54 protein-coding genes and 3 pseudogenes (1 of these 57 only partly in view) are annotated in these 56,175 nt (G+C 70.5%); 28 read left to right on the top strand and 29 right to left on the bottom strand.

All coding sequences use genetic code 11. The features are described from left to right. From NP777_RS38395 to NP777_RS38345, 10 genes are all read left to right on the top strand, one after another. On the top strand, positions 1-798 hold the final stretch of the coding sequence (locus tag NP777_RS38395) for an AAA family ATPase (protein ID WP_256654807.1). 945 nt of this gene lie to the left of the window's left edge; 798 of the gene's 1,743 nt are visible here — the last part of the coding sequence; the start codon falls outside the window, past its left edge; its stop codon occupies positions 796-798. Between the two features lies 1 nt (position 799). Further along, positions 800-1,384, top strand: a complete 585-nt coding sequence (locus tag NP777_RS38390) for a TadE/TadG family type IV pilus assembly protein (RefSeq protein WP_256654806.1) — start codon at positions 800-802, stop codon at positions 1,382-1,384. Then, complete coding sequence (locus NP777_RS38385; protein WP_256654805.1) at positions 1,381-2,919, top strand: CpaF family protein; 1,539 nt, start codon at positions 1,381-1,383, stop codon at positions 2,917-2,919. The genes NP777_RS38390 and NP777_RS38385 overlap by 4 nt, the downstream gene beginning before the upstream one ends. A gap of 8 nt (positions 2,920-2,927) precedes the next feature. Continuing rightward, complete coding sequence (locus tag NP777_RS38380) at positions 2,928-3,866, top strand: type II secretion system F family protein (protein ID WP_256654804.1); 939 nt, start codon at positions 2,928-2,930, stop codon at positions 3,864-3,866. A 121-nt stretch (positions 3,867-3,987) separates the two neighbouring features. After that, positions 3,988-4,875 (top strand): DUF5936 domain-containing protein, encoded by an 888-nt coding sequence (locus NP777_RS38375; protein ID WP_256654803.1) that lies wholly within the window; start codon positions 3,988-3,990, stop codon positions 4,873-4,875. A 289-nt stretch (positions 4,876-5,164) separates the two neighbouring features. Beyond that, a complete protein-coding gene (locus NP777_RS38370) occupies positions 5,165-5,314 on the top strand; it encodes a hypothetical protein (RefSeq protein ID WP_162496074.1) in 150 nt (49 codons plus the stop codon). A gap of 8 nt (positions 5,315-5,322) precedes the next feature. Beyond that, positions 5,323-6,039: a pilus assembly protein TadG-related protein gene (locus NP777_RS38365; RefSeq protein WP_256654802.1), complete on the top strand. Its 717-nt coding sequence runs from the start codon at positions 5,323-5,325 to the stop codon at positions 6,037-6,039. A 51-nt stretch (positions 6,040-6,090) separates the two neighbouring features. After that, the gene (locus tag NP777_RS38360; protein WP_256654801.1) at positions 6,091-6,678 is read left to right on the top strand and encodes a hypothetical protein; all 588 of its coding nucleotides are present in this window, start codon (positions 6,091-6,093) and stop codon (positions 6,676-6,678) included. An 8-nt stretch (positions 6,679-6,686) separates the two neighbouring features. Further along, positions 6,687-7,319 (top strand): OmpA family protein, encoded by a 633-nt coding sequence (locus NP777_RS38355; protein ID WP_256654800.1) that lies wholly within the window; start codon positions 6,687-6,689, stop codon positions 7,317-7,319. Positions 7,320-8,117: 798 nt separating this feature from the next. Next, positions 8,118-9,380 (top strand): SLC13 family permease, encoded by a 1,263-nt coding sequence (locus NP777_RS38345; protein ID WP_256654837.1) that lies wholly within the window; start codon positions 8,118-8,120, stop codon positions 9,378-9,380. 90 nt (positions 9,381-9,470) lie between these two features. Here NP777_RS38345 and NP777_RS38340 read toward each other — a convergent pair whose 3' ends face one another. Both NP777_RS38340 and NP777_RS38335 read right to left on the bottom strand, forming a co-directional pair. Next, positions 9,471-9,875 (bottom strand): cold shock domain-containing protein, encoded by a 405-nt coding sequence (locus NP777_RS38340; protein WP_256654799.1) that lies wholly within the window; start codon positions 9,873-9,875, stop codon positions 9,471-9,473. A gap of 104 nt (positions 9,876-9,979) precedes the next feature. Then, a complete protein-coding gene (locus tag NP777_RS38335; protein ID WP_256654798.1) occupies positions 9,980-10,480 on the bottom strand; it encodes a DUF192 domain-containing protein in 501 nt (166 codons plus the stop codon). A gap of 84 nt (positions 10,481-10,564) precedes the next feature. Between NP777_RS38335 and NP777_RS38330 the strand changes: the two genes are divergently transcribed. The 5 genes from NP777_RS38330 to NP777_RS38310 all read left to right on the top strand — a co-directional run bounded on the left by NP777_RS38330 (position 10,565) and on the right by NP777_RS38310 (position 16,963). Beyond that, the gene (locus tag NP777_RS38330; RefSeq protein ID WP_256654797.1) at positions 10,565-11,311 is read left to right on the top strand and encodes a prepilin peptidase; all 747 of its coding nucleotides are present in this window, start codon (positions 10,565-10,567) and stop codon (positions 11,309-11,311) included. Between the two features lie 295 nt (positions 11,312-11,606). Next, a complete protein-coding gene (locus tag NP777_RS38325) occupies positions 11,607-12,368 on the top strand; it encodes an isoprenyl transferase (protein ID WP_256654796.1) in 762 nt (253 codons plus the stop codon). A gap of 396 nt (positions 12,369-12,764) precedes the next feature. Next, entirely contained in the window at positions 12,765-14,102 is a 1,338-nt protein-coding gene (locus tag NP777_RS38320; RefSeq protein ID WP_256654795.1) for a PhoH family protein, read from the top strand. Positions 14,103-14,530: 428 nt separating this feature from the next. Beyond that, on the top strand, positions 14,531-15,247 hold the full coding sequence (locus NP777_RS38315) for an aggregation-promoting factor C-terminal-like domain-containing protein (protein WP_256654794.1): 717 nt from the start codon (positions 14,531-14,533) through the stop codon (positions 15,245-15,247). 144 nt (positions 15,248-15,391) lie between these two features. Continuing rightward, complete coding sequence (locus NP777_RS38310; RefSeq protein ID WP_256654793.1) at positions 15,392-16,963, top strand: AI-2E family transporter; 1,572 nt, start codon at positions 15,392-15,394, stop codon at positions 16,961-16,963. Positions 16,964-17,052: 89 nt separating this feature from the next. Here the strand turns inward: NP777_RS38310 and NP777_RS38305 are convergent, their stop codons facing one another. After that, positions 17,053-17,592: an alkyl hydroperoxide reductase gene (locus NP777_RS38305; protein ID WP_256654792.1), complete on the bottom strand. Its 540-nt coding sequence runs from the start codon at positions 17,590-17,592 to the stop codon at positions 17,053-17,055. An 11-nt stretch (positions 17,593-17,603) separates the two neighbouring features. Continuing rightward, positions 17,604-18,158: a peroxiredoxin gene (locus NP777_RS38300; RefSeq protein WP_210944188.1), complete on the bottom strand. Its 555-nt coding sequence runs from the start codon at positions 18,156-18,158 to the stop codon at positions 17,604-17,606. Between the two features lie 138 nt (positions 18,159-18,296). Here NP777_RS38300 and NP777_RS38295 point away from each other — a divergent pair, with 138 nt between their 5' ends. Further along, positions 18,297-19,256: a hydrogen peroxide-inducible genes activator gene (locus NP777_RS38295; protein ID WP_256654791.1), complete on the top strand. Its 960-nt coding sequence runs from the start codon at positions 18,297-18,299 to the stop codon at positions 19,254-19,256. Positions 19,257-19,259: 3 nt separating this feature from the next. On the opposite strand, the gene NP777_RS38290 is transcribed toward NP777_RS38295, so the two are convergent. The 6 genes and pseudogenes from NP777_RS38290 to NP777_RS38265 form a co-directional block, all read right to left on the bottom strand. Next, positions 19,260-19,859: a Uma2 family endonuclease gene (locus tag NP777_RS38290; RefSeq protein ID WP_256654790.1), complete on the bottom strand. Its 600-nt coding sequence runs from the start codon at positions 19,857-19,859 to the stop codon at positions 19,260-19,262. 170 nt (positions 19,860-20,029) lie between these two features. Continuing rightward, complete coding sequence (locus NP777_RS38285) at positions 20,030-22,444, bottom strand: ABC transporter permease (RefSeq protein WP_256654789.1); 2,415 nt, start codon at positions 22,442-22,444, stop codon at positions 20,030-20,032. Continuing rightward, the gene (locus tag NP777_RS38280; RefSeq protein WP_256654788.1) at positions 22,441-23,127 is read right to left on the bottom strand and encodes an ABC transporter ATP-binding protein; all 687 of its coding nucleotides are present in this window, start codon (positions 23,125-23,127) and stop codon (positions 22,441-22,443) included. Before NP777_RS38280 ends, NP777_RS38285 begins: the two co-directional genes overlap by 4 nt. After that, positions 23,124-23,648: a PadR family transcriptional regulator gene (locus NP777_RS38275; protein WP_037960297.1), complete on the bottom strand. Its 525-nt coding sequence runs from the start codon at positions 23,646-23,648 to the stop codon at positions 23,124-23,126. Before NP777_RS38275 ends, NP777_RS38280 begins: the two co-directional genes overlap by 4 nt. Before the next feature lie 225 nt (positions 23,649-23,873). Continuing rightward, positions 23,874-24,074: pseudogene (locus NP777_RS38270) on the bottom strand (hypothetical protein); the annotation flags it as partial. A gap of 47 nt (positions 24,075-24,121) precedes the next feature. After that, positions 24,122-25,078 carry an SPFH domain-containing protein gene (locus NP777_RS38265; RefSeq protein WP_256654787.1) on the bottom strand — a complete coding sequence of 319 codons (957 nt, stop codon included), beginning with the start codon at positions 25,076-25,078 and terminating at the stop codon, positions 24,122-24,124. A 217-nt stretch (positions 25,079-25,295) separates the two neighbouring features. On the opposite strand from NP777_RS38265, the gene NP777_RS38260 reads away from it, so the two are divergent. Then, positions 25,296-27,521: a transglycosylase domain-containing protein gene (locus tag NP777_RS38260; protein ID WP_256654786.1), complete on the top strand. Its 2,226-nt coding sequence runs from the start codon at positions 25,296-25,298 to the stop codon at positions 27,519-27,521. A 295-nt stretch (positions 27,522-27,816) separates the two neighbouring features. On the opposite strand, the gene NP777_RS38255 is transcribed toward NP777_RS38260, so the two are convergent. Then, on the bottom strand, positions 27,817-27,987 hold the full coding sequence (locus tag NP777_RS38255; RefSeq protein ID WP_256654785.1) for a DUF397 domain-containing protein: 171 nt from the start codon (positions 27,985-27,987) through the stop codon (positions 27,817-27,819). Here NP777_RS38255 and NP777_RS38250 point away from each other — a divergent pair. After that, positions 27,977-28,294, top strand: coding sequence for a hypothetical protein (locus NP777_RS38250; RefSeq protein ID WP_256654784.1), 318 nt, complete (start codon positions 27,977-27,979; stop codon positions 28,292-28,294). The two genes, NP777_RS38255 and NP777_RS38250, sit on opposite strands and share 11 nt — an antisense overlap. Positions 28,295-28,323: 29 nt before the next feature. Beyond that, a complete protein-coding gene (locus NP777_RS38245; RefSeq protein ID WP_256654783.1) occupies positions 28,324-28,497 on the top strand; it encodes a hypothetical protein in 174 nt (57 codons plus the stop codon). 120 nt (positions 28,498-28,617) lie between these two features. On the opposite strand, the gene NP777_RS38240 is transcribed toward NP777_RS38245, so the two are convergent. From NP777_RS38240 to NP777_RS38215, 6 genes are all read right to left on the bottom strand, one after another. Then, positions 28,618-30,717: a SpoIIE family protein phosphatase gene (locus NP777_RS38240; RefSeq protein ID WP_449343558.1), complete on the bottom strand. Its 2,100-nt coding sequence runs from the start codon at positions 30,715-30,717 to the stop codon at positions 28,618-28,620. Positions 30,718-31,230: 513 nt separating this feature from the next. Further along, the gene (locus tag NP777_RS38235) at positions 31,231-31,950 is read right to left on the bottom strand and encodes a class I SAM-dependent methyltransferase (protein WP_256654781.1); all 720 of its coding nucleotides are present in this window, start codon (positions 31,948-31,950) and stop codon (positions 31,231-31,233) included. Positions 31,951-32,084: 134 nt separating this feature from the next. Then, positions 32,085-32,786: a cytidylyl-2-hydroxypropylphosphonate hydrolase gene (gene fomD / locus NP777_RS38230; protein WP_256654780.1), complete on the bottom strand. Its 702-nt coding sequence runs from the start codon at positions 32,784-32,786 to the stop codon at positions 32,085-32,087. Positions 32,787-32,854: 68 nt separating this feature from the next. Continuing rightward, on the bottom strand, positions 32,855-34,273 hold the full coding sequence (locus tag NP777_RS38225; RefSeq protein WP_256654779.1) for a class II fumarate hydratase: 1,419 nt from the start codon (positions 34,271-34,273) through the stop codon (positions 32,855-32,857). A gap of 78 nt (positions 34,274-34,351) precedes the next feature. Continuing rightward, entirely contained in the window at positions 34,352-36,721 is a 2,370-nt protein-coding gene (locus NP777_RS38220) for a bifunctional polysaccharide deacetylase/glycosyltransferase family 2 protein (RefSeq protein WP_256654778.1), read from the bottom strand. Continuing rightward, positions 36,718-37,635: a hypothetical protein gene (locus NP777_RS38215; RefSeq protein WP_256654777.1), complete on the bottom strand. Its 918-nt coding sequence runs from the start codon at positions 37,633-37,635 to the stop codon at positions 36,718-36,720. Before NP777_RS38215 ends, NP777_RS38220 begins: the two co-directional genes overlap by 4 nt. Before the next feature lie 166 nt (positions 37,636-37,801). Between NP777_RS38215 and NP777_RS38210 the strand changes: the two genes are divergently transcribed. After that, positions 37,802-38,896: a chitinase gene (locus NP777_RS38210; RefSeq protein ID WP_256654776.1), complete on the top strand. Its 1,095-nt coding sequence runs from the start codon at positions 37,802-37,804 to the stop codon at positions 38,894-38,896. Positions 38,897-39,029: 133 nt separating this feature from the next. On the opposite strand, the gene NP777_RS38205 is transcribed toward NP777_RS38210, so the two are convergent. Further along, positions 39,030-39,248: a hypothetical protein gene (locus NP777_RS38205; RefSeq protein WP_216343146.1), complete on the bottom strand. Its 219-nt coding sequence runs from the start codon at positions 39,246-39,248 to the stop codon at positions 39,030-39,032. Positions 39,249-40,057: 809 nt separating this feature from the next. Between NP777_RS38205 and NP777_RS38200 the strand changes: the two are divergent. Then, a pseudogene (locus tag NP777_RS38200) lies at positions 40,058-40,717 on the top strand (helix-turn-helix domain-containing protein); the annotation flags it as partial. A 175-nt stretch (positions 40,718-40,892) separates the two neighbouring features. Here the strand turns inward: NP777_RS38200 and NP777_RS38195 are convergent. The 4 genes and pseudogenes from NP777_RS38195 to NP777_RS38180 form a co-directional block, all read right to left on the bottom strand. Next, a pseudogene (locus NP777_RS38195) lies at positions 40,893-41,096 on the bottom strand (helix-turn-helix domain-containing protein); the annotation flags it as partial. Next, positions 41,086-41,610, bottom strand: coding sequence for a DUF6879 family protein (locus NP777_RS38190; RefSeq protein WP_256654775.1), 525 nt, complete (start codon positions 41,608-41,610; stop codon positions 41,086-41,088). The pseudogene NP777_RS38195 and the gene NP777_RS38190, both read right to left, overlap by 11 nt. After that, the gene (locus NP777_RS38185) at positions 41,594-41,803 is read right to left on the bottom strand and encodes a hypothetical protein (RefSeq protein WP_030822507.1); all 210 of its coding nucleotides are present in this window, start codon (positions 41,801-41,803) and stop codon (positions 41,594-41,596) included. Before NP777_RS38185 ends, NP777_RS38190 begins: the two co-directional genes overlap by 17 nt. 229 nt (positions 41,804-42,032) lie before the next feature. Then, positions 42,033-43,736: a fumarate hydratase gene (locus NP777_RS38180; protein ID WP_256654774.1), complete on the bottom strand. Its 1,704-nt coding sequence runs from the start codon at positions 43,734-43,736 to the stop codon at positions 42,033-42,035. A gap of 195 nt (positions 43,737-43,931) precedes the next feature. On the opposite strand from NP777_RS38180, the gene NP777_RS38175 reads away from it, so the two are divergent. After that, on the top strand, positions 43,932-44,645 hold the full coding sequence (locus NP777_RS38175; RefSeq protein ID WP_256654773.1) for a DUF1707 SHOCT-like domain-containing protein: 714 nt from the start codon (positions 43,932-43,934) through the stop codon (positions 44,643-44,645). A 178-nt stretch (positions 44,646-44,823) separates the two neighbouring features. Next, positions 44,824-45,180 carry a WhiB family transcriptional regulator gene (locus tag NP777_RS38170; protein WP_020868722.1) on the top strand — a complete coding sequence of 119 codons (357 nt, stop codon included), beginning with the start codon at positions 44,824-44,826 and terminating at the stop codon, positions 45,178-45,180. 263 nt (positions 45,181-45,443) lie between these two features. Here the strand turns inward: NP777_RS38170 and glpX are convergent, their stop codons facing one another. Then, positions 45,444-46,475: a class II fructose-bisphosphatase gene (glpX, locus tag NP777_RS38165; RefSeq protein ID WP_256654772.1), complete on the bottom strand. Its 1,032-nt coding sequence runs from the start codon at positions 46,473-46,475 to the stop codon at positions 45,444-45,446. A gap of 187 nt (positions 46,476-46,662) precedes the next feature. Between glpX and NP777_RS38160 the strand changes: the two genes are divergently transcribed. Then, positions 46,663-47,202 (top strand): DUF4245 domain-containing protein, encoded by a 540-nt coding sequence (locus NP777_RS38160; protein ID WP_256654836.1) that lies wholly within the window; start codon positions 46,663-46,665, stop codon positions 47,200-47,202. Positions 47,203-47,371: 169 nt separating this feature from the next. On the opposite strand, the gene NP777_RS38155 is transcribed toward NP777_RS38160, so the two are convergent. From NP777_RS38155 to xseA, 3 genes are all read right to left on the bottom strand, one after another. Continuing rightward, positions 47,372-47,962: a malonic semialdehyde reductase gene (locus NP777_RS38155; RefSeq protein WP_256654771.1), complete on the bottom strand. Its 591-nt coding sequence runs from the start codon at positions 47,960-47,962 to the stop codon at positions 47,372-47,374. Between the two features lie 144 nt (positions 47,963-48,106). Then, entirely contained in the window at positions 48,107-48,403 is a 297-nt protein-coding gene (locus NP777_RS38150; RefSeq protein ID WP_256654770.1) for an exodeoxyribonuclease VII small subunit, read from the bottom strand. 10 nt (positions 48,404-48,413) lie between these two features. Continuing rightward, the gene (xseA, locus tag NP777_RS38145) at positions 48,414-49,634 is read right to left on the bottom strand and encodes an exodeoxyribonuclease VII large subunit (RefSeq protein WP_256654769.1); all 1,221 of its coding nucleotides are present in this window, start codon (positions 49,632-49,634) and stop codon (positions 48,414-48,416) included. A 161-nt stretch (positions 49,635-49,795) separates the two neighbouring features. On the opposite strand from xseA, the gene NP777_RS38140 reads away from it, so the two are divergent. Then, positions 49,796-50,833: a 4-hydroxy-3-methylbut-2-enyl diphosphate reductase gene (locus NP777_RS38140; RefSeq protein WP_256654768.1), complete on the top strand. Its 1,038-nt coding sequence runs from the start codon at positions 49,796-49,798 to the stop codon at positions 50,831-50,833. A 32-nt stretch (positions 50,834-50,865) separates the two neighbouring features. After that, a complete protein-coding gene (gene ppgK, locus NP777_RS38135) occupies positions 50,866-51,621 on the top strand; it encodes a polyphosphate--glucose phosphotransferase (protein ID WP_256654835.1) in 756 nt (251 codons plus the stop codon). Here ppgK and NP777_RS38130 read toward each other — a convergent pair. Next, a complete protein-coding gene (locus NP777_RS38130) occupies positions 51,527-52,195 on the bottom strand; it encodes a DUF6542 domain-containing protein (protein ID WP_256654767.1) in 669 nt (222 codons plus the stop codon). The two genes, ppgK and NP777_RS38130, sit on opposite strands and share 95 nt — an antisense overlap. A 202-nt stretch (positions 52,196-52,397) precedes the next feature. Here NP777_RS38130 and ychF point away from each other — a divergent pair, with 202 nt between their 5' ends. Then, positions 52,398-53,486, top strand: coding sequence for a redox-regulated ATPase YchF (gene ychF / locus NP777_RS38125; RefSeq protein WP_256654766.1), 1,089 nt, complete (start codon positions 52,398-52,400; stop codon positions 53,484-53,486). A gap of 784 nt (positions 53,487-54,270) precedes the next feature. Continuing rightward, a complete protein-coding gene (locus tag NP777_RS38120) occupies positions 54,271-55,056 on the top strand; it encodes a helix-turn-helix transcriptional regulator (protein WP_256654765.1) in 786 nt (261 codons plus the stop codon). A 177-nt stretch (positions 55,057-55,233) separates the two neighbouring features. Here NP777_RS38120 and NP777_RS38115 read toward each other — a convergent pair whose 3' ends face one another. Next, positions 55,234-55,626, bottom strand: a complete 393-nt coding sequence (locus NP777_RS38115) for a twitching motility protein PilT (protein ID WP_256654764.1) — start codon at positions 55,624-55,626, stop codon at positions 55,234-55,236. Continuing rightward, on the bottom strand, positions 55,623-55,889 hold the full coding sequence (locus NP777_RS38110; RefSeq protein WP_256654763.1) for a hypothetical protein: 267 nt from the start codon (positions 55,887-55,889) through the stop codon (positions 55,623-55,625). Before NP777_RS38110 ends, NP777_RS38115 begins: the two co-directional genes overlap by 4 nt. Positions 55,890-56,175 lie beyond the last annotated feature (286 nt).

Here is a 56,175-nt window from a genome sequence, read left to right as displayed (position 1 = left end):
GCGGAGGAGACCGTGACCGTGGTCAACCGGCACACCCGCAGCGCGGAGATCCAGCCGCAGCTGGTCCAGCGGGCCACCGGTACGACCGTGGCGCGCACGGCGATCCCGGCCGGATTCAAGGAGCTGCAACCCGCCGTCGACTCGGGCCGGATGCACGACCTGGACGCCAAGTCGGCCGTCAAACAGGCGCTGTGGGGGCTGGCCGGTGAGCTGGGCCTGGTGGCGGCGGGGCCCCCGGGCGGCGGCCGCCGCGCGGGCCACCGGGGCGGCCACGCGGCCGGGGGCGGCGGCGAGCGCGCCCTGCCGGGGCTGCGGCGGCGCCATGCCATAGAGGCGGGCGGCGACCCGGCGCAGGGCAGCGTCGGCGACGGCACCGACGCGCTGAACGAGATCGCCCCGCCGTCCACCAAGGGCTTCCTGCGCAAGCGGGGCGGCGGCGACCGCGGCCAGGTGACGGTCGAGTTCCTCGGCGTCCTGCCGCTGGCGCTGATCGTGCTCGCGGTCATCTGGCAGCTGGTGCTGGTGGGCTACACGTACTCGCTGGCGGGCAACTCCGCCGACAAGGGCGCCCGCGCGGGCGCCGCCAAGGGCGCGGGCGCCTGCCAGGACGCGGCCGCGAAGGACATCCCCGGCTCCTGGACCGCCAACATCGACTGCGGCGGCGACGGCACGGTCTACAAGGCCACGGTCGAGCTCCAGGTCCCGATCCTCTTCCCGGGCGCCGCCGACTTCCCCTGGACGGTCACGGGCACGGCGGGCGCGGCGGACGAGACCGACCTGGCGGGCGGAGGAGGCTGAGATGACCCGTCACCGCGTGCGCGTGCGGATCGCCCCCGGCGGCCCCGCGACGGCGCCCCGCCACCGTGACCGTCCTGGGGCGGCCGGGGGCCCCGCGGCGCCGGGCGGTGGGCCCGCCACGGCCGCCGCCGCGCGCCGGCCCGGCCGCCAGGCCGTGGGCTCGGGCCGGGTGGGGCGGCGCCCCGGCGCGTCGCGGCGGGGGCGGGGCGACGCCGGGTCCGCGTCCATCGAGTTCCTCGGGTTTCTGCCGGTCCTGATCCTCGTCGCGCTCGCCGCCGTGCAGCTCGGCATCGCCGCGTACGCCGCGCAGCAGGCGGGCACGGCGGCGCGGGCGGCGGCGCGGACGGCGTCCCTGGACGAGCCGCAGACCAGCCCGCAGGCCGCCGGGAAGGCGGCGATCAGCGGATGGCTGGCCGACGGGGCCAGCATCGGCAGCGGTGGCTGCGGAGGCGGGGAGGCGCAGGCCACCGCGACCGTGGCCATCCCCTCCGTCATCCCCGGCTTCGACTTCGGCAGCGCAGAGAAGAGCGCCACCATGCCGTGCGACGACGGACAGCTCCAGGCGACGGGAGGGGGTCAGCCATGAGCCTGCGGTCCCGTATCACCGCGCCCGAGGGGCCCGGCGAGGGCGGCGGGCGCCAGGACGGGCACCTCGTCTCCGTCTACCGCGCCAAGCTGCTGGAGGAGATCGACCTCGCGGAGATGTCGTCGCTCTCCACCGTCGAGCGCCGCTCCCGGCTGGAGCGCGTGCTCGGCCACATCATCAGCCGCGAGGGTCCGGTGCTGTCCACCAGCGAGCGCTCCCAGCTGATCCGCCGGGTGGTGGACGAGGCGCTCGGCCTCGGGGTGCTCGAACCGCTCCTCGAGGACGCCTCCATCACCGAGATCATGGTCAACGGCCCGGACCAGATCTTCGTGGAGCGCGCCGGCCGGGTCGAGCTGGTCCCCGTACGCTTCGCCTCCGAAGAGCAGCTGATGCAGACCATCGAGCGCATCGTCTCCACGGTCAACCGCCGTGTGGACGAGTCGAATCCGATGGTCGACGCCCGGCTGCCCTCCGGCGAGCGCGTCAACGTGATCATCCCGCCGCTCGCCCTCACCGGCGCCACCCTCACCATCCGCCGCTTCCCCCGCGCCTACACCCTCCATGAGCTGATCGGCATGGGCACGCTGGACGAGCAGATGCTGATGCTGCTCGCGGCGCTGGTGCGGGCCAAGTTCAACGTCGTGGTCTCCGGGCCCACCGGATCCGGCAAGACCACGCTGCTCAACGCGCTGTCCGGGCTGATCCCCGACGGGGAGCGCATCATCACCGTCGAGGACGCCGCCGAACTCCAGCTCCAGCAGACCCATGTCATCCGGCTGGAGTCCCGGCCGCCCAACGTCGAGGGCAGCGGCCGGATCACCATCCGCGACCTGGTCCGCAACTCCCTCCGGATGCGCCCCGACCGCATCATCGTCGGCGAGGTGCGCGGCGGTGAGACCCTCGACATGCTCCAGGCCATGTCCACCGGCCATGACGGCTCGCTGGCCACAGTGCACGCCAACAGCGCCGAGGACGCGCTGATGCGGCTCCAGACGCTCGCCTCCATGTCGGATGTGGCGATCCCCTACGAGGCGCTGCGGGACCAGATCAACAGCGCCGTGGACTGCATCGTGCAGCTCGTCCGGCACGCCGACGGCTCGCGGCGGATCAGCGAGATCGCGCTGCTCGACAGCCACGGCCACGAGTCGTACCGCATCGCCACCGTCTGCCGTTTCGACGCCCAGCCGATGGGTGCGGACCGGGTGGTGCACGGGCGGTTCGGCTACTTCCCGCTGCCGGAGCGGGTCGCCGAGCGGCTGCGGATGGCCAGCGAATCGGTGCCGCCCGCCTTCGGCGTGGCCGCCTTCCCGGCGCAGCTCGCCACCCGCGCGGCCGGATACGACCCGTACGACCGGCCCCCGTACGACGGGCCTCCGTACGGCGGGCCCCCGTACGACCGGCCCCCGTACGGCGGGCCCCCGTACGACCGGCCCCCGTACGACCGGCCCCCGTTCGGCCGACCGCCACAGGACCGACCCGCGCAGGACCGACCCGCACACGACCGACCCTCGTTCGACCCCAGGGACCGGAGGTAGCAGGGCCCATGGACCATCTCGCGACGGCCGCCCTCGGCACGACGCTGGTGTGCGGCGCGCTGGGCGTCGTGGGCGTGCACACCTACGTACGCGGCAAGGAGCAGCAGCGTGCGCTGATCGACCGGCTGTCGGAGACCGGCCCGCTGCCGGGCACCGCCCGTGCGCGCCGCTTCTCGGGTGTCGACCGGTGGCTGCGCACCACCTCCCTGGGCCGGAAGCTGGAACTGCGGCTGGCGGCCACCGGCCTGGAGATCACCCCGGGGGAGTTCTTCGTCTACACGGCGGGGGCGGCGGCCGGGCTGTGGGTGATCGCGGCGTCCTTCCTCGCGGCGTTCTTCGGCCCGATAGCGGCGGTGGTCGCCGTCTGGGGGGCCTTCGCGTTCCTCAGCTGGCAGCGCCAGAAGCGGATAGAGCGCTTCATCAACCAACTGCCCGAGCTGTCGCGGATCCTGGCCAACGCCACCCAGGCCGGGCTGGCGCTGCGCACCGCGCTCGGCATGGCGGCGGACGAGATGGAGGCGCCGGCGGGCGAGGAGCTGGCCAAGGTCGCGGCCAAGCTGGCCGTCGGCCACTCGATCGACGACGCGCTGGAGGAGCTGGCCGAGCGGCTGCCGTCCCGGGAGCTGGTGGTGCTGGTCACCACGCTGGTGCTGTCCAACCGGGCCGGCGGCACCGTGGTCAGCTCGCTGCGCAACCTCACCCAGACGCTGGAGGAGCGCAAGGAGACCCGGCGGGAGGTGCGCACCCAGCTCTCGCAGGTGACGGTCACCGCCTATGTCGTACCGCTGCTGGGGATCGGGACGCTGCTGCTGATGAACCGGATCTCGGCCGGTTCGCTGGACCGGATGACCTCGTCCTTCTGGGGGCAGGCGGCGGTGGTCGTGGCCTTCTGCCTGTACGGGATCGGCTTCTTCCTCATCCGCCGCATGTCCAAGATCGACGTCTGAGACGTCCAAGACCGCCCAAGGCCGACCAAGGCCGCCCAAGACCGTCCAGACTGTCCGAGACCGTCCGAGACCGTCCGAGACCGACGTACGAGCGAATCCAGGTAGAGGGGACTTGAGGGAGATGGCACTGCTGCTGGCGCTGGCGGCCGGTCTCGCGGTGGCGGGCATCGCCTACGGCATCACGCTGTACCGCAGCGAGGCCAAGCTGCCCAGCGATCTGGCGGTGGCCCTGGAGGTCGGCTCCAGTCGGACGACCGTGGTCGGCTCGGCCGTCGACCGGCTGGGCATGCGCTACGCCCCGCTGGTGCTGCGGCTGATGGGCGAGAAGCGGGTGGCCCGGGTCCGCCGCCGGATCGATCTGGCGGGCAATCCGGGCGGTCTGACGGTGGATCGCTACGCGGCCCGGCGGGCGGTCTACGGGGCGCTCGGCTTCGTCGGGGCGCTGGTGATGCTGGGCAGGGGTCAAGTCCTGCTGGCGCTGCTGCTGGTGGCGTTCGGGCTGTTCTGGATCGAGGTGGGCATCTGGGCGGCGGTGCGCGAGCGCAAGGACGCGATCGAGCGGACGTTGCCGGACTTTCTGGACGTTCTGGCCGTCGTGGTGAGCGCCGGTTTGAGCTTCCGTCAGGCCCTGGACCGGGTCGCCGAGAAGTATGAGGGCCCCTGGGCGGATGAACTTCGCATCACACTTCGGCAAATGGACATGGGGGTCAGCCGCCGTCAGGCGTTCGAGGAACTACGTAAACGTAATGACTCAGAACAGGTCGCGCAGTTCGTCACCGCCCTTCAGCAGGGCGAGGAGCTGGGCGCTCCGATTGTCGAAACGTTGATCGCCATTGCGAACGACATGCGCCGTACGGACGCGCAGAACGCCCGGCGGCGCGCGGCCCGCGCGGTGCCGAAGGCGACCATGGTCATCACGACCTTCATGGTGCCCGGAACCATGGTGTTGCTCGTCGCGGGGTTCTTCATCGGGTCGGGTACCGACTTCGGCTCGGTGACCGGGGACTGACGGTCTCTTTTAGGTGAAGCCCCTTCGCGGTTGCAATTGAATGTGGGACAGTCGTCGACGGAGAACTCCTCGGTGCGGGAGGGGGTGAGACGGATGCGCGGTCGGGGTTGGTCGTCACGTCCACGGTTCGAACGTGATGAACGGGGAAGTCAATGCTTCCTAGGGCACTGTTCCGAGACGGCTGTTTCGGCGTACTTTGCTCGTGTCGCGAGCGACACCACGGGGGTTGAGTCGCCGGACCACAGAGGGACGGCAGCCCATGGAGGGGAACACAATGGGGAAGCGCGTCATGCGGAACGATCGGGGACAGACCTCGATCGAATACCTGGGCATCATCGCCGTGGTGGTGGCCATCGTGCTGGTCCTGTCGACCACAGACTTCGGCAGCATGATCGCAAACGCCATCTCCGACAAGATCTCACAGGTCGTCGGCATCTGACCGGTCCCGTGACAGCGCGCCGAGATCTCAGGAGCGACGCGGGGCAGGCGTTTCCGATCTACATCACGGCGGTGGCGGGCCTGCTCTTCCTGGCGCTCGCCCTCTTCGCCGTCGGCCAGGCCGGAGCGACCCGCAGCGGCGGACAGACCGCCGCCGACGCGGCGGCCCTCGCGGCCGCCCAGGACTACCGCGACCAGTTGCGCAAGGGGTTCCTGGAGGCGATCGCGAACGGCAGCGCATGGGACGACCTGCTGAACGGGCGGGGACTGGGCGTGGGCGACGCCTGTGCACAGGCGCAGTGGTTCGCCGACCAGAACGGCGCCTCGCTCACCGGAGACGGATGCGTCCCGGGCTATCTGCCGACGTCCTTCACCGTCACCGTGAAGACGCACAAGCCCGTGGGCAAGACCGTCATCCCCGGCACGGAGAGCAAGTACGCGGAGGCGACGGCCAAGGCGGTCGTCACCCCGCGCTGTACGGCGGAGCCGCCCGCCCCGCCGACCCAGCGGCCGGACGACGGCGGTACGGGCGACGGCGGCGGTAAGGGCGACGGCGGCGGCAAGGACGACGACGGTAAGGACGACGGCAAGGGTGGCGACGGCGGTAAGGACGACAAGCCGCCCGTCGACCTCCTCTGCGACGGAATCGACCTGACCATCGACCCGACGCGTCTCGATCTCTTCCCCGACGCCAAGGACCTCTTCTCCGTGCACCTGGCCGACTGAACGGCAGACTGACGAGCGAACGAAGAGCAGAAGAGCAAAGGACAGCGAGCGATGAGCATTCGGCACACGACGAAGGCCCGGAGGGGGGCCGCCGCGACGGCGCTCGCCGCGGCCCTGGCCCTCGCCGTGGCCGGGTGCGGCAACGGCGACAGCGACGGCGGCAAGAAGCCCGACGATGCCGCGGGCCGGGCGTCGACCGCGGGCAAGGACAACGGCGACGACCAAGAGCCCGCGGCGGACTCCTCCAAGACCATCGGCGAGATGAAGGGGCCCGGCGGGGTCGTCGTCACCCTCCACTCCGCGGTGCGCGACGACGGCGGGTTCGTGACCGTGAACGCCACCGTCACCAACCACGGCAGTCGGCTCTTCAACGCGATCGACTGGCGCTCGAAGGAGACCGAGGTGAAGTCGCTCTCGTCCGTCTCCGGCGCGTCCCTGGTCGACGAGAAGGGCAAGAAGCGCTATCTCGTCCTGCGGGACACCGACGGCCAGTGTCTGTGCACCACGGGGCTCTCCGGGATCAAGCCCAATGAGAGCCGCCCGCTGTTCGCGCAGTTCCCGGCCCCGCCCGAGAGCGTCAAGGAAATCGACTTCCAGATCCCGACCATGCCGTCCGTCAGCATCACCCTCTCCGGGTGAGCCGCGCCATGACACCGCAGACGACGGCCCGCCCCGCGCGCCGCGGCCCCGTACTGGCCGCGCTGGCCTCCACCGCGCTCCTGGTCACCCTCACCGCCCCGGCGCCGCCCGCCCACGCGGACAGCGGCCCCGGCGCGCCCGCCGACACCACCCCGCCGATGAAGATCGACGTCAAGGACTCCGATCTGAAGATGCCCGAGGGCGCCAAGCTGGCGCCCGGCCGGGTCCTGGACATCAAGTCCGTGGTCGAGACGGACGACGGCGACGAGCGGCGGGAGGACACCAACGCCAAGGTGAAGTTCGCGCTGCAGGCCGAGGTGCTCTTCGGCAAGGACAGCTCGAAGCTGGGCGGCGACGCGCGGGCCCGGATCAAGGAGATCGCCTCCGAGGCCGAGCGGCAGAACGCCAAGGGCGTCCGCGTCTTCGGCTTCACCGACGACCTGGGCTCCGCGGACCACGGGATCCTGCTGTCCAAGCAGCGGGCCAACGCGGTGCAGCAGGCGCTCGCCGAGGACCTGGACCCGTCCGTCAACTACGAGATCCGGGGCTACGGCGAGCAGTACCCGATCGCGGACAACGCGACCGAGGAGGGCCGCAAGCGCAACCGCCGGGTGGAGGTCAGCTTCCCCAGGACCGGCTGACCCGCGGGGTGCCGGCGGGACCTTTCCCCTCCCCGCCCCTCCCCACAACTGGGGCCCCGCCCCAGCCCCCGCAACTGAGACTCCGCCCCCGGCCCCGCACCCGGGGCTTCGCCCCCAGGCCCCCGGGCCGGGGTTCCGCCCCAGGCCCCGCAACTGGGACTCCGCCCCAGCCCCCGGGCCGGGGTTCCGCCCGAGGCCCCAGCACCCGGGGCTCCGCCCCCGGCCCCCGCACCCGGGGCTTTGCCCTCGGCCCCTGCACCCGGGGTTCCGCCCCCGATTCCGGGCCCGGGGCTTCGCCCCAGACCCCGCAACCAACTGGGGCTTCGCCCCCAGGCCCCCGGGCCGGGGTTCCGCCCCAGGCCCCGCAACCAACTGGGGCTTCGCCCCCAGGCCCCCGGACCGGGGTTCCGCCCCAGGCCCCGCAACCGGGCTTCGCCCCCAGGCCCCGCAACCGGGCTTCGCCCCCAGGCCCCGGACCGGGGCTCCGCCCCCAGGCCCCCGGACCCGAGCTTCGCGGCTTCCCGCGGCATCGATATGCGGCTCGGCCGCGGATCCCCGGGGTCCAGGGGCGGAGCCCTTGGTATCGGGAAGGGGCGGGGAGGGGAACAGCCCGCCGCAGGCGTCAGGATCCGCCGGACACCTCCCGGGGCCGGCCGACCCCAGGCCGACCCGGGACCGGCCGTCCAGGCCGACCCGGGACCGGCTGGCCCCAGGCCGGTTCGGAAACGGGCGGGCGGGGCCGCGGCCTGCGATGCCGCATCATGGGGGTGTTGATCGCACCCTTCGCCGGAGTCTGTTCTGAGTACCGCCGTCGCCGAGACCCTTGCCGTCGTCCTGCTCCTCGGCGTACTGGCTTTCGCGGTGGTACGGCCCCGGGGCCTGCCGGAAGCGGTCGCGGCCGTGCCCGCCGCCGGGATCGTGGTGGCCATCGGGGCGGTCTCACCCGGCCGGGCCTGGGCGGAGGCCCGGGAGCTGCTGCCCGTCGTGGGCTTTCTGGCCGCCGTACTGCTGCTGGCACGGATGTGCGCGGACGAGGGGCTCTTCGAGGCGGCGGGGCAGGCCGTGGCGCGGGCCTGCGCGGGGCGTACGGACCGGCTCCTGGGCGGGGTGTTCGCCGTCGCGGCCACCGTCACCGCCGTACTGAGCCTGGACGCCACCGTGGTGCTGCTCACCCCCGTGGTGTTCGCCACGGCGGCCCGGCTCGGGGCGCGGTCCCGGCCGCATGTGTACGCCTGCGCCCATCTGTCGAACTCGGCGTCCCTGCTCCTCCCGGTCTCCAACCTCACCAATCTGCTCGCCCTGGAGGCCGGCGGGGTCTCCTTCACCCGGTTCGCCGTGCTGATGGGGCCCGCCTGGCTGGTGACCATCGGCATCGAGTACCTGGTCTTCCGCCGCTTCTTCGCCGACGATCTGGCCGCCGGGACCAGCGAGCCCCCGCCCGCCGACTGGCCCCGGGTGCCGGTCTTCGCGGTGACCGTGCTGCTGCTGACCCTCGCCGGGTTCGTCGGGACCTCGCTGGCGGGTCTGGATCCCCAGTGGGCGGCCTGGGCGGGCGCTCTCGTGCTCACCGTAAGGGCGCTGCGGCACCGCCGGGCGACCGTAAGGGAGGCGATCGGCGCGACCGGGCCGCTGTTCTGCCTGTTCGTGCTGGCGCTCGGGGTGGTGGTCCAGGCCGTGCTGACGGGCGGCCTCCAGGAGACGCTGGAGCAGGTGCTGCCCACCGGGGCGGGCCTGCCCGCGCTGCTCGGGATCGCGGCGGTCGCGGCGGTGCTGGCCAACCTGATCAACAACCTGCCCGCCGTGCTGGCGCTGCTGCCGATCGCCTCCGGGGGCGGCCCCGGGCCCGTGCTCGCCGTGCTGATCGGCGTCAACCTGGGCCCCAACCTCACCTATGTCGGCTCCCTGGCCACCCTGCTGTGGCGGCGCATAGTCCACCGCCACGAGCCGGAGACCGGCTCCGACCTGGGGGTGTTCACCCGCCTTGGGCTGCTGACCACACCGGCGACCGTGGTGGCCGCGACGGTGGCGATGTGGGCGATGCTGCGGGTCACGGGAAGCTGAGGATCGGCAAAACCCGAGGGGCCGCCGCCACGACGGTTCGTCGCGGCGGCGGCCCCTCGCCCTGCTGTCAGGACCCGACAGGGTCCGACGTCAGGATTCGATCCAGTTGTGCGCCTGGGCGATCTCGATGACCCGCCTGCGCACCTGCTTGATCTGGTCGGCGGTCAGGCTGCCGCCCACCTCGACCAGTGCCTCGGTGAGCTCCTGCCGGAACTCGGCGACCGACAGCACATCGCACATGGTGTCGTCGCCGTCCGGACCCGCGGAGGGCCGTACGACCGGCGCGGCACGCTCGACGATGCGCACCTCGGAGGCCTTGGGCCCCTTGTCGCCGTATTCGGGAACGAACCGCACCTTGGACCCCGGCTGGAACAGGTGCTTCTCGTCCAGCAGGTCATTGGCGTGCATGAAGACGTCCTCGCCACCGTCGTCCGGTGCGATGAAGCCGTAGCCGCGGAACTCGTCGAAACGCAGAATCTTGCCCGTGGTCGTCACCGTGCTACCCCTACCCCTATACCTCTACCTCGATGATCTCGACCGCGATCGAGGGTGTCCCGACCATGACCGATCGAGGGTGCCCCAACCATGGCACCGAGACGTCAGCGTACAGAAGGGGACGGCGGCGCTGAAGGGCCGGGGGCGATCAAGACGCGCACGCCCCGCCGCACGCCCCAGCGCTCCAACGCGCCCGCCTCCGCCTCCAGCACATGGCGGGACCGCAGCCGGGGCCGCCCGAGCCGCCCCGGGCGCAGGGTGTGGACGTCCAGGACGGTGAGGTGCCGGTCCAGATACGCGACGTCGATGGCGAACCGCATCCGGAAGGTGTGCACCCCGCTCGCGGGGGTGAGCAGGAGCGCGCCGGTCAGCCCGTCCCGGCCGAGCAGCCCGCGGGCGCGGGCGCGGTAGGAGGCGGCGATGGTGAGCGGAATGCCTCCCGCCCGCCCGGCGCCGCCCTCCACCCGCTCTGCGCCGCCCTCCACCCGCTCTGCGCCGCCCTCCACCCGCCCTGCGCCGCCCTCCACGGGCCCGGCGCCACCCCCCGCCCGCCCTGCGCCACCCTCCACCCGCAGCGTCCCCGTACCGTCCCGCCAGCGGCCCATGACCCGCGCCCCCTTCGCCCGTTCCGCGCCGTCCGCCCGTCCCGGCAGTGTTCCACCGGCCGGGCGCTTCCGTAGGCTCGGCCCGTGCAACCGCTGCTGATCGTGCTCGCCGCCGCGTACGGCGCGGCCGCCGGGCTGCTCGTACCGCGCCCGCTCTACCGGCTGGCCGTCGAGCCGGAGGAGCCCTGGCGCGGCGCCTGTCCGCGCGGGCACGCGCTCATCGGCCCGGCGCGCGGCTGGCTGGGCCCCGCCCGGTGCGCCGGCTGCCGGGACGGCGAGCGGGACTACGGGACCGGCCCGGTGCTCGCCGCCGTGCTCACCGCGCTGGTGTGCGCGGGCCTGGCGGCGGCCGTCGGCGCGCGTCCCGAGCTGGCCGTGTGGCTGCTGCTGGTGCCGCCGGGGGTGCTGCTCACGGCCGTGGACCTGGCGGTCAACCGGCTGCCGGACGTCCTCACCCTGCCCATGGCGGGCGGGGCCGCGGCGCTGCTCGGCGCGGCGGCGCTGCTGCCGCACAGCGCAGGGTCCTGGCCGCGGGCGCTGCTGGGCGGCGCGGTGCTGGGCGGGGCGTATCTGGTGCTGTTCCTGATCAGCCCGAGCGGGATGGGGTTCGGTGATGTCAAGCTCGCGCTGACCCTCGGGGTCGCGCTGGGCTGGTACGGCTGGGACGTGCTCTTCGTGGGCGCCCTCGCCGGGCTGCTGCTGGGTTCCTGCTGCGCGGTGGGCTTGGTGCTGACCCGGCGGGCCGGGCGGCGGACCGCGATGGCGTTCGGCCCGTTCATGATCCTCGGGGCGGGCGCGGGGCTGGTGCTGGGGGCGCTCGGCGCCGGATGACATCGGCGCGCGGCGGGTCGGCTCGCCGAGATGCATGGACATCCCCTCACGAAGCGTTATGGTGGAAGCCCCCCCTCGGGCCGGTCCGTACTCCCCCCCACGGACCGGCCCGCTCTATTTCGGGCTTCTGGGGGTCAAAAGGGCGGCACGTATCTCACACACTCGGCTACGAAGCGTGACGGGAAGCGGTCATTCGGCCGTCCCGGTTAGCCAGCCCCCCTGCCCCGCAGTAGGGTGTCGGCCTTGGGGCGGACTGCCATGGCGAGCCATGTGAAGCACTGAGGGGCTGGAAGACGTGAAGTTGCGCGACCTGGTGTACGGGCTCTACGCACGCCGGGTGGAAGGCCGCCTCGACCACGCCCAGGTGCCCAAGCACATCGGTGTCATCCTCGACGGCAACCGCCGCTGGGCCCGCGCGGCAGGCAGCACCGCGGAGCAGGGCCACAAGGCGGGCGCGAGCAAGATCCAGGAGCTGCTCGGCTGGTGCAGCGAGACGGACGTCGAGGTCGTCACGCTCTGGCTGCTCTCCACCGACAACCTGGACCGCCCCGAGAAGGAGCTGATCCCGCTCCTGAGCATCATCGAGGGCGCGGTCCGCGACCTGGCCGCCGACGGCCGCTGGCGGGTGCACCACGTCGGCAACCGGGATCTGCTGCCCTCCGGCACCCAGACGGTCCTCAAGGAGGCCGAGCGGGACACCGAGCACATCGACGGAATACTGGTCAACGTGGCCGTCGGGTACGGCGGACGGCAGGAGATCGCCGACGCGGTGCGGTCGCTGCTGCTGGACCACGCCACCAAGGGCACCTCCTTCGAGGAGCTGGCCGAGGTCGTCGACATCGACCTCATCTCCGAACACCTGTACACCCGTGGCCAGCCCGATCCGGACCTGGTGATCCGCACCAGCGGCGAGCAGCGGCTCTCGGGCTTCATGCTGTGGCAGAGTGCCCATTCGGAGTACTACTTCTGCGAAGTTTTCTGGCCCGCCTTCCGTAAGGTCGACTTCCTCCGCGCGCTGCGGGACTACGCCGCCCGTCATCGTAGGTACGGCAACTAGTTCCCGTTAGTAGCACCGCAGTTCACCGGCCCGGGGCCGGACGCCGGCCGGCGTCCGGCCCCGGGCCGTGTAGCACGCTGGTTTCACAACGTTCATATCCGCGCCGTCATATGCCGTTGCATGCCCCCGCACGTTCGAGGGAATATCCCTTCCAGGTCGACGCCCTGTCCCACCTGTCCAGTTGGGCGTCGAACTGCCAGCGGACGGCATCGGGCCGTTCGCCCGGGAGGCCCTTTGCACACGGACGACTGTGCGGATCGTGCGTATGACGCGGAGGGCCGGCGCTCGGCCCTCCCCGTTGGGCCTGAGCCCGGTCCGTTCCCCGTCTGCGGCGGGGATACCTCACTCCCGCGACGCCGTCGCACCCCGACCTCTCCCGAGGGGGTTCGTCCACCCGTGGTGACCAGCAAGAAACGCCGCGAGCACGACCGGCGCACCTATGTCCTCGACACCAGCGTCCTGCTGGCCGACCCCAATGCCATGGCCCGCTTCGACGAGCACGAAGTCGTGCTGCCGGTCGTGGTGGTCACGGAACTGGAGGCCAAGCGGCACCACCCGGAGCTGGGGTACTTCGCACGGCAGGCGCTGCGCCTGCTGGACGAGTACCGCATCCGTTACGGCCGCCTGGACGCTCCGATCCCGATCGGGGATCTGGGCGGCACCCTGCGTGTCGAGCTCAACCACTCCGACCCGGGCATCCTCCCCGCCGCCTTCCTGAACCACGGCGGCAAGGTGGGGGACAACGACTCGCGGATCCTCGCGGTCGCCAGAAACCTGCAGGCCGAGGGGTACGACGTCACCGTCGTGTCCAAGGACCTGCCGCTGCGCATCAAGGCGTCCTCGGTGGGTCTGCTCGCCGAGGAGTACCGCGCGGAGCTGGCGATCACCGACTCGGGCTGGACCGGGATGGCGGAGCTCGCCGTCTCGGCCGAACAGGTGGACGACTTGTTCGCCGCCGAGACGGCGTACGTCCCCGAGGCGGCCGGACTGCCCGTGCACACGGGTCTGGTGCTCCAGTCCGAGCGTGGTAACGCGCTGGGCCGGGTCACCCCGGACGGGCAGGTGCGGCTGGTGCGCGGCGACCGCGAGGCGTTCGGCATCCACGGGCGCAGCGCGGAGCAGCGCATCGCCCTGGACCTGCTGCTCGACCCGGAGGTCGGCATCATCTCGATGGGCGGCCGGGCCGGTACGGGCAAGTCGGCGCTGGCGCTGTGCGCGGGTCTCGAGGCCGTGCTGGAGCGACGTCAGCACCGCAAGGTGATGATCTTCCGCCCGCTGTACGCGGTGGGTGGCCAGGAGTTGGGCTATCTGCCCGGCACCGAGGCCGAGAAGATGAGCCCTTGGGCGCAGGCGGTCTTCGACACCCTGTCCGCGGTGACCAGCGCCGAGGTGATCGAGGAGGTCGTGGGGCGCGGGATGCTGGAGGTGCTGCCACTGACGCACATCCGCGGCCGCTCGCTCCATGACGCCTTCGTCATCGTCGACGAGGCCCAGTCGCTGGAGCGGAACGTGCTGCTGACCGTGTTGTCCCGGATCGGCGCCAACTCCCGGGTGGTGCTCACCCACGATGTGGCGCAGCGGGACAACCTCCGCGTCGGGCGGTACGACGGTGTGGTGGCGGTCGTCGAGAAGCTGAAGGGGCATCCGCTGTTCGCGCATGTCACCCTGACCCGCTCCGAGCGTTCGCCGATCGCGGCGCTGGTGACCGAAATGCTGGAGGACAGCCACATCTGAGCCGGTTGAGTCGTTTGCGACCCCAGGGCGCCGCGCGGAAAGGCCAACGAGCTTAGCCGCGCGGCGCCTTGGTGCGCGCGGATTTCCAGAAATCCTAGGGCGTAAACGGGATGTGAGCTTTCACACCTGGCGGGGAATTGCCTACGGGGCTCCGCGTCCGGCAGTGTGTGGGTTCTGTCAGGCCCCGCATACGGCACACCAGTACCCCCAGCGGTACCGAGCAACAGCAGTAACAGAATTGAACAGCGTTCGCCGTATGCCGCCCGAGCACCTCGAGGATCTCCCGCGGGAGATCCCCACCGGGCCCGTGCCTCCCGTGACCAGCCGACCCCATCGCACCACCGGGGACGGAACAAGGGGAGGTCAGCGCCAGGGGCACGATTGCGCCCGCGAGGTCACCTAAGCGGGCGATGCTGGAAGGAAACCGAGTGAGCCGGATTTCGGTCCGGGGATTCGCAGTGGCTTCGGCCACCGCGGTCACCACTGTGGGCGCCGTCGTCGGCGTCGCCGCGGGCGGACAGCAGCAGCAGGGCTCGTCCGACCCGATCGAGGCGACTGCCGCCGATTCGACGCTCCTTGCGGACATACCTGCTGGACAGCAGGCCGTCGCGCAGACCGCATCCCTGACGCAGCAGGCGGACGTCCAGTCCACCGCGGCCGACGCGGAGGCGCGCAAGTCCGCAGAGGAAGCAGCCCGCAAGCAGGCGGCCAAGGACGCGAAGGCCAAGAAGGTCGCCGCGGACAAGGCAGCCGCCGAGAAGCTGGCCAAGGAGCGCGAGGCCAAGAAGAAGCAGGAGATCGCGAGCCGTTCGGCCACGCGTGACGCCTCCAGCTTCCCCCAGCAGGCTTCGTACACCATCTCCGAGGTTCAGGCGATGGCACGGCAGATCGTGCCGGGCGGCCAGTTCCAGTGCTTCAGCAACATCGTGGACCACGAGTCCACCTGGAACTACAAGGCCAGCAACCCCTCGTCGGGTGCCTACGGTCTGGTGCAGGCGCTGCCGGCCGGCAAGATGGCCTCGGCGGGCGCCGACTGGCAGACCAACCCGGCCACCCAGATCAAGTGGGGCCTGAACTACATGAACGAGCGCTACGGCAGCCCGTGTGACGCTTGGTCGTTCTGGCAGGCCAACGGCCACTACTGAGCCGGTTCCACCGGGTCCCGCCCGGTAGCCGCGCAGTATCGAACGCTTCACGAAACCCCCGGCTCAGGTCGGGGGTTTCGTGCATCTTCGGCAGGTAACGTCTCCTTGACGGCCGAGGGGGAAACTGGGGGTAGGAAACGAGAAATGTCCAAATTGCCGCAGTGGGTCGGCAGGCTGGGAACCGGACTTACCCGGCTCGCCCACCGGCTCGAATCCCAACAGGCCGAGATGCGGGGGCGCGAGGTCGACGGCGACGGCGACGCCGGCCCGCGGATGCCACCGGGGCCCGGACCGAGGCCCGAACGGGGAACTGAACCGGAGCCGGGACCGAGGTCCGAATCCCCCTCCGAACCAAGTGAAGAACGCCCGCGGGGTGGCGCCGAGAGCGCCGAGGGCGCGGAGAGCGCCGAGGGCCGGAAGAGCCCGGAACGCCCCGAGAGCCCCAGGACCCCCGAGAGCCCCGGGACCCCCGAGGGCGCCGCGGGGGAGGGCGAGGCCGCCCGGCCGGAGCAGCCGGCCAGTGTGCCCGCACCGCCCGCCTACGCCCCCGCCGTCTCCGCCCGACCCGATCCGGTGTCCGCCGTGCCCTGGGGTGTCCGCGTGGCCGCCGAGGCCGCCTGGCGGCTGCTGGTGCTCGGCGGCACGGTGTGGGTGCTCATGCGGGTCATCAGCTCCGTGGAGCTGGTGGTGCTGTCCTTCACCGTCGCGATCCTCATCACCGCGCTGCTGGAGCCCACCGTGACCCGGCTGCGCCGCCGCGGTGTGCCGCGCGGGCTGGCCACCGCGCTCACCTTCATCGCCGGGTTCGTCGTCATGGGCCTGGTCGTGTGGTTCGTGGTCTGGCAGGTGATGGAGAACGTCGACGAGGTCTCGGGCGAGGTCCAGGCCGGTATCGACGATCTGCGGCGCTGGCTGCTGCACAGCCCGTTCCATGTCACCGAGAAGCAGATCAACCATGTGGCCAAGAGCCTGCGCGAGGCGGTCGGCGCCAACACCGAGCAGATCACCTCGGCGGGGCTGGAGGGCGTCACGGTCGTCGTCGAGGTGCTGACGGGCATCCTGCTGACGATGTTCTCCACGCTCTTCCTGCTGTACGACGGCCCGAAGATCTGGAACTGGACCCTCAAGCTGGTCCCCGCCCAGGCCCGCGAGGGCGTGGCGGGCGCGGGCCCGCGCGCCTGGGCGACGCTGACCGCCTATGTGCGCGGCACGGTGATCGTGGCGCTGATCGACGCGATCTTCATCGGTGTGGGGCTGTTCTTCCTCGATGTGCCGATGGCCGTGCCCCTGGCCGTCTTCATCTTCCTCTTCGCCTTCATCCCGCTGGTGGGTGCGGTGGTCTCCGGCGCGCTCGCGGTGGTCGTGGCGCTGGTCACCCAGGGCGTGTTCACGGGGGCGATGGTGCTGATCGTGGTGCTCGCCGTCCAGCAGATCGAGGGCCATGTGCTCCAGCCGTTCATCCTCGGCCGGGCGGTGCGGGTCCATCCGCTGGCCGTGGTGCTCTCGGTCGCGGCCGGTTCGCTGATCGGCGGCATCGGCGGCGCGGTGGTGGCCGTTCCGCTGGTGGCGGTCGCCAATACGGTGGTCGTCTACTTGCGCGGCTACAGCCAGGAGAACGCACTGCGCGCCGTCCCGGGCCCGCACGGCGCCACCGCCTCCGACGTGGCGCCCACCGCGCCGCCGGGTCTGCCGCCCGGGGAGGGCGGGGCCCGATAGACCGGCCCGGCGCCGCGGCCGATGAACGACGAACGCCGGAGGGCGCCCCACCGATCGGTGGGGCGCCCTCCGGGTCTTCGTGACCGAGGTCAGCCGTTGGCGGCCAGGACGCCCTCGGCATCCAGGGTGGCGCCGACCGCCTGCAGCACAGAGGCGATCTTGAAGGCTTCCTGGATCGTCTCGCGGTCCACGCCCGCCTTGCGGAGCACCTGCTCATGCGAGTCGAGGCACATTCCGCAGCCGTTGATCGCGGACACGGCCAGCGACCACAGCTCGAAGTCGACCTTCTCCACACCCGGGTTGCCGATGACGTTCATCCGCAGCCCCGCGCGCAGGTTGCCGTACTCCGGGTCGGACAGCAGGTGCCGGGTCCGGTAGTAGACGTTGTTCATCGCCATGATGGCGGCCGCCGACTTGGCGGCGGTGTACGCCTCCGGCGAGAGGTTGGCCTTGGCCTCCGGCTCCAGCTCGGTCAGCACCCGTGCCGAACGCGAGGCGATCGCGCAGGCCAGCACGGTGCCCCACAACTGCTGCCGCGGAAGCTCCGAGTTGCCGATCACCGAACCGAGGTTCAGCTTGAGGTCCTTGGCGTAGTCCGGCAGCGCGGACTTCAGCTCATCGAGTGCCATGGTGAATCAGCTCACTCTCCGGAGAGGAGGGCCACCGGGTCCAGGGTGTCCTCGCCCTTGCTCCAGTTGCAGGGGCAGAGCTCGTCGGTCTGCAGGGCGTCCAGCACCCGCAGGACCTCCTTGGGGTTACGGCCCACGGAACCGGCCGTCACCATGGTGAACTGGATCTCGTTGTTCTGGTCCACGATGAACACGGCGCGCTGCGCGAAGCCGTCCTCGCCCTCGACGCCGCAGTCGCGCATCAGCTCGTGCTTGGAGTCGGCCAGCATCGGGAAGGGCAGGTCACGCAGGTCGGCGTGGTCCTTGCGCCAGGCGTGGTGGACGAACTCGGAGTCGCCGGAGACGCCGAGGATCTGCGCGTCACGGTCGGCGAACTCGTCGTTCAGCTTGCCGAAGGCGGCGATCTCGGTCGGGCACACGAAGGTGAAGTCCTTGGGCCAGAAGAACACCACGCGCCACTTGCCCTCGTAGGTCTTGTGGTGGATCTGCTCGAACTCCTTGCCGCTCTCCAGCGACACGCAGGCGGTCAGGTCGTACTCGGGGAACTTGTCACCGACGGTGAGCACGCGCACTCCTTGCAGCTTTTGCATAGGAAAGGCCCGGTCGTCCGGGTTTTCCTGGGGTTGGACGGTCCTACCTTGGCACAGAGTGCATTGATCAGTGAAATAGCTACACTCGGTGGGGTTGATTGGAGGTGGCTATCAGTGGCCGCATCGCCCATACCGCAGGGCAAACCGCGCCAGCCGAGCATTTCCCAGCTCAGGGCCTTTGTCGCGGTCGCGGAGCAGCTGCACTTCCGCGATGCCGCGGCCGCCATCGGGATGAGCCAGCCCGCGCTCTCCGGCGCCGTCGCGGCGCTCGAGGAGACACTCGGTGTCCAGTTGCTCGAGCGTACGACGCGCAAGGTACTGCTCAGCCCGGCGGGGGAGCGGCTGGCGGTCCGTGCACGCACCGTGCTCGAAGCGGTCGGGGAGCTGCTGGAGGAGGCCGAGGCGGCGCGGGCGCCGTTCACCGGTGTGCTGCGGCTCGGAGTGATTCCGACCGTGGCGCCGTATCTGCTGCCGACCGTGCTGCGGCTGGTGCATGAGCGCTACCCCCGGCTCGATCTCCAGGTGCACGAGGAGCAGACCGCCTCGCTGCTGGAGGGGCTGGCCCACGGCCGGCTGGATCTGCTGCTGCTCGCGGTGCCGCTCGGTGCGCCCGGGGTGGTCGAAATACCGCTGTTCGACGAGGACTTCGTGCTGGTCACCCCGCGGGACCACTGGCTGGGCGGACGCGATGACATCCCCCGCGAGGCGCTCAAGGAGCTGGATCTGCTGCTGCTCGACGAGGGTCACTGCCTGCGCGACCAGGCGCTGGACATCTGCCGTGAGGCGGGCCGCACCGAGGGCGCCCCGGTGACCACCAGCGCCGCCGGGCTCTCCACCCTGGTGCAGCTGGTCGCGGGCGGGCTCGGGGTGACGCTGCTGCCGCGCACCGCGCTCCGGGTGGAAACCGCGCGCAACGACCATCTGGCCACCGGCGACTTCGCCGATCCGGCGCCCGCCCGCCGGATCGCCCTGGCCATGCGGGCGGGCGCGGCGCGCACGGAGGAGTTCGAGGCGTTCGCGGAGGCCCTGCGGGGGGCGCTGCGGCCGCTGCCGGTACGGGTCGACCGGGGGTGAGCGTCAGGGGCGTCCGGCTGCCAGGACCGCTTCCACGTCCAGGGTGACTTCGGCGCCGATCGACTCTGGGAGGGTGATGTGCTCACCCCGGGCGTAGAGGCGATGGTGGTTGTATTCGTTGGCGATCGGATCCGTCAGGACGTGGATGCGCTGCTTCGTGCGGTTGACGATCACGTAGACGGGGATCTTGGCGATCGCGTAGGCGGTGACTTTCGTCTTCAGGTCGTTGCCGAGGTTGCTCGAGGTGACCTCCAGGACCAGACGGAAGATCGTGGGGTCGTAGCAATTGTGCTCGATGTAGTGGTCCCGGTAGTCGGCGTCGACCACGGCAAGGTCCGGTACGGCGTAGTCGAAGGGGCTGTCGGGAAGCCACACGCCCGAACCTTGGACCACTCGCGTCAGCTTGCCGTGGGCGGGCGCGAAGGCAAACGTGAGGTCGGTCAGCGAATCCCCGTGAGGCATGTCGGGCGGTGGCGTCACGGTGATTTCTTCCCCGATGATCTCGACGCGGTAGCCGGGGAGCATGGCGGAGAGCTGCTCGGCTTCTTCGAGCAGATTCCGCTCGGGACCGTCACAGGGGTACTCGACCGCTGCGGCAGACATGGCGCCTCCTCCTGGCTGGTATCGAGGACATCATCGTAGACCGGAAGCCGAGGAAGAGGTCCTTTGCCGGGATTCACCCAGACGGGTGGCATAACCGCTGGGAACAAGGGCAAGGGGCCATTCCCGCAGATGGGAACGGCCCCCGCGACGCGGGCGCGGCGGGACGGGGCCTACTCCGTCCGCAGACCCTCCGGCCGCATCATCCGCCACAGCGGCGGCAGGCTGACCAGGGTCACCAGCAGGATGACCCCGCCGCCGACGCCGGTCATGGTGCCGAGTCCGGCCCAGTCCACGGCCAGTGGCTGGCCGACCATCTTCAGCAGCATCACACCCAGTGCCAGCCCGCCCGCGATCGATAGCGCCAGCCCCAGCACCACCGGGACCGCGGTCTGCCACAGCACCGACCAGCTGAGCGTGGTGCGCCGGGTGCCGAAGGCCACCAGGACCGACAGCAGCCGCTTGCGCTCGCGGAGCTGCTCAAGGGTGGTCACGATCATGCTGGCCCCGATGAGCAGCAGGGTCGCGGTGGCGCCGATGAACAGGGCCTTGCGGATGACCTGGAACTCATCCGACTGCGAGGTGCTGGAGAGCCGCATGACATCCATCGCCGGGGAGAGCGCCGCGCTGGTGTTGCGCACATACTCGACCCCGTCCGGGACCTTCGGGTCCAGCCGGATCATGGCCGCGGCCCCGGGGTCCGGCAGATCGGCGATGTCGAAGGCGCCGGGGGTGGCGAAGATGCCGGTGCGTTCGCTTCCGGTCGGGTCCGGCCGGGGCTTCACCTTCGTGGCCGATTGGGGAATAGTCCACAGCTTCTTCTTGCGCAGGTCCGGCGTACCGTCGTCGCGGTAGGCGAAGTTGACCCGGGCGCCCGGTTTGGCGAAGCCCGGCTCCTCCCCGTAGTAGCTGGACGAATCGACGAGGAAGACATCGCCGTTCTTACAGCTGGTGATGCGGACCACCTCGCGGAGCGTGGGGCAGTCGGCGACGGTGATGGCCTCTTCCGGGACCGATGTCGGGTCGTCCTTGCTGGGGCGCACATCGGAGATGTAGTCCTCGGTGACACCGAGCAGATCGCGCACGCCCTTGGTCGCGCGGTACCGCGCGAAGGCGTCGCGGGCCTGGTCGCCGTCGTTCACCGGGACGTTCGCGATCAACTGGGCGCGGTTCGGGTCCTGGCCGGTGTCCTCGGTGTTCTGGGCCCCCACGCTGGCGAAGAGCATCTGGAGCGCGATGGCCCCGGCGACGGCGACCGTGATGCCGCTGACCGCGCGGGAGGCGGTGCCGCTGCTGAGCTGGAGCCGGCGGGTGGCGAGCTGCCAGGGCACCGAGCCCCTGCCGCCGAACCGTTCCACCACGGCCTCGACGACCCAGGGCAGCAGCGCGGTGATGCCGATGAGCAGCAGGACGGCACCGGCCGCGGCCTGGTACGCCTTCATGTTGCCGCCGCTGCTGCCGGTCCCGAAGCCGCCCGCGAGCGGCAGCAGCAGGGCCAGGCCCAGCAGCGGCAGCAGCAGCCGCCACCACAGACGCCGGCGCTTGGGCTTGGCGTTCCGGACCACGCCCAGCGGCTCGATGGCGATACCACGCAGGGCGATCAGCGTGACCATGACGGCCGAGGCGGGCACGGCCGCCGCGATCACCAGGGCGAGCAGGGCGCTCGGCACGATGTCGGAGGTGAAGAAGCTGATGCCCCAGACCTGGATGCTGCCGATGATCTCCCGCGCCAGCAGGAACAGTCCGGCGCCGACGGCGAGCCCGAGGAGGGAGCCGAAGAGCGACTCCCCCGCCGCGATCCGCCGGGTCATATGGATGTCCGCGCCGACCAGCCGCAGCGCGGCCAGCCGCCGGTCGCGCCGCTCACCGCCGAAGCGGGCCGCGGTGGCGATGAAGATGAGCACCGGCAGCAGCAGCACCACACAGCCCACGATGATCAGCAGCAGCAGCGCGGGGTCCAGGGGCTCGTTCGCGCCCTTCTTGTCCGCCAGGCCCCAGTGGTCGATGTGATAGCTGGAGTTGACGTGGCCGAACGCCTTCTGGGAGACCCCCGCGTAGTAGGCGAGATCGGACGGGCCGGACAGGCCGCTGTCGCCGATCACCCCGATGGTGCGGTACGGGAATCGGTCCCGGAGCAGCTTGCCCTCGTCGGAGTCGAGCAGCTTCTTCAGCGCGGGGGAAACCCACATCTCACCGGCGGCCGGGATGCGGTCGATGCCCGGCGGCACGGGCGGTGTGCCGTCGCCGTCGGGGGCCATGACCTCGCCCGTGATGTCCTGGTCGCGAAAGGTCGTGCCCGCGTTGGCGAGCCGGAGCGTATCGGCGCCGGGCTTCACCTCGCCGCTGGGGGTGAACGAGGAGCGGGCGTCGCCCCGCTCGTTGCGCTGCTGGTACATGGTGGGGACGGAGGAGGCCAGCAGCAACAGCGCCACCCCCAGGCCGACGCCCACCGCCGTCATGATCGTCCTGGCCCAGCTCTCCCGGCCGCCGGTGACCGCGAACCGGCCGCCCATGGCCAGATCGGCGGCCCAGCGGGCGACCGAGACACGGGAGCGGGGCTCCTCCGCCGGGGCGTCCTGGCCGCTCATCGGGCCCCTGCCATATCCCGGGCCTTGCCGTCGCGGACGACGACCTCGCGGTCGGAGTAGGCGGCGACCCTGGCCTCATGGGTGACCAGCACCACGGCGGTACGGGACTCCCGGGCGGCCTCGGTCAGCAGCTCCATCACCCGCTCCCCGTTGAGCGAGTCCAGCGCGCCGGTCGGCTCGTCCGCGAACAGCACCCGCGGGGCGGTGACCAGCGACCGGGCGACGGCGACCCGCTGCCCCTGACCGCCGGAGACCTCACCGGGCCGCTTGTGCGCCACATCGGCGACCTCGAGCCGCTCCATCCAGGCCGCCGCCCGGGTCTCGGCCTCCTTGCGCTTGGTGCCGTTCAGCCGCAGCGGCAGCGCGACGTTCTCCACACAGCTCAACTCGGGGACGAGCTGGCCGAACTGGAAGACGAAGCCGAACTCACCGCGGCGCAGCCCGCTGCGCTCGGCGTCCGACATGGCGGTCAGCTCGCGCCCGTTGTAGTGGACGGAGCCGGAGTCCGGCTTCACGATCCCGGCCAGGCAGTGCAGCAGCGTCGACTTGCCCGAGCCGGAGGGGCCCATGACGGCGACGACCTCGCCGGGGTGGATGGAGAAGTCCGCACTGTCCAGGGCGGGGGTGTGACCGTACGTCTTGTGCAGGGACGTGGCGATCAGCAAGGAGCCTGCCGGGGTCATGAACGCACCGCCTTGGCGAGTTGGCCGAGGCGGGCGGCGGTCAGTTCCAGCCAGCGCAGATCGGCCTCGAGATGGAAGAGGGCGTGGTCGCAGATGAGTTGGTCGGTGAGGTCGCCGCCGCGCTTGCGCTGGGTCAGATCGCGCATCAGCCGCAGATGTTCGGCGCGCTGGACGTCGAGGAGATCGGCCGCGTCCCGCCCGGTGAGCAGGGCGATGATGACCTTGGTGTAGAGGACCGACTGGAGATACGGCTCCGGCTTCTCGGGCTGGGTGAGCCAGTGCTCCACATCGGTGATGCCCGCGTCGGTGATGGCGTAGCGCTTGCGCTCCGGGCCACCGCCGTGCTCGATGCCGTCGACCTCCACCAGGCCGTTCTTCAGGAGCCGGGACATGGTCGAGTAGACCTGCCCGTAGTGCAGCGGGCGGTCGTGTCCGAATCTTTCGTCGAAGGCTCGCTTGAGGTCATAGCCGTGGCGCGGGCCGCCCTCGAGGAGTCCGAGCAGGGTGTGGCCAATTGACATGCCCAGCACTCTACACCATGCGTATACCTGGAGTGTATAGCCGCGCTTGGGTGTGCATTGCCGCAGGTCAGAGAGGTGCGACCGGGGTCAGGGCCGACGTGGCTCCCGGCCGATGCCCTCCGGGTCCTCGGTGGGGCCCTCGCCCTCGGCACCCTCGCCCTCGGCACCCTCGCCCTCGGCACCCTCGCCCTCGGCACCCTCGCCCTCGGCACCCTCGCCCTCGGCACCCTCGCCCTCGGCGCCCTCGGCGGGCCGCCGCGGCGGGCGGCCCCGGCGCGGGATCGGGCGCGCCGCGCCGGGCAGCCGGCCCGCGTCCGCGAGCGCCTTGCGCAGCAGGAACTCGATCTGCGCGTTGGCGCTGCGCAGCTCGTCGTTGGCCCAGCGCGCGAGGGCGTCATGGACGGCCGGGTCGAGCCGCAGCAGCATCTGCTTGCGCTGCCGCGGCTGCCGTGCCTTCCGCCCGCTCTCGTCCGTCACTGGTACAGCGTGCCGGTGTTCAGCACGGGCTGCGGGGAGCGGTCCCCGCAGAGCACCACCATCAGATTGCTGACCATCGCGGCCTTGCGCTCCTCGTCCAGCGCCACGATCTCCTCCTCGGCGATCCGGGCCAGGGCAGCCTCGACCATGCCGACCGCGCCGTCCACGATCTGCCGCCGCGCGGCCACCACGGCGCCCGCCTGCTGGCGCTGGAGCATCGCGGAGGCGATCTCCGGGGCGTAGGCGAGGTGGGTGAAGCGCGATTCGATGATGCGGACCCCGGCCGCCTCGACCCGGGCGTGCAGTTCGATCGCGAGCTTCTCGGTGATCTCCTCGGCGTTGCCGCGCAGCGAGAGGGCGCCCTCCTCATGGGCGTCGTACGGGTACTCGATGGCGATGTGCCGGACGGCGGCCTCGGTCTGGGTGGCGACGAACTCCAGGAAGTCGTCCACCTCGAACATCGCCTGGGCGGTGTCCTCGACCTTCCAGACGACGACCGCGGCGAGTTCGATCGGGTTGCCGTAGGCGTCGTTGACCTTGAGTACCGCGGTCTCGTGGTTGCGCACCCGGGTGGAGATCTTCTCCCGGCTGGTGAGCGGGTTCACCCAGCGCAGCCCGTCGGTGCGGATGGTGCCGCGGTAGCGGCCGAAGAGCTGGACCACCCGGGCCTCGCCGGGCGCGATGGTGTTGAGGCCGCACATGGTGAGGAGCGCGGCGAGGATCACCACGATGCCGGAGACGATCAGCAGCGTGGACCAGGCGCCCTTGTGCTCGGAGGCGACGGCGGCGCCCGCGAGGATCAGCCCGATGCCGCCAGCGAGTCCGGCCAGGCCGCCGAGCAGGGCCAGTCCGCCGCTGACGTTGTGCGCGGGCCGCTCCGTGACCCTCGGCTCCGGGAGGGACGGTATGTCGGCCTGATCGGTGATGGGCTCGGTCGAGGTGGTGTCGGACATGGAGGGCTCCCCGTTCCGTTCGGCGCTGCGTTCTATCAAAGTGATAGCACATTATGGGCCGGTGGCAACCCTTGGCCCCCGTAAGCCGTCAGTTCCCTTGGAGTGGGTGCTTTTTGTCACCTTCGGAAAAAGCTAGATCGATGGGCATTTGAGGGTTGTTGCGGTGTTAGTTTCATGAGCTGGCCTGGGGGGCTTACGGACTGGAGCGGCGGGAGCGATGGGTAGAGCGGAAGAGCGACGCGCGCGGCAGAAGAGCGCTCGCAGAGCCAAGCGAGCGGCGAAGTCGGGGGGCATACGCCGCTTCTTCACCTGGAAGTGGCTGCTGGGGTACGTCCTGGGGCTCGGCGCGTTGCTCGTCGGGGCGTTCTTCGTCCTCTATCTGCTGGTGGAGGTTCCGCCCGCCAACGCCGCGGCCAAGGCCGAGGCCAACATCTACAAGTACAGCGACGGCACGATCATGGCGAAGACGGGTGACGTCAACCGTGAGTCCGTACCGCTGTCCAAGATCCCCAAGAAGGTGCAGCACACCTTTGTCGCCGCCGAGAACAAGGACTTCTACGGCGACTCCGGCGTCTCGTTCACCGGCACCGCCCGCGGTCTCATCAACACCGCGCTGGGCCGGGGCAAGCAGGGTGGTTCGACCATCACCCAGCAGTACGTCAAGAACTACTACCTGAGCCAGGAACAGACCGTCAGCCGCAAGCTGAAGGAGCTGGTGATCTCGCTCAAGGTCGACCAGCAGAAGTCCAAGGACTACATCCTCGCGGGCTACATCAACACCAGCTACTACGGCCGCGGCGCCTATGGCATCCAGGCCGCCGCCCGCGCTTACTACAACAAGGACGTCGAGGACCTCAGCGTCGCACAGGGCGCCTATCTCGCGTCGGTGCTCCAGGCACCCAGCCAGTACGACTGGTCGGCGGCGGGCCCCAACGGCAAGCGGCTGGTGAAGGCCCGCTGGAACTACGTCCTCAACAACATGGTCCAGAAGGACTGGCTGTCCAAGAGCGAGCGCGAGGGCATGAAGTTCGATGTCCCCGTCCCGCCGCGCCCCATCCCCGGACGCGACGGCCAGGCGGGCTATCTCATCGAGGCCGCCAACAAGGAGCTGATCAAGGCCGGGGTCTCGGAGAACGAGATCGAGGCCGGCGGCTGGACGATCACCCTCAACATCGACAAGAAGAAGCAGAAGGCGCTGGAGAAGGCGGTCCGCACCCAGCTGACCGACAAGCTGGACCCGAAGAAGCGCAAGGTCGACAAGTACGCCCAGGTCGGAGCGGTTTCGGTGGACCCGGAGTCCGGTGGTGTGGTGGCGATGTACGGCGGCACCGGCTACACCGAGCACTACTACAACAACGCCCTCCGCGAGGACTACCAGCCCGCCTCCACCTTCAAGCCGCTGATCCTGGCCGCGGGGCTGGAGAACGGCTCCACCACGCAGGACAGCACCCCGATCACGGCGAGCACCATCTACGACGGCACCAGCAAGCGGCCGGTCAAGGGCTCGCTCACCGGCTTCGCCCCGCCGAACGAGGACAACAAGTCCTACGGCCCCATCTCCGTCCAGAAGGCGATGAACAACTCCGTCAACTCCGTCTTCGCGCAGATGGCGGTGGACGTGGGCCTGGACAAGGTGAAGAACACCGCCATCGACCTCGGCATGAACAAGGACGCGGGCGGCTTCGACGTACGCCCCGCGATGTCGCTGGGCGTGATGGGCGCCAGCCCGCGCGACATGGCCGGGGTCTACGCGACCCTCGACAACCACGGCAAGAAGGTCACCCCGGCGATCGTGAAGTCCGCCGAAAAGGGCGATGAGCGGCCCAAATTGCCCGATCCCACCAACGGCCAGGCGATCAGCCGTGGCGCCGCCGACTCCGTCACCTCCGTCCTCACCGGGGTGGTCGACGACGGGACCGGCCAGGCGGTGCGGCAGCAGGGTCAGGCCGTCGCGGGCAAGACCGGCACCTCCGACGACAACAAGTCGGCCTGGTTCACCGGCTACACCCCCGATCTGGTGACCTCGGTCGGGATGTTCGGCGAAGGGGAGAAGAAGCAGGTCTCGCTCAAGGGCACCGCGGGCGGCGGCCGCGTCAACGGTGGTGACTTCCCGGCCAGGATCTGGGCCGCGTACACCGAGTCCGCGCTGAGCGGGGAGAAGGCCTCCAAGTTCGACCTGGACACCGACATGGGGGCGGCGGTCAAGCCGCCACCGTCGCCGAGTTCGAGCGACGCCTCGGAGTCGCCGTCCTCCAGCCCGTCGGCGAGCGAGTCCGCCAGCGAGTCGCCCTCGTCGTCCCCGTCGGCGAGCGAGTCCGCCAGCGAGTCGCCGTCCGCCTCGTCCTCGGCGTCGCCGTCGGACGACGGCGGCTCCCCGAGCCCGCCCGACCCGTCGAGTTCGGAGTCGGGCGAAGGCGGTCTTCCCCGTCGGCCGCAGCAGTGATGACGCGGGGCGGGGGTGCTTCTCGGCACACCCGCCCCGGGACCGCAGGACGAGGAAGAGCGCGCCCGACCCGCAGACGCGACTGGTCGGGGTTTGGGGTCTGCTGCCGGTTGTCAACGCGCCTTGGACGCACCCATCGTGCACCCGCCATCGAACTGTTCATCCGTGCAGGTCAGCCACCTAGCGGGCACGCTGGGCGAGTACAGTCTCGTGGGAGTGTGTGCCGGACCGAGGCAGCGCAACGGCCCCTGCCGGCTGGTCAGGGGCCGCTGTCTGATGGTTCGCCAGCGAAGGGTCAGGTGCCGTGGAACTCCCCACCCCTGACAGCCGATACGAACGATGACCAGGACGGCGTGGGGAAGACCAACGCCGGACCTTCCGGAGCCTTGCTGTCGCGAACGGGGACAGCGTCAACAAGCCCAGGTCTGTGCGCCGCATGGGATGGTGGTGATCCGGTGACCGCCAACGGCCATGCCGTGTCCGTCCCGGTTCCCGGCTGTACTCTGTGCGCCACTCCCGGTGATTTCGGGCCCCGCAATCTCAGCGATCCGCGTTCGGGCCTGTGTCCGGCATGTATCGCGGCTGGCAAGCCCACCCGCGACGGCCTTGAGCGAGCCGTCATGATCGTCGCCGGACAGAGCCTTGCCGCCGCTGAAGCCCTGAGCCTGGCCACCGCCGCGCCGGAGGAACTGGCCTACCACCTCGGCGCGGTCAAGCGCGGTCTGCGCGCCGTGCTCCAGCTCCTCGCGCCGGTCGAGGGGACGGGCCGATGAGGGCGGCCAACGGGGGCGAAGAGACTCGCATGACGGTGCGCGTCTACACCATGGCGCGCGACGGGATCGTGACCGTACGCCACGCGATGGTGGCCGTCCTGGTCGGCGAGAAGAGCAACCCCTACGCACTGGGGCAGGCGTGGCCCCCGTGCCAGTGCCCCCGTCAGCACGACAACCGGCCGGACCACTTCAGGCGGACCTGAGACGGCCGTCCGCCCCCGCACGCCCCGGTAGGACCCTGCTCAGCGGCCCCGGAGCGCGGTACACACCGCCGCTTCCGGGGTCCTCTCATGCCAACCGGACTGGCGTCCGGACGGGTCGGCTCAGGACGGCATCGCGAGCTCGAACCAGACGACCTTGCCCGTGGACAGCCGGGTCGCGCCCCAGCGCCGCGCCATCCGGTTCACCAGATACAGCCCGCGCCCGCCCTCGTCGGACGGCCGGGCCTGGCGCAGCCGGGGGAGCTGTGGCACGTCGTCGCCGACCTCGCAGCGCAGGACGTCCGTGCGCAGCAGCCGCAGTGTGATGGGCCGCTCCGCGTAGCGCACCGCGTTCGTCACCACCTCGCTGACCAGCAGCTCCACCGCGTCCGTCAGATCGTCCAGGTCCCAGCGGGCCAGCGCCCGGCGGGCCAGCCGACGCGCCTGCCCGGCGGTCTGCGCCTTGGGGTCCAGGAACCAGTACGCGACATCGCTGGGCGCGATGCCCTCGAACCGGGCCGCGAGCAGCGCCACGTCGTCGTCGCGGTCGCCGGGGCCGAGCATGTCCAGCACCTCGTCGCACAGCGGCTCCAGCGGCGGCGGGTTGGGGCCGGTGAGCCGGGCGGTGGCGGTCAGCCGCTCCCGCAGCTGCTCGATCCCGGTCCACACATCGCGCATCCGCGACTCGACCAGGCCGTCGGTGTAGAGCATCAAGGTGGCCCCGGCGGGCGCGTCCAGCTCGACCGCCTCGAAGTCGACACCACCGACCCCGATCGGCGCCCCCGGCGGTACCCGCAGCACCTCGGCGCGGCCGCCCCGGTGCAGCAGCAGCGGCGGCGGATGGCCCGCGTTGGCCACCACGATGCGGTGCGCGACGGGGTCGTAGACCGCGTACAGGCAGGTGGCCATGCGGTCGGTGCCCAGCCGCTGGGCCTGCTCGTCCAGGTGGTGCAGCACCTCCTGGGGCGGCAGGTCGAGCCCGGCGAGGGTCTGCGCGGTGGTGCGCAGCTGGCCCATGATCGCGGCGGAGGTCATCGAATGGCCCATCACATCGCCGACCACCAGCGCCACCCGGTTGCCCGGCAGCGGGATCGCGTCGTACCAGTCGCCGCCGACCCGCGCGGTCTCGGCCGCGGGCAGATAGCGGCTGGCCAGCCGCACGCCGGTGGGCTGCGGCAGCGAGTCGGGCAGCATGGTGCGCTGGAGCTCGTCCGCGATGTACACCTCGCGCCCGTACAGCACCGCCTTGTCGACGCCGAGCGCGGTGTGGGTGGCCAGCTGGGCCGCCACCAGCAGATCGTCCGGCTCGAACGGCGGCCGGTCCGGGCGGCGTACGAACACCGCCGCGCCGATCACCCGGCGGCGGCCGCGCAGCGGTGCCAGCACGGTGCGCTGACCGGTCGCCACCGACGGCCCCTCGCCGAGCAGTTCGGGCAGCGCGGCGCGGGCGGCCTGCGAGTCGCCGAACACCGGCCGCACCCCGCGCAGCACCTCGGCCAGCGGGCCGCCCGCCTCCACCTCGCACAGCTCGGCGGCCGGGCCGCCGCCCACGGCGGGCGACAGGTCCGGCTGGGAGGGCAGCAGCGACAGCCGGCCGCTGTCGGTGTCCGGGTCCAGCGGGATCCGGTCGGTGCGGCGCAGCCGCAGCACCACCGGGCCGACCGGGCGCTCGTCGCCGACCGGCAGTGGATCGCGCAGATAGACCAGGATCGCGTCGGCGAAGGTGGGCACGGTGGCCCGGCACAGGCCCAGCACGATCTCGTCCAGGTCGATGCCCCGGGCGATCCGGCGCGTGGCGGCCCCCACGAACCGCAGCCGGTCGCCGCTCCGGTCCCGCGCGGTGGCCGCCTCGGCGGCGGCGGGGCCGCCCGCGGGCGGAACGGTGGGCACCCCGCCCTCCGGCGCGCTGTAGGCGACCTCACCCGCCGTGGCGGCCGCGGTGTGGGCGTCGCCGGATCCGGATGCTCTGCGGGCGTCGTTGGATCCGGGTGCCGTGTGTGCTTCGCCGGACCCGGCCGCCGCATGTGCTTCACCAGCCCCGGCCGCCGCGTGCGCCTCGCCGGGCCGCTCCGGATGCTCGCCCGCGCCGGCGCCCCGGCGCGCCGCCTCCCGGCCGCGTCCGTCGCCCTGGGCGGCCGGGGGCCGCTCGTCGGGGCCGGTGCCGCCGTTCGCTCCCGGTCGGCGCGACGCGCCTCTTGCGGCATTGCGATCCGCGTCCCACACAGGCTCGCCCTCCGGTGTGCCGTGCTCCGGCTGCGCCGGGTGCTCGCTCTCCGCCGTGTTCCGGCGCTCCCTGCCTCCGCCGCCGCGCGCCGCCGCGGCGCTCCCCCGCCCGTCCGCGCCGTCCGCGCCGCTCCTGCCGCGGCCACGGCGCGCGGGCCCCGTCCCGGCGGCGCCCTCGCCGCGCTCGGGGGCGGCGCCGCGCCCTCTGGCGCGGGGCGCGGGCTCCCCGGCCGGACCCGGGGGCCCGTCGTGGGCCGCCGGGCCCGTGGGCCCGTCCGCGGAGTAGGCCGGACGCGGGCGGCCGTCGCCCGGCTCCTGGCCGGGGGCAGCCGTCTGCCGCACGGCGGTCCGCGGGTCCGGGACCGCGCCGTGCGCGTCGTCGGGCGCTGCCGCGCCCGGGGCGGCGGCAGAGGTGGCCGCCTGCCGCCTGTTGTGGGAGGTGGGGTGCTCCGTCACGCGTGGGTTTCCATCCGTCCGGGGCCGTGCGCCCGCGTCTCGTGGGCGCACCGAGTGTCAGGCACGTCGTCGGCAGTTCAGATAGAGCTGGATCTCGGGTGGTACGTCCGTGCTGGCCGGGGCGTACGCGTGCGAGTCCTCCCCGGCGACCTCGAAGCCCGCATCGCGGACGGCCTGGCGCAGCTCGTCCCGCAGATAACCGGATACCCGGACCGAGTTGCCGAGGAACGGAATGGGGAAGTCGTCGATGTCCGCCTCCACCATGCCCAGCCCCAGCAGCCCCCCGGGTCTCAAGCCGGCGTGCAGGGTCCGCAGTGCGTACGGGATCTCCGGGCGGGGCAGCAGCAGCAGCGTGAAGTAGGCGGTGATGCCGTCGAACGGGCCGAACTCCCGGGGGCCGCCGGGGCCGTACCGCCCGCCCACCCGCAGATCGACGATGTCCACATGGTGGAAGGTGGCCTCCGGGACATTGTCCCGGGCCAGCTTGAGCATCCCCGGGGAGATGTCGATGCCGACCACCTCGTGCCCCGCGTCGACCAGCTGACGGGCCGTGGGCAGGCCCGTACCGCAGCCGACGTCCAGCACCCGGGAGCCCGGCGGAAGCGTTTCGGCGAGCCAGCGACCGGCCTCGATCTGGCCCTCCTTGTGCGGAAAGGCGTCGTCGTAGCGGTCGCCGATGTGGTCGAAGGCTTCCGCCTGACCGCTGCGGTCCAGCGCGAGGCGGTCGAAGTCCTCGTAGCCCTCGTAACCGTCCCCGTGCTCGTCCTCACCGCTCATGACTCCGCCCCCTCCTGTGACATTACGTCAGATCTCGCGCGTCGCCCGTGACTTGCGCCGGCGTCTGGTGTCCCGCATGGGCAGTGTTCCGGACGACGATCCTACGTTTGAAACACTGGGACACGACAAGAGGTTCATGACCTCGAGTGTGCCGAGGTGTGCTTCTTGTCCGTACGGCCCCAGTCCGCCGGAAGGGCGGGTACGGACCACGCGGGGTCGGGCCGCCAGTTCTCCCACCCGTCCCGGAAGGGCGCTCCCCAGGACTCGATGGTCGCCGCGGCCGCCCGGCCCGCGGTCCGGACCCGCTCCGCCTGCTCGGGACCCATCAGCCCGGCCCGCTGCGCCTGCGCGAACTCGTCCTCGTCCTTCCATTCCCAGCCGCGGTCGGCGTAGACCGCGATGTCCAGGAAGTGGTCCTCGGAGTCCACTCCGCGGTCCCAGCGGACCAGCGGCTCCTCCAGGTTCACGTACCAGTTCCGGAACTGCCAGCCCTGGTCCCAGAACAGCCACACCGACCACGGCTCCCCGGGCCGGGCCAGCTTCAGCACACCGGTGCCGAACCACTGGGACCGCGCGGTGGTCCGCGGCTTGGTGTACCGGGTGGGCAGCGGCTCGTGGTGCACCGAGGTGCCGTCGGTGAGCTGCGGCTTGACGCAGACGGTGCCGGGGGCGAGCCAGACGGCGAGCAGCTCCGGGGTGTCCTCGACGACGGTCACGGGACGGCAGATGTGGATGAGGTCGGACGCGTTGGCCCGATAGCGCCACAGAATGTGGTCGCCCGGTGCCCACCGGGCGATGTCCGCCGTCCCCGTCGTCTCCACGATGTCCGCTGTCATGAGCAGATCTTAGGTGCGCGCGGGCCGCGATGCCGTGACCTATGACGCAACCGGGGGCCAACGCCCGGCTAAGGATGTGTCATGCGCAGGACGTCAAGGGCCTCGTCCAGCTGGGCCGACGTCAGCAGCCCCCGCTCCACATAGCCGGACTCCAGCACCACCTCCCGGATCGTCTTGCGCTCCGCCAGCGACCGCTTGGCCACCTTCGCCGCCTCCTCGTAGCCGAGGTAGCGGCCCAGCGGGGTGACGACGGACGGCGAGGACTCCGCGTACTCCCGGGCCCGCTCGGCGTTGGCGGTGATCCCGTCGATCGTGCGGTCCGCGAGCAGCCGGGAGACGTTGGTCAGCAGCCGGATCGACTCCAGCAGATTCTTGGCGATCACCGGGAGCATCACATTGAGCTCGAAGTTCCCGGCGGCCCCGGCCGTGGCGACGGTGGTGTCATTGCCGGTGACCTGCGCCGCGACCATCAGCGTGGCCTCGGGGACCACCGGGTTGACCTTCCCCGGCATGATCGACGAGCCGGGCTGGAGGTCGGGCAGCGCGATCTCGGCGAGCCCGGTGCGCGGGCCCGACGCCATCCAGCGCAGATCGTTGGCGATCTTGGTGAGGCCGACCGCGATGGTCCGCAGCTGCCCGGACGTCTCGACCAGCCCGTCCCGCGCGCCCTGCGCCTCGAAGTGGTCCCGGGCCTCGGTCAGCGGCAGCCCGGTGGTGCGGGTCAGCTCGGCGATGACGGCGGCGGCGAACCCGGGCGGGGTGTTGATCCCGGTGCCCACCGCCGTACCGCCCAGCGGCAGCTCGGCCAGCCGGGGGAGCGAGGCGCGCAGCCGCTCGATCCCGTAGCGCACCTGGGCCGCGTAGCCGCCGAACTCCTGACCGAGGGTCACCGGAGTGGCGTCCATCAGATGGGTCCGCCCCGCCTTGACCACCTCGGCGAACTCGGCGGCCTTGCGCTCCAGCGCCTCCGCCAGATGGGCCAGGGCCGGGATCAGATCGCCGGTGACGGCCGCGGTGGCCGCGATGTGGATGGAGGAGGGGAAGACGTCATTGGAGGACTGGCTGGCGTTGACGTGGTCGTTGGGGTGCACCGGACGGCCCAGGCGCTCGCTCGCCAGGGTGGCCAGCACCTCGTTGGTGTTCATGTTGGACGAGGTGCCGGAGCCGGTCTGGAAGACGTCCACCGGGAAGTGGTCGTCCCAGCGGCCCTCGGCGACCTCGGCCGCCGCCTCCGAGATCGCCCCCGCGATGTCCTTGTCCACCACGCCCAGCTCGGCGTTGACCCGGGCGGCCGCGCTCTTGATCCGGGCCAGCGCCTGGATGTGCGCCCGCTCCAGGCGCTGCCCGCTGACGGGGAAGTTCTCCACCGCCCGCTGGGTCTGGGCGCGCCACTTGGCGTGCGCGGGCACCCTGACCTCTCCCATCGAGTCGTGCTCGATGCGGTAGCCCTCCCGGGGGCTGTCGTCGCGGTGGCTCTCGTCGGTCATGGGGACACCTCCGTCCAGCACAGCGCCTGCACGCCACGTCGTGTTCCCGCGCCCGCCGAGCCGAACGGGTGAGCCCGGTCACCGTACGGCCTCGGGCGCCCGCGGGGTGTCCACCTCGCCGGTGCGCTTGAGCTTCTGCCACGGCAGCAGGGCGCCGGTGGCCGCGGTGACGCAGGAGTGCAGCAGCACCAGATACATCAGCTGGCGGTAGGCGATCTGCTGCAACGGCAGTACGGCCAGCGCCCGGTACTTCTCCCGGTCCAGCCGGAACGCGTACGCCGCGCCCAGTAGCTGAACCAGCAGCAGCGCCGCCCACGCCAGCAGCGAGCGCACCGGGTCCAGGAAGATCACTCCGTAGAGGGTGAAGAGGTCGATCAGCGGCGCGCACAGCGGGGTGAGGATCTGGAAGAGCACCACCAGCGGCATCCCCACCCGCCCGAACCGTCCCGAGGGCCCCCGGTCGATCAGCGAGCGGCGGTGCTTCCACAGCGCCTGCATGGTGCCGTAGGACCAGCGGTAGCGCTGCTTCCACAGCTGGCCGAGCGAGCTGGGCGCCTCGGTCCAGGCGCGGGCGTGCTCCTGGTAGACCACCTGCCAGCCCGCTCGGTGCAGGGCGATGGTGATGTCGGTGTCCTCGGCCAGGGTGTCCGCGCTCATGCCCCCGGCCTCCAGCAGCGCCAAGCGGCGGAAGGCGCCGATCGCGCCGGGGATGGTGGGCATGCAGCGCAGCAGGTCGTACATCCGCCGGTCGAGGTTGAAGCCCATCACATACTCGATGTGCTGCCAGGCGCCGATCAGCTTCCCCCGGTTGCCGACCTTGGCGTTGCCCGCCACCGCGCCCACCCGCGAGTCGGCGAACGGGCGGACCAGCTCCCGGATGGTGGTGGGCTCGAAGACGGTGTCGCCGTCCATCATCACGATCAGCTCATGGCTGGCGTGGGCGATGCCCCGGTTGAGGGCCGCGGGCTTGCCCGCGTTGGCCTGCCGCAGCACCCGTACGTTGGGCAGGCCCATCGCCTCGGCGATATCGGCGGTGCCGTCGGTGGAGCCGTCGTCCACGACCAGGATCTCGATCGGGTGGGTGGAGGCGGACAGCGACTTCAGGGTGTTGGCGATGCACTCCTTCTCGTTGTACGCGGGCACGATCACGCTCACCGGATCGGTGACCTCCTGCACCCGGGCCCAGCGCCGCCGCTCCCGGGAGCGCCGGTGCCACCAGGCGAGGACCACCATCAGCAGCAGCCGCCCGATCACCGAGAAGCCCACCAGGCCCAGCAGCCCGATCAGGAACGGCAGTGCGCTGTGGCTGATCGCGGCGGCCCCGATCAGGGCCCGGCCCTCCCAGACCGGCAGGGTGTGCGCCGGGTGGTTGGCGCTGTGGGCGCCGAGCGCGCCGGTGATCGTGGTGAAGGAGTAGCCCTTCTTCTTCATCCGCTCGATGTACAGCCCGAGGGCCCGTACGGTCCGGGAGCGGTTGCCGCCCGCGTCGTGGAAGAGCACCGACGCGCCCTTCCTGCCCTCGGGGGTGGCGTTCCGGACGATCTCCTTCACCGGGGGCCGCTGCCAGTCCTCGCTGTCGGTGTCCACGAACGCGCTGATGTAGCCCTTGGCGCCGATGTGCTGCTGCACCGGCCAGGTGCGGTCGTCCAGCGCGCGGACCTTGGAGGCGTACGGCGCGCGGAAGAGCGAGCTGGTGATGCCCGCCGCACCGGCCAGGGCCAACTGGGACTGGGCCAGTTCGCGGTCCATGCGCCCCTTGTCCTGGTACGACAGGTCGACATGGGAGAAGGTGTGCACCCCGACCTCATGGCCCGCGGCCCGCATCCGGCGGACCAGCTCCGGATGGCGGATCACCATCTGGCCCAGCACGAAGAAGGTCCCCCGCACCTTGTGGCGGCGCAGCACGTCGAGGATCTCCGGGGTCCAGCGCGGGTCCGGGCCGTCGTCGAAGGTCAGCGCGATGGTCTTGGACGGGATGGCGTGCTCGGTGGCCTTTCCCCGGTGGTTGAAAGTGATCACCGGGCCGCCCTTGCGCAGCCGGTCGGGGACCGTGCGCGAGGCTTGTGAGCGGTACACCCGGGCGTCGTTGCCGACCTCGGCGTGCAGATAGCCGTCCAGCAGCAGGGTGCACACCAGTGCGAGGAGGGTCGCGAGGGCGAGCGCCACCCGGGTGCGGGTGCGTAGCTGGCGCAGTTTGACGATACGGAGCCGGCTCCTGAGCCCGAGCTTGCCGGTGAGCCCGAGCCCGAGTCCGCCCGTGAGCCTGAGCTTGAGTCCGCCCGTGAGCCTGAGTCCGAGCCTTCCCTCGCGCCCGGACCCGCCCGTGCGGCGCGCGGCGCGGCGGCCGGAGCCGGTCAGCCGGAACACCCTACGGGGTGCGCCGTCCTGACGGGGCGCGGGGAGCCGGCGGCGCGGCCGCGGCAGCCTCGGCGGTCTGCCGCCGCTCATGACGCCTCGTCATCGGGCTTGGGGGTGCCCTTGTCGGCGCCCGGCTCGTCGGCCGGGGTGCCGCCTCCGGCGGGCCCCTTGGGGGGCTTGGGCGTATCGGCCTGCGGGGGCTTCTGGGACTGGGGCTTCTGGGGGGACGCGGCGTGGCCGGGCCGTGTGGTGTGGCCGGGGGCCTGCGGGCGGCCGGAGCCCTTGGCGGGCGACTCGGCGCCGGCGGAGTGCTGTTTCGACGGGGTGTGCGACGCGCCCGCGGGCCGCTTACCGGGCGGGTGGGCGACCGGATGTGACGGCGTGTGGCCGCCCTTGTGGTGCTTGCCGGACCGGTGCCCCGCGGCGGACCCGCGGCTTACGGGGCGGTGGTGCGCGGGGGAGTGCCGCGGCGCCGCGCGGTGGACCTTGGGCGGATCGGGCTGCGGAGGCGCGGGCCGCGGCCGGGTGGTGATGGGCGGCAGGGCGACGGCCTCCCGGGCGCCCCCGTGCTCCGGGCGCCCCGAGGCGTGCCGCTCGCGCGGGTGCTGACGGTGGGTCGGCCCGTGTCCGTCGTCCCCGTACGCGTCCCCGTCCCCGTCCCCGTACGCCTCCTCGTAGCCGTACGCGTGCGCGGCACGCCGCTCGGGCGACTCGGAGGGCCCGGAGCGCTCCTCGGGGGTGTGCTCCGGCCCCCGGCCGAACGCCTCGGTGGAGACGGGTCGCCCGGGGATCAGCGTCTGCGGCGCGAACGGCGTACCGCCCGCGTAGCCCAACCCCAGGACCGCCGAATAGCCGAGGCAGGCGGCTCCCGCGACTACGCCCACATGTCGTACCAGTCGGCCACGGCGCCCGGACAGGTCCACGAACACGGGCCCCTTCCGGGCCACGTCAGCGCGGAGGGGACGCGAAGTCGCGCGCTCGGCCACATCTGACTGAGGATCCATACGGAAGAGGTTAATGCAGAAAATACGACATGCGACATATAAGTCAAACATGCGGTGTGTCATAGTTCAGTAGGCTTCACCGAATATGCGAGGTTTGGCGGGGAGAGCGGCACGGGCGGCACCGGCCCCTGCGCCTCGTACCGGACCACAAGGAGGAGCCAGAGCCATGAGGGCCAGCCCCCGCATGAGCGGAATCGCCGTGGCCGGCGCGGTGGTCTGCGCCACCATCGCCGTATGGGCGGGACACCAGAAGCAGCCGCCCGAGCCGCACGCCGCGCCCTCACAGCCCCGGGCGTCACAGCCCCCCGTGGCGCGCCCGCCCGCCGAGTTCGTGCCGTACGTCAACGCCTGGGCGGACTCGGGCTATGACATGGCCGCCGCGGCCTCGCGCGGGGTCAAGGAGTTCTCGCTGGGCTTCGTCGTCGCGGGCGACGGCTGCACCCCGGTGTGGGACGGCGGCACCTCGCTGGACGACCAGGCGCTGGAGGCCCGGATCGAGGGCGTCCGCCGGGCGGGCGGCGACGTACGGATCTCCTTCGGCGGCGCCGAGGGCACCGAGCTCGCCACCGCCTGCACCGACGTCCCCGAACTCGCCTCCGCCTACGCCGAGGTGATCGAGCGTTACCAGTCCGCCAGGATCGACTTCGACATCGAGGGCGACGCGCTCGCCGACGACGAGGCGGCCGCCCGCCGGGCCCAGGCGCTCGCGCTCATCCAGCGCACCCACGAGGGCCTGAACGTCTCCTTCACCCTGCCCGCCATGCCGGACGGGCTGACCCCGCAGAGCGTCGCCCAGTTGGAGGCCGCCAAACAGGAGGGGGTCATCCTCTCGGGCGTCAACGTCATGGCGATGAACTACAGCGGCGACCACACCGGCGACATGGGCGACTACGCGGTCCAGGCGGCCACCGCGGCCCAGGCCCGGGTCCGCGAGGTGTTCGGCATGTCCGACGCCGCCGCCTGGAAGATCCTCGCCGTGACGCCGATGATCGGGGTCAACGACGTCACCGGCGAGACCTTCACGCTGGAGGACGCGTCCGGGCTGGCGCGGTTCGCCGCGGAGAAGGGGATCGGACGGCTGTCGATGTGGTCGGCCGAACGGGACCAGCCGTGCACCCCGGAGATGACCCAGTCCGGCACCCCGACCGCCGCCACGGCCGGTGCCGCGGCCCCCGAGCCCACCGCGAGCGTCGTTCCCAACACCCGCTGCAGCGGCGTCACCCAGCGTCCGGGCGCCTTCGAGGCGGCGCTGAGGGGGTGAGGGGCTCCGTGAACGCGTAGGGGCCGGGGCGGCAAGATGCCGCCCCGGCCCCTACTCAAGGCTGTGTCAGGGCACGACGACCGGAGTCGCTGGGGGACCGCCCGTCCCTCGCCCTCCGGGGCGAGCGGCCCTCTCAGGAGCGCTTGAATCGGTTCGGGTTGTTGTGTTCACGGTGGCGAGGGCACTGGCATGGTGGCCATGCCTGCCCCAGCCCGTAGGTATCGCTCTTCTCCCCGACCAGGACGGTCACCATCGCGTGCCGTGCTGTGACGATTCCATCGCGCGCCATGGTGTAGACGCGCATGGTCATCGTCGGCCGTTCGCCCCGGTCGGGTGGGTTATCGGCGTTCACCGAGCGCGCTTTCCTTCAGCCGGCGCGAGGAGCTGGAGCACGCTGCGCAGGCTCCGTTTCACCGCCCCCAGGTGGTAGGCCAACTCTTCCGGCGCGGCGGTGCTCAGTTGGAGTGATTCGGCCCCTGCCAGGGTCTGTCCGGCCACGATCACCACCGCGCTCTCAAGGCCCTCACGGGTGGGCTTACCGGCCGTGACGCAGGCAGGGCACAGACCCGAGTGCGGGTCGGCGGGGTCATGGGGCCCGAACACCCCGGGGGTGGCACACAGAGCGCACCCGGGCCCCAGAGGGGAAGGGGAGGGCGTGGTCCGGGGATTGACGGGATGACCACCATGCCGTGCGGGGCACACACCAACTCCACGCGGGGGATGACGCCGCCCCGCCGCTGCTCATGGACCACCACGCGGGGTTGTACCGAGGCGGGTTCCTGGTCGTCCAGCGGCAGGGCCGCTGTGCCGGATTCTGGAGTCGGCACGTTGCCGTCCGGGCTTGTGGCCACCGACTGGGCCCTGGCGGCGGAGTCCACGTTTCCCGCCCTGGGCCGCGAGATGCCCGCGCGTGGCGCGAGAGGCATCGCTCCGGACCGATGACGGCGGCGCGGCCGTAAGGCGAGAAGCCCACTCACCCATGCGGAGAACCAATGGATAGGGTTGTTCATTGTTCATCAGCTCCTGTGAGGCTGTTGGGCCACGCCCCCGGACGCAGCCACGTCGCGGGGGTCTGCCTTTCTGACACAAGCGTGGCGCAACTCACGTACGCTCAGGTGAGGTTCATATCCCGAGGTCCATTTGGGGAAATGGGGACGGCACATGGCGGCACGGCCACGCGAACTCACGCCCGACCGATCCGCCCGACACTTGTTCGGGGCGAAGATGCGTGCCCACCGAGAGCGCGCGGATATGAGTCTTGAGCGGTTGAAGGATGTCGTGATGGTGAGCACAAGCCACCTGTCACGCATCGAGACGGCCGACGCGATGCCCCCGCCCGACCTGCCCAAGCGGCTGGACGCCGCCTTTGGAACGGATGGGATCTTCGAGGAGCTGTACGGGCTTGCCCGCCGGGAGATCCACCCCGACCAGTTTAGGCGGCGGATGGAACTTGAGGCACAATCGCGGCTCATTGAGGAGTACGCAGGTCAAATCGTGCCGGGGCTTGTGCAGACTGAGGGTTACGCCCGCGCCCTGTTCGAAACGTTCGACCCTAAAGCCACGGCGGAAAAGATCGAGGAGTTGGTCAGCGCCCGAATGAGTCGGCAAGTTCTATTGAGCGCCGATTTTCCGCCCGACATCTCACTGATCCTTGACGAGGCAGTTCTGAGGCGGGCGTTCGGCGGGCCGACCGTGATGCGCGCACAGCTTTCTCGTCTGGTTGACCTGACGCTGACCCCGACGAGCGTGATTCAGGTTCTACCCTTCGAACATGGTGGACATGCTCTGGTGGGGGGAACGCTGACGTTGATGACTCTCGACACAATCCGGTAATCATTGAGAGCAGAAAGAATCGGAACTCTGTCGAGACCGCTTCAATCCTTGCTAGCTCGTTCTGCTTCTTGTCCAAGCCTCTGCGGCGAGAGGACCAGTGGTCTTGCCACTCCGTATTTGCCGTCCTCGCCAGCGAAAGGATCTCGGCAGCAACAGGACTATCCACTCCGATGGCTTCCAGGATCAGTTCAACATCGACTAGTGAGGGTGTGAGCTTTCCGCTCTCAATGTTGCTGACCTTGGTCTGAGACATGGTGCAGTGGCGAGCGAGCCAGGTTTGAGTTTTCCCGGCTCGCTTGCGCTGACCTCTCAAGGCTTCTGCTAGGTCTGATCTGGACTGACCTAGCCTCTCGGGCTCAAACGTCAATGCCCTTCACGTACTCCTCAAAGGGCACCGACTCAGCTACCGCGATGCGCTGGTATTCGATGTACTGAGCCACATCCCCTTCGTGGATTTCACGGTTGATCTGACGCCCGTCCGGGTGGTAATTCATCAGCACCACTTCGGTACGGTCGAACATCCAGAAGTCCTGAACGCCTTCCAGCGGGTTATCCCGGTCGGTCACGTCAAGAATCCGGATGCGCTCGCCAGCCAATGCGTGGGGTGCGTAGTACTGGGAGAACTCGAATCGCAGGTAGTCCGAGAGCGGACGCGTCAGGACGTGCACACGCCCTTGGGAGCGCCCCTCTGTGACTTGTCGACGCAATCGGTCGGTGTACTCGTTCGAGACGGCGTGAGGGTCGATACGGGCCCCGGCTTTAAAGGCCGCGAACTCTTCTTCCTCCTGCGGCATGAGGTATTGGGGCAGGGTCTCAAGCCTCCACGCTTCCCGCCGGAAGCCCTCGAAGCGCGCCGCCCATTCCTCACCAGCCAAGTACACGTACAGCCTCCCTCAGAACGTGCTCGGGGATCTTCACCAGTGCCTCACCGGCCGGCGGCTGGAACGCTTCGCACATGTCTCCCTGGACGACGATCCCGCCGTCGGCCTCGTCCCGGTAGATGTTCGGGCAGTCGTCCTTGCCGCAGGTGCCGTTTCCGTTACCGGTCAGGCGGGTCAGTTCCTCGCGCGCCATGCTGAAACCCCCTTGTTGCCGACCCCCGTTGGGACCTGGTGGCTACGACGGTACGAGGGACTGGCAGGCCCGGCTATGCGGCAACGCCGATATTCGCGTAGTCGGGTAAACGGGCCTGACGCCCGAGGCCAGGACGCCCCTGAGCGGCGCCGCATGCCTCTCCGCGTAGCAACAGACCCCCCAGCCGGACGGCCGAGGGGTCTGGAGGGTCCGGGTCCTGGATGGCGGCTCAGGCCAGGCCGGGGCCCCGCACCGGGATGCTGGTGAACGTCGGCTGCGGCGCCGGGTCCTGGAAGAAGTCGTTCCCCTTGTCGTCCACCACGATGAACGCCGGGAAGTCCTCGACCTCGATCCTCCAGACCGCCTCCATGCCCAGCTCCTCGTACTCGAGGACCTCGACCTTCTTGATGCAGTCCTGGGCCAGCCGCGCCGCCGGGCCGCCGATGGAGCCCAGGTAGAAGCCGCCGTGCGCGGCACACGCGTCGGTGACCTGCTTGGAGCGGTTGCCCTTGGCCAGCATGACCTTCGAGCCGCCGGCGGCCTGGAACTGCTCGACGTACGCGTCCATCCGGCCCGCCGTCGTCGGCCCGAAGGAGCCGGAGGCGTAGCCCTCGGGGGTCTTGGCCGGGCCCGCGTAGTAGACCGGGTGGTTCTTCAGGTACTCCGGCATCTCCTCGCCCGCGTCCAGCCGCTCCTTGATCTTCGCGTGGGCGATGTCCCGGGCGACCACCAGCGTGCCGGTCAGCGAGAGCCGGGTCTTGACCGGGTGCTTGGTCAGCTCGGCCAGCACCTCGTCCATCGGCCGGTCGAGGTCGACGGCGACCGCGTCCAGGTCCGGGCCCGCGCCCTTGACCAGTTCCTCGTCCGTCGTCTCCGGCAGGAAGCGCGCCGGGTCGGTCTCCAACTGCTCCAGGAAGACGCCCTCCGGCGTGATCTTGGCGAGCGCCTGGCGGTCCGCGGAGCACGAGACCGCGATCGCGACCGGGCAGGAGGCGCCGTGCCGCGGCAGCCGTACGACCCGCACGTCATGGCAGAAGTACTTGCCGCCGAACTGCGCGCCGATCCCGATCTTCTGCGTCAGCTCGAAGACCTTCTCCTCCAGCTCCTTGTCGCGGAAGCCGTGGCCGGTCGGCGAGCCTTCGGTCGGCAGCTCGTCCAGGTAGTGCGCGGAGGCGTACTTCGCGGTCTTCAGCGCGTACTCGGCGCTGGTGCCGCCGACCACGATCGCCAGGTGGTAGGGCGGGCAGGCGGCCGTGCCCAGCGAGCGGATCTTCTGCTCCAGGAACTTCATCATCGATGCCTCGTTCAGCACCGCCTTCGTCTCCTGGTAGAGGAAGGACTTGTTGGCCGAGCCGCCGCCCTTGGCCATGAAGAGAAACTTGTAGGCGCCGCCGTCGGTCGCGTACAGCTCGATCTGCGCCGGCAGGTTGGAGCCGGTGTTCTTCTCGTCCCACATGGTCAGCGGGGCCATCTGGGAGTAGCGCAGGTTGAGCTTGGTGTACGCGTCGTAGACACCGTGCGAGAGGGCCTCCTCGTCGCCCCCCTGCGTGAGCACGTTCTGCCCGCGCTTGCCCATGACGATCGCCGTGCCGGTGTCCTGGCACATCGGGAGCACCCCGGCGGCCGCGATGTTGGCGTTCTTCAGCAGGTCCAGCGCGACGAAGCGGTCGTTGGCGCTGGCGTCGGGGTCGTCGAGGATGCGGCGCAGCTGGGCGAGGTGGGCGGGGCGCAGATAGTGCGAGATGTCGTGCATCGCCTCGGCCGCGAGCTTGCGCAGCGCCTCCGGCTCGACCTTCAGGAAGGTGCGCCCGTCGGCCTCGAAGGTGCTCACGCCCTCGGAGGTCACCAGACGGTACGGCGTGGTGTCCTCTCCCAGGGGCAGCAGCTCCGAATAGGCGAAACCAGGGTGGGCAGGGCGGGAGACGGGGGGCATCGCGGCCATTCCTCACTCGACGGGGCTTGGGCTGACTTCGTCGACAGCGCGTCCACAAGCGTAGAACGGGGCCCCGGGACGGGACCTGTGAGGTAGGGCTCAGTAGCAGAGGCAGGGTCCGGTAGGGGAAGGATCAGGGAGACTCCAGGGATCGACCACTAGTCGCGATAGATCGCGACTGGGTACGCTGAGTCCGTGGATGAGCAGCAGCCCGTGCCCTTGACCAAATCCGCCCCCGTGCCCGCCCCCGCGCCCGAGGCCGCGGCGGCCCCGGCGCCCGCCACTGCCGTGCCCGCGGCCGTCGCGGAGGCGGAGCTCCGCGCGTCCGACGCGGACCGCGACCGGATCGCGGACATCCTGCGGGAGGCCCTCGCCGAGGGGCGGCTCCAGCCGGAGGAGCACGCCGAGCGGATCGACGCGGTGTATCGCGCCAAGACCCTCGGCGAGCTGGAGCCCCTGGTGCGCGATCTGCCCGCCGCCCCCATCCGCGGCGCCGCCTCCGCGTCCACGCGCGACGCGGAGTCGCCGTGGCCGCGCTCCCTTCCCGAGTCGGAGAACCTGGTGGCGGTCTTCGGCGGTTCGACGCGCAAGGGCCGCTGGCGGGTCAGGCGCCGTACGAACGCCCTGGCGATCTTCGGCGGCGTGGAGATCGACCTGACCGAGGCGGTCTTCGAGCAGCAGGAGATCGTCATCCATGTCGTGGCCGCCTTCGGCGGGGTGGAGATCAAGGTTCCGGAGAACGTCTCGCTGCGCGGTTCCGGCGCGGGCATCCTCGGCGGTTTCGACGTCACGACGTACGAGGCGCAGGACCCCGACGCACCGGTGATCCACGTCACCGGGTTCGCCGTTTTCGGCGGTGTGGACGCCAAGCCCAAGCGGGGTAAGCGGTTGAAGAACCTGCGAGCATAAGCCCTGAAGAAGGGGCGTGCAGGGGGAAGTTCCGGGTGGGACAACGGTGTGCATAAGCCCGCGCACAGCGGGTAAGGCTTGGTGCATCGTCTCTCGTACGGCTGATGGGGGTGCTAACGGGGCCGTACACCTCGAGGCGGGCAAGGGTGACCACCGGAGCCGTCGTCAGGAGTAGACCGTGCTGCAACCGCATCAGCCCCTGCTGGAAGCCGCCGTGCCCCCGCAGCGCGTCCCCGCGCGGGATCAGGCCGGCCCCTGGCACTCGGAGGCGGTGTGCCGACGGGACGAGGCCGGGTTGTTCTTCGCTCCCTCCAAGGAGCCCACGGCTGCCAGGTTGTCGCGGGAGGAGGCCGCCAAGCGCGTCTGTGCGCGCTGCCCGGTCATGGTCGAGTGCCGGGAGCACGCGCTGCTTCAGCCCGAGCCGTACGGAGTGTGGGGCGGGCTGACCGCGGCCGAGCGCCGGGTCGTGCTGGCCCGCCGCCGGCGCCGGGAGGCGGAGCTGCAGCGCGCGGTGCGGGTCGCCGCCGCCGGCTGAACTCTTCGGGACCAGGGCCGGGCGCCGCCGGGAGGCGGTACCCGGCCCTGGTCATGCCGCGTCATTCCTGCGTCCGTCCCGCGGGGCCTGCCTGTCCCGCGGGGCCTGCCATGTGGCGCCGGCCGAACGCCGCCGCCGGCCGAACGCCGCCGCCGGCCGAACGCCGCCGCCGGCCGAACGCCGCCGCCGGCCGAACGCCGCCGCCGGCCGAACGCCGCCGCCGGCCGAACGCCGCCGCCGGCCGAACGCCGCCGTCATCTCGCTCAGCTCGGCCGTTCGAAGTCGACCGAGGCGTAGGCGCGCAGCTTGGCCAGCCGGTGGGTGGAGTCGATCTGCCGGATCGTCCCGGACTTGGACCGCATGACCAGCGACTGGGTGGTGGCGGTCTCCGCGCGGTACCGCACCCCGCGCAGCAGATCCCCGTCGGTGATGCCGGTCGCGACGAAGAACACGTTGTCGCCGCTGACCAGGTCGTCCGTCTCCAGGACCTGGTCGAGGTCATGGCCCGCGTCGAGGGCGCGCTGCCGCTCCTCGTCGTCCTTGGGCCACAGCTTGGCCTGGATGGTGCCGCCGAGGCACTTGATCGCGCAGGCCGCGATGATGCCCTCCGGCGTACCGCCGACGCCCAGCAGCAGATCCACACCGGTGCTCTCGCGCGCGGCCATGATCGCGCCGGCCACATCGCCGTCGGAGATGAACTTGATCCGGGCGCCCGCCTCCCGGATCTCCTTGACGATGCCGTCGTGGCGGGGGCGGTCCAGGACCACCACGGTGACGTCCTCGGGGCTGGACTTCTTCGCCTTGGCGATCCGGCGGATGTTCACGCCGGGGGGCGCGGTGATGTCGACGAACTCGGCGGCCTCGGGGCCGGTGACCAGCTTGTCCATGTAGAAGACGGCCGACGGGTCGAACATGGTGCCGCGCTCGGCGACCGCGAGCACGGAGACGGCGTTGGCCATGCCCTTCGCGGTGAGCGTGGTGCCGTCCACCGGGTCCACGGCCACGTCGCACTCCGGGCCGGTGCCGTCGCCCACGCGCTCACCGTTGAAGAGCATCGGCGCCTCGTCCTTCTCCCCCTCTCCGATGACGACGACGCCGTTCATCGAGACGGTGTGCACGAGGGAGCGCATGGCCTTGACGGCGGCGCCGTCGGCGCCGTTCTTGTCGCCGCGGCCCACCCAGCGTCCGGAGGCCATGGCACCCGCCTCGGTGACCCGGACGAGTTCCAGGGCGAGGTTGCGATCGGGAGCCTCGGGGCTGACCTCTAGCTGGGACGGGAGATGATGCTCGGTCATCGGAGCGCACCTTTCTGTACGGCGACGGACCGTGAGGGCCCCTCCGTCCCGCGAGGGGACCAGGAGGGTGAGGGTGTTCATGACTTTATCCGCTGATTGGCTAAGTGAGCAGATAGCCCCACGCATGAGCGCGGCCCTGTTGCGAGGTGCGGGGACCGGATGAGGGACGATAGGGGGCGTGGCAGGTATGCGTGGCAAAGAGACGGTCCGGGACATGGTGCTGTCGCTGGCGGCGATCGGCGTCGTGGCGGCGGCCATCTACCTCTTCGGTATCCCCCATGACGAGGGTTCCAAGGGCGCCGGGGTGAAGACGGTGAACTACCGCGTGGAGCTGGCCACGGCCCGCCGCGCCGCCCCGTACCCGGTGGCCGCCCCCGACCCCGGGAGCCTGCCCGAGGGCTGGCGCGCGACATCGGTGACCTATCGCGCGGCCGCCGCGGAGGACGGTGCGCTCTGGCACCTCGGCTTCCTCGACCAGCACGAGGAGTACATCGCGGTCGAGCAGAGCGACGGCAAGCCCGTGCCGTTTGTGGAGGAGGTCACCCAGCAGGCGCGGGAGACCAAGCGGACGCAGCGGATCGGCGGCAAGGACTGGGTCCGCTACGAGGGCGACAAGTACGACGCGCTGGTGCGCAAGGAGCCGGGCGTGACCACGGTGGTCACCGGGACGGCGTCGTACGGGCAGCTGACGCGGATGGCCGAGGCGCTCACCGAGAAGAAGGGCTGAGCGGGACGAGAAGAAGGGCTGAGCGGGACGGCCCTTGTGACGGCCGGGGCCCTGGGTCCGGGCCGCCGGGCGGTCCGGACCAAGGGCCCGTGGTTGATCAAGCGCGATCAAGCGCCATCAAACGCGTTCGAGTGTGACCAAGCGCGTTCGAGTGTGACCGAGTCGTCGCTCAGACCGTGGTGATGACGTCGTCGTAGTCCAGGCGGGGGCCACGGGGGAACCAGGCGTCCTCGCCCGGCTTGCCGATGTTGATGACCATCAGCGGGGTGTGGTTCTCGTCCAGGAAGTCCTTCTGGACCCCGGCCGGGTCGAAACCGGTCATCGGGCCGGCGGCGAGACCGGCGGCGCGGATGCCCAGGATGAAGTAACCGGCCTGCAGCGAGGCATTGAGCGCGGCGGCGTGCTCACGGGCGTCACGCTCGGCGAAGAAGACGTCCTTGGCCTGCGGGAAGTGCGGGAAGAGCGCGGGCAGCTCCTCGTGGAACTCGTTGTCCGCGGCGAGGATCGCGACCAGCGGGGCGGTGGAGGTCTTGGGCTGGTTGCCCTCGGCCATGTGCTGGACCAGCCGCTCACGGGCCTCGGGCGAGCGGACCAGCACGATACGCAGCGGCGACTGGTTGAACGCGGTCGGCGCGTACTTGATCAGGTCGTAGATCGCCTGCACCTGCTCCTCGGTCACCGGCTCATCGGTGAAGGTGTTGGCGGTGCGGGCCTCGCGGAAGAGCAGGTCCTGAGCGGCGGGGTCGAGAACGAGTGCCATGGGAGAAACCTCTGCATAAGCGGTGATATCGCTGACGGGCTCCACTGTACGACGCTTAGATTAATGTTCAACTAAAAAGTTGGCGTGCGGTGGGCAAGGTGCTCCGAATCACAACGCGGCTACGTCCGGGCCGGGCCCGGACGGTCAGCCCTCTCCGGCGCGCTCCGCCTCCTCGGCGCCTTCGGTGCCGTCGTCCTCCGCCAGCGCCGCGTCCAGCCGGGCCCGCGCGCCCTCCAGCCAGTGGCGGCAGACCTTCGCCAGCTCCTCGCCGCGCTCCCAGAGCGCGAGCGACTCCTCCAGGCTGGTGCCGCCCGCCTCCAGGCGGCGGACCACCTCGACCAGCTCGTCCCGCGCCTGCTCGTAGCCGAGCGTGGTCTCCGCCCGCGCGCTCTGCCCGGCCTGCCCGTCTGTCTGCCCGGTCTGCTCGTCCGTCTTCGCCATATCCCTCACCCTATTCAGCGGGTCCGACAGCGACCCGCACCCGGAACTCGCCCTCGGAGACCCGCGCCCGCAGCTCCTCGCCCTCCGCGACCTCCTCGGCCGCCCGCACCACCGAGCCGTCGGGGTGCTGGAGCACCGCATAGCCGCGGCGCAGCGTCGCGGCGGGGGAGAGTGCCACCACCCGCGCCTGGGTGTGGGACAGCTCGGAGTCGGCCCGGTCCAGCAGATGGCCCAGGCAGCGCCGGGCCCGCTCCAGCACCGCCGTGATCCGCTCCTCGCGCTCGTCCACCATGCGGTGCGGCTCCCGCATGCACGGCCGGGCCAGCGCGGCGGCCAGCCCCCGCTCCTCCCGGTCCAGCAGCCCGTGCACACTGCGCAGCGCCCGCTCCCGCAGCTGCTGGACGCGCATCAGCTCCTCGCCCACATCGGGCACGATCTTCTTCGCCGCGTCCGTGGGCGTGGAGGCGCGCAGATCGGCGACCAGGTCCAGCAGCGGCGAGTCCGGCTCATGGCCGATCGCGGAGACCACCGGCGTACGGCACGCGGCCACCGCCCGGATCAGCTGCTCGTCCGAGAACGGCAGCAGGTCCTCCACGCTGCCGCCGCCGCGCGCCACCACGATCACGTCCACCTCCGGCAGCGCGTCGAGCTCCTTGACGGCCTCGATCACCTGCGGCACCGCGTGCACCCCCTGCACGGCCACATTGCGCACCTCGAAGCGGACGGCGGGCCAGCGCAGCCGCGCGTTCTCCAGCACATCGCGCTCGGCGGCCGAGGCGCGCCCGCAGACCAGCCCTATCAGCTGCGGCAGAAACGGCAGCGCCTTCTTACGGTCGGCGGCGAACAGCCCCTCCGCCGCCAGCGCCTTCTTCAACTGCTCGAGCCGCGCCAGCAGTTCACCCACGCCCACCGGGCGGATCTCGGCGGCCCGCAGGGACAGCTGGCCCCGCGGCGCGTACCACTCCGGCTTGGCGTGCACCACGACCCGCGCGCCCTCGGTGACCGTGTCCGCGATCTTGTCGAAGACGGCGCGGAAGCAGGTGACGGTCAGCGAGATGTCGTAACTGGGGTCGCGCAGGGTCAGGAACACCACACCGGCACCCGGGCGCCGGGACAGCTGGGTGATCTGCCCCTCGACCCAGACCGCGCCGAGCCGGTCGATCCAGCCCCCGATCAGCCGGGACACCTCGCCGACCGGGATCGGCGCCTCCGCGGACGTGTTGACAGCCATGACCGCGAGGGTATCGGCCACCACCGACAGCGGCGGGGGTCGTCGCCCCACGACCGGCGGACGCACGGGTCGGTCACCATCGACAGACCCACGGGTCGGTCACCATCGACAGACCTACGGGTCGGCCACCACCGGCGGACCCCGGGGCCATCGCCCCTACCATGGGGGACATGACTGCAACCTCCGCCCGCCGGGTCCTGCTCGCGGCCCCCCGTGGCTACTGTGCCGGTGTCGACCGTGCCGTGATCGCCGTCGAGAAGGCCCTGGAGCAGTACGGCGCGCCGATCTATGTGCGCAAGGAGATCGTCCACAACAAGTACGTCGTCCAGACCCTGGAGAAGAAGGGCGCCATCTTCGTCGACGAGACGGAGGAGGTCCCCGAGGGCTCCATCGTGATCTTCTCGGCGCACGGTGTCGCGCCGGTGGTCCACGAGGAGGCCGCCGCGCGCAAGCTGGCCACCATCGACGCCACCTGTCCCCTGGTCACCAAGGTCCACAAGGAAGCAGTCCGGTTCGCCAAGGAGGACTACGACATCCTCCTGATCGGCCATGAAGGCCATGAGGAGGTCATCGGCACCAGCGGTGAGGCCCCCGAGCACATCACCCTGGTCGACGGCCCCGACGATGTGAAGAACGTCGAGGTGCGGGACGAGTCCAAGGTCGTCTGGCTCTCCCAGACCACCCTCTCGGTCGACGAGACCATGGAGACCGTGGACGCGCTCAAGGAGCGCTTCCCGCAGCTCATCAGCCCGCCCAGCGACGACATCTGCTACGCCACGCAGAACCGCCAGACCGCCATCAAGCAGGTGGCCGCCGAGTCCGACCTGGTGATCGTGGTCGGCTCCAAGAACTCCTCCAACTCGGTGCGGCTGGTGGAGGTCGCCCTCGGCGCGGGCGCCAAGGCGGGCCATCTGGTCGACTACGCGAGCGAGATCGACGAGGCGTGGCTGGAGGGCGTCACCACGGTCGGCGTGACCTCGGGCGCCTCCGTTCCGGACGTGCTCGTCGAGGGCGTCCTGGAGTGGCTGTCCGAGCGCGGCTTCGGCGATGTCGAGGTCGTCCAGCCCATGCAGGAGTCGCTGACCTTCTCGCTGCCCAAGGAGCTGCGCCGGGACCTGCGGGCCGAGGCCGCCGCGGTGTCCTCCGGTGAGCGGGAGGCACCGGCGGCCGCCGGCCGGACCGAGGGACCGCAGCGGTGACGTACGGCCAGGGGGACACGGGGGCGTCCGCGATGAAGGTGTTCGGCATCGACATCGGCGGTTCCGGCATCAAGGGCGCCCCGGTGGACCTGGACCGGGGTGAGCTCGCCGAAGAGCGCCATAAGGTGCTCACCCCGCATCCGTCCACGCCCGAGGCGGTCCTGGACGGTGTGGTGGAGGTCGTCCGGCACTTCGACTGGTCCGGGCGGCCGGTCGGGGTGACCTTCCCGGGCGTGGTGAAGGACGGTGTCACCCTTACCGCCGCGAATGTCGACAAGAGCTGGATCGGCACCGATCTGGCGTCGCGCCTCGCCGAGCGGCTGGACTGCCCGGTCACGGTGCTGAACGACGCGGACGCGGCCGGGGTCGCGGAGGCGACGTTCGGCGCCGCCCGCGGTGTCAAGGGCACCGTGATCGTGCTCACCCTCGGCACCGGCATCGGCAGCGCGGTCTTCACCGACGGCCATCTGCTCACCAACACCGAACTGGGCCATCTGGAGCTGGACGGCCACGAGGCGGAGAAGCGGGCCTCCACCAAGGTCAAGGACGACCACGACCTCAGCTGGTCGCACTGGGCGCGCCGGGTGCAGAAGTACCTCCATCACCTGGAGATGCTCTTCTCTCCCGAGCTGTTCGTGCTGGGCGGCGGTGTGAGCCGTAAGGCGGACAAGTTCCTGCCGCTGATCGAGGGTGTCAGGGCCGAGATCGTACCGGCGCAGCTTCAGAACAACGCGGGGATCGTGGGTGCCGGGATGGCCGCGGCCGCTGCTGCCGGCGCCGCCGGGTGACCAGCACGGCCCGCCGTACGAGCACGATCAACACGGTCAGCAGCGTCCCCGCGTAGAGCCAGCCGGCCTGCAGCGACAGCGCGGTGAACACCCCCACCGCCTGTCCGCTGAAGCCCGCCGAGCCCTCGTTGATCGGCAGCAGCCCGACCGTATAGGCCAGCGGCGCCGTCACCGGCGCCGCCAGCAGATCGGCGGGCCGCACCCACAGCCCGCAGGCCGCGCAGGCGGGCAGGAAGAGCACGCTGTAGACGGTGGGCGAGCCGGAGAGCAGCAGCGCGTCCAGGCAGCCGATGCCCAGCATGGCGAGCGTGGTCAGCAGCCCCGCGCCCAGTCCGGTCAGCCGGGGATCGGGGAGGGACAGCCCGCGGGCCCGCCGCAGGACGGCGGGCAGCGCCGCGGCCGCTCCGGACGGCCCCGTACGGCGTGCGGCGGGCCGGGGTGCCCTGGCCGCGCCGCCGGGCCGCCCCCGGCTCTGACCCGTGCTTCTGCCCCGTCCCGGATACGTGTCGTCCGCGGCCGGGCGGGGCGGTGGCGCCGCCGCGCGGCGGGGCGTACGCGTGCTGTAATGCTCCACCCGACCAACGTAGGTCGCCGAAGGGCGAGAATCCGGTCTTGGACACGCCCTTCGCAGGACCTTGGCAGTGTGTTCGACCGATTGTCGGCCCGGCCGGGTGATCGAGGGCGGCCCCGTAGACTGGTGGACCGGCCCCGGCTCCACCGGGGCCCGTCATCGGTCCTCACATCCCCGCCACGGGAAGCTACGGGAAGTCGTCAACGTGTCGCTCACGATCGGAATCGTCGGTCTGCCGAATGTCGGCAAGTCGACCCTGTTCAACGCCCTCACCAAGAACGACGTGCTGGCGGCCAACTACCCGTTCGCCACCATCGAGCCCAACGTCGGCGTGGTCGGCGTCCCCGACCCCCGGCTGGACAAGCTCGCCGAGATCTTCGGCTCGGCCCGCAAGCTGCCCGCCACCGTCGACTTCGTCGACATCGCGGGCATCGTCAAGGGCGCCTCGGAGGGCGAGGGCCTGGGCAACAAGTTCCTGGCGAACATCCGTGAGTCGGACGCCATCTGCCAGGTCATCCGCGCCTTCAAGGACGAGAACGTCGTCCACGTCGACGGCAAGATCTCGCCGAAGAGCGACATCGAGACGATCAACACCGAGCTGATCCTCGCCGACCTCCAGACCATCGAGAAGGTGCTGCCGCGCCTGGTCAAGGAGGCCCGGATCAAGAAGGACAAGCAGCCCCAGGTCAAGGCCGTCGAGGAGGCCAAGGCCATCCTCGACGAGGGCCGCACCCTCTTCTCCGCCGGCATCGTCCAGGGCAGCGAGCGCGCCGCCCTCCTCCACGAGCTGCACCTGCTCACCACCAAGCCCTTCCTCTACGTCTTCAACGTCGACGAGGAGGAGCTCACCGACGACTCCTTCAAGGCCGAGCAGCGCGCCCTCGTCGCCCCCGCCGAGGCGATCTTCCTCAACGCCAAGCTGGAGGCCGACCTCGCCGAGCTCGACGAGGACGAGGCCCTGGAGCTCCTCCAGTCCGTGGGGCAGGACGAGCCCGGCCTCGCCACCCTCGCCCACGTCGGCTTCAACACCCTCGGCCTCCAGACCTACCTCACCGCCGGCCCCAAGGAATCCCGCGCCTGGACCATCAAGAAGGGCGCCACGGCTCCGGAGGCGGCCGGTGTCATCCACACCGACTTCCAGAAGGGCTTCATCAAGGCCGAGGTCATCTCCTACGAGGACCTGGTCGAAACGGGCTCCGTCACCGAGGCCCGCGCGGCCGGTAAGGCGCGCATGGAGGGCAAGGAGTATGTGATGCAGGACGGGGACGTAGTCGAGTTCCGCTTCAATGTGTGATCGCGGCGTTGCGGTACGTTAATGCCATTGGTTTGACGTGCGTATCCGGGGTCGAGCCCTCTCGTGGGCTCGACCCCTTCGTCGTATCCATGTTGGCGTGATGGGCAGATCTGCTCGTGCCACCTGCATGATCCGGCGATCACCGGCGAAGCCCTCGATGAGATCGCGGCGCAGGAAGAGCAGGCTGCCGAGCCAGAGCTTATTCGTGCGAAAGGCTGTGGAAGCGTGCCGATCGCCCAAGCCCACGAGGTTCACGGCGTCTGGCAGTTGGCGCAGGCCGGACGTCCCGCGACTCCAGTAGGAGCGCGCGGAAGAGCCCAACCCTGGAGGCCGGAAGACCTTGTACGGGAATGGCAACCCCGATAGCCGCGGAGTAGCAGTGCGCTCCTTCTCATGTCGCGGAGCGGTGGTGAGCCGCGAAGCTCTGTCCAACCCGAAAGGAACTCCGCCAACTTTTGCCGCAATCATCACTCGCAAGTGGCAATGGTGAACAGATTTGGCGGTCATCTGTTCTCAGGTCGAACGACCGCGCGGCGCCTCATATCCTGCTGAACCTCAGAGATTGAACTTCGGAGGACAGATGGTGCCCGACGTCTTTGACTGCGTAGCAGCGTATGTCCGTCGTGTTTGCGGCGAAGCGCCGGTCTGCGTACACGTGGACGACACGCGAGAATGCCAGATCAAGCGGCACCCGGACTATGCGAAGTTTCGCTCCCAGGCTGTAGTCGCACGGGCAGCGCGGAAACCGTCTCAGTTGTGGGAGTCCATGGTTGCCATGGGGCGCATGTCTGACATGCACGGCAATAACAAGTGGCGGATGATCATTGTGGACTGCCTCGTCCCTTTCCTTCGGGCGCGCTCTTGGTTGATCTCCCGAGAATTCTATTGTGATTTAGAGGATGTTCGATCGGACATGTTCGAAGCTGCCCTTAATGCTTGGGAGAAGACGGCGCAGGGTGTTCCTCCTCGAGAGGTCCCGACATTGATGGTCAAGGCGGCCATCAAGGCCGCCTATCGGCGTGCGAATATTCATGAAAATGAAAGTTCGACCGGCGAGATAGAAGCCCTGTTGATATTTGAAGAAACCTTTATGGACTCCGCGCTGAAGGCATCTTCGATTATTCGCGACGCCGATCTGAGGGATCCCGCTGTCGCCGAGCAAATTAGGGGCGAGCGCATGGGGGCGCAATGGCAGAGGTACGGCCTCATTCAAGCAGTTAACCGGTACCACGACGACCTTCGGTCGGGGCATCGCCCAGGCTTGCGAGACGTCCTCGCGACGGAAACCATGCTGGCCCGCACGTGGGTTAGTGGCTGTAATTACTATTACTACATCTCCGACTTCTACCCGAAATTCGTTGCCCTTCCGGCCGCTGCCGAAGCGTTAGGAATCGCCAAAACCACCGCTTACCGAATGGTGCGATCGGGATCTTTCCCCTGCCTGACCACGCGCATGGGGAGCAGCATCCAGGTGCCTACGAAGGCCTTGATGCACTCACTGGACATTGCGGATATCATCGTCCACCTTGATGACGTGGAAAACGGGGCGGCTCACGTCGGCGAAAATTAACCTTAAGTCTTCATGTCGTGATATGAGCCATGAACGGCTGGCGGCCTTCTTTCGCGCTTCTGTGACGATCAGCGCCGAATGGGATCACTGGACGGGTTCACTCACTTTACTGAGCGAGGTCCGCGGCAACGGCGTTCCGCTTACGAGGCCTTGTGCTGGCTGGCTGGTCATCGGTGGTCAGACGGTGCGGATGACCGGGGCGGGTTTGATGTCCTGGGCGTCGATGAGAGTGCGGATGTCGTTCGGGTCCGAAGTCCAGATGATGGCGCCAAGGCTGGCTGCCATGGTCACGACGGTGGCGTCGACGATGTCGGAGGTGCCGGCCTTGCCGCAGAGGATGCCTGCGGCTTTGGCGGTTTCGAGGCCGACGGATACGACGTGGCACCCGGCGAGAAACTTGCCGAGTCTGACCTGGCGGCGGGAGTCCCGCCATGCCTGGCTGACGACGACGGCCGGGACGTGGATGTCCCGGCCGTCGTCGAGGGCCAGGCTGTGGCGAGCCCACATGCGTCGGTCGTCGTTGTCGATGGCGATGAGTGCCCCGGCGTCATATAGGTAGGGGATGTTCACGCGGCCGAGGCTCCCGAACCGCTGAGGTACTCGGCATCGGCGGCGGCCAGGTCCGCGCGGGCGGCGGCGAGTTCTTCCAGGGTGAAGGCGCCGTGTTCGGCCTGCCACTCCCGGATGACGGCCCGGCCGGCCCGCAGGCGCAGTTCGCGTTCGGCTGCTCCGGCGACGAGGCGGGAGAGTGGGATGCCTTCTTCCTCAGCGGCTCTGGCCAGGGCTTCGACCAGGGATTCGTCGAGAGTGATAGTCACCTTCTTGGTAGCCATACATCAACCATAGCATGGTATGGCACTTCGATCCTGATGCACGGATCACGTGCTGGTGAGCGCGGACGCGGACGGCAGCGGGAGAGGTCGTTCCCCGTCGGGTGGGCTTGGATGGGGCGGACGCGTTCGCAGACGAGATCGAGAACGACAAGGTCCTAGTAGGCTGTCGCTGCTTAGTTATGGCATGTCTGGGTGGGAGGCTGGTATCTGGCAGATTCCTTCCCTTCGGCCAGACAGGACTGTTGTCGTGGGTTCGCAGAAGAAGTGGCCGGTCAGGTTGACCGTG

The organism is Streptomyces rugosispiralis (assembly GCF_024505145.1).
GTDB lineage: Bacteria > Actinomycetota > Actinomycetes > Streptomycetales > Streptomycetaceae > Streptomyces > Streptomyces rugosispiralis.
Note: the sequence above shows the minus strand (reverse complement) of the source record. Positions and strands in the feature narration are given on the sequence as shown.

Coding starts and splice junctions, on each gene's coding strand:
- NP777_RS38180 (WP_256654774.1), bottom strand. CDS start 43,736: ATGCCCCCCGTCTCCCGCCCTGCCCACCCTGGTTTCGCCTATTCGGAG.
- NP777_RS38305 (WP_256654792.1), bottom strand. CDS start 17,592: ATGGCACTCGATGAGCTGAAGTCCGCGCTGCCGGACTACGCCAAGGAC.
- NP777_RS38210 (WP_256654776.1), top strand. CDS start 37,802: ATGAGGGCCAGCCCCCGCATGAGCGGAATCGCCGTGGCCGGCGCGGTG.
- NP777_RS38335 (WP_256654798.1), bottom strand. CDS start 10,480: ATGGGCCGCTGGCGGGACGGTACGGGGACGCTGCGGGTGGAGGGTGGC.
- NP777_RS38245 (WP_256654783.1), top strand. CDS start 28,324: ATGACGGTGCGCGTCTACACCATGGCGCGCGACGGGATCGTGACCGTA.
- NP777_RS38120 (WP_256654765.1), top strand. CDS start 54,271: ATGTCTGACATGCACGGCAATAACAAGTGGCGGATGATCATTGTGGAC.
- NP777_RS38235 (WP_256654781.1), bottom strand. CDS start 31,950: ATGAGCGGTGAGGACGAGCACGGGGACGGTTACGAGGGCTACGAGGAC.
- NP777_RS38375 (WP_256654803.1), top strand. CDS start 3,988: ATGGCACTGCTGCTGGCGCTGGCGGCCGGTCTCGCGGTGGCGGGCATC.
- glpX (WP_256654772.1), bottom strand. CDS start 46,475: ATGACCGAGCATCATCTCCCGTCCCAGCTAGAGGTCAGCCCCGAGGCT.
- NP777_RS38185 (WP_030822507.1), bottom strand. CDS start 41,803: ATGGCGCGCGAGGAACTGACCCGCCTGACCGGTAACGGAAACGGCACC.
- NP777_RS38155 (WP_256654771.1), bottom strand. CDS start 47,962: ATGGCACTCGTTCTCGACCCCGCCGCTCAGGACCTGCTCTTCCGCGAG.
- NP777_RS38160 (WP_256654836.1), top strand. CDS start 46,663: ATGCGTGGCAAAGAGACGGTCCGGGACATGGTGCTGTCGCTGGCGGCG.
- xseA (WP_256654769.1), bottom strand. CDS start 49,634: ATGGCTGTCAACACGTCCGCGGAGGCGCCGATCCCGGTCGGCGAGGTG.
- NP777_RS38110 (WP_256654763.1), bottom strand. CDS start 55,889: ATGGCTACCAAGAAGGTGACTATCACTCTCGACGAATCCCTGGTCGAA.
- fomD (WP_256654780.1), bottom strand. CDS start 32,786: ATGACAGCGGACATCGTGGAGACGACGGGGACGGCGGACATCGCCCGG.
- NP777_RS38385 (WP_256654805.1), top strand. CDS start 1,381: ATGAGCCTGCGGTCCCGTATCACCGCGCCCGAGGGGCCCGGCGAGGGC.
- NP777_RS38370 (WP_162496074.1), top strand. CDS start 5,165: ATGCGGAACGATCGGGGACAGACCTCGATCGAATACCTGGGCATCATC.
- NP777_RS38220 (WP_256654778.1), bottom strand. CDS start 36,721: ATGAGCGGCGGCAGACCGCCGAGGCTGCCGCGGCCGCGCCGCCGGCTC.
- NP777_RS38225 (WP_256654779.1), bottom strand. CDS start 34,273: ATGACCGACGAGAGCCACCGCGACGACAGCCCCCGGGAGGGCTACCGC.
- NP777_RS38310 (WP_256654793.1), top strand. CDS start 15,392: ATGTCCAAATTGCCGCAGTGGGTCGGCAGGCTGGGAACCGGACTTACC.
- NP777_RS38390 (WP_256654806.1), top strand. CDS start 800: ATGACCCGTCACCGCGTGCGCGTGCGGATCGCCCCCGGCGGCCCCGCG.
- NP777_RS38150 (WP_256654770.1), bottom strand. CDS start 48,403: ATGGCGAAGACGGACGAGCAGACCGGGCAGACAGACGGGCAGGCCGGG.
- NP777_RS38280 (WP_256654788.1), bottom strand. CDS start 23,127: ATGACCCCGGCAGGCTCCTTGCTGATCGCCACGTCCCTGCACAAGACG.
- NP777_RS38285 (WP_256654789.1), bottom strand. CDS start 22,444: ATGAGCGGCCAGGACGCCCCGGCGGAGGAGCCCCGCTCCCGTGTCTCG.
- NP777_RS38260 (WP_256654786.1), top strand. CDS start 25,296: ATGGGTAGAGCGGAAGAGCGACGCGCGCGGCAGAAGAGCGCTCGCAGA.
- NP777_RS38290 (WP_256654790.1), bottom strand. CDS start 19,859: ATGTCTGCCGCAGCGGTCGAGTACCCCTGTGACGGTCCCGAGCGGAAT.
- NP777_RS38360 (WP_256654801.1), top strand. CDS start 6,091: ATGAGCATTCGGCACACGACGAAGGCCCGGAGGGGGGCCGCCGCGACG.
- NP777_RS38275 (WP_037960297.1), bottom strand. CDS start 23,648: ATGTCAATTGGCCACACCCTGCTCGGACTCCTCGAGGGCGGCCCGCGC.
- NP777_RS38140 (WP_256654768.1), top strand. CDS start 49,796: ATGGGGGACATGACTGCAACCTCCGCCCGCCGGGTCCTGCTCGCGGCC.
- ppgK (WP_256654835.1), top strand. CDS start 50,866: ATGAAGGTGTTCGGCATCGACATCGGCGGTTCCGGCATCAAGGGCGCC.
- NP777_RS38380 (WP_256654804.1), top strand. CDS start 2,928: ATGGACCATCTCGCGACGGCCGCCCTCGGCACGACGCTGGTGTGCGGC.
- NP777_RS38265 (WP_256654787.1), bottom strand. CDS start 25,078: ATGTCCGACACCACCTCGACCGAGCCCATCACCGATCAGGCCGACATA.
- NP777_RS38355 (WP_256654800.1), top strand. CDS start 6,687: ATGACACCGCAGACGACGGCCCGCCCCGCGCGCCGCGGCCCCGTACTG.
- NP777_RS38215 (WP_256654777.1), bottom strand. CDS start 37,635: ATGGATCCTCAGTCAGATGTGGCCGAGCGCGCGACTTCGCGTCCCCTC.